The sequence below is a fragment of the Rodentibacter caecimuris genome, assembly GCF_001019715.1.
Taxonomy (GTDB): domain Bacteria; phylum Pseudomonadota; class Gammaproteobacteria; order Enterobacterales; family Pasteurellaceae; genus Rodentibacter; species Rodentibacter caecimuris.
The window spans coordinates 1896381-1954051 of record NZ_BBXJ01000001.1 but is presented as its reverse complement, the minus strand read 5'-3'; the positions used below and the strand labels follow the sequence as shown (position 1 = coordinate 1954051).

The following is a 57671-nucleotide window of genomic DNA, read 5'->3' as shown; positions in this document are numbered from 1 at the left end:
CTTTGCAAATTAAGGATTTTTTAGGTTTGAGCATTGAGCAAATGCCGTCGAATTATTTAGAAAAAATTCATGCAATTTTTACCGCACTTCCGACGATTAATTGGGCGGATACTCTGGTAGGAGTGGCGACGTTGTTGGTATTAACCCAATGGCATAAATTACGCCTTGCGATACCGGGACATTTACCGGCAGTGATTATCGGCACAATGTTGGCGCTCGTTTTACAATATTTGGGGTTTCATGTTGCGACTATTGGTTCGGCATTCCAATATACTCTGTCAGACGGCTCAATCGGCTCAGGCATTCCGAGCGTATTGCCTGATTTTGCCTTGCCGTGGAATATCCCTAACGCACAAGGCGAGTTGATTCAATGGGATTTTAATAGTTTGCAAGCCCTATTGCCGGCGGCATTTTCTATGGCGATGTTAGGAGCGATTGAGTCGCTACTCTGTGCAGTCGTGCTTGATAATATGACGGATACTAAACATCATTCTAATAATGAATTGTTAGCACAAGGATTAGGCAATATTGTTTCCCCGTTTTTCGGCGGAATCACCGCAACGGCAGCTATTGCGCGATCTGCTGCGAACGTCAAATCCGGCGCGGTTTCACCTATCGCCAGTGTAGTGCATGCATTGCTTGTGCTGTTTGCGTTGCTGTTTTTCGCAAAAGCGCTTTCTTATTTGCCCCTTTCTTCTATGGCGGCGTTACTTTTGATCGTGGCATGGAATATGGCAAGCGTACATGAAATCATAAATCTTGCCCGCCGTTCTAGCAAAAATGAGCTTACTGTACTACTTACCTGCTTAATTTTGACCGTATTGTTTGATATGGTTATTGCGATCAGTGTAGGCGTATTGTTAGCGAGCCTCTTGTTTATTCGTACCATTGCGGAAATGACAAAAGCCATTGAACACAATGTACCGGATGATCTCAATGACGTTTTAGCCTATCGGATTAGCGGCCCTTTATTTTTTGCCGCGGCAGATAAATTATTTTCTGATTTGCATGATAAAACGGTACATACCGATCATGAAATCAAGCATATCGTATTGCAGTGTGATGCTGTGACCGTACTGGATGCAGGGGGGATTCATGCGCTTACGAGATTTGTGCAACATATGTTACCGCATCAGCAGCTTTACTTATGTAATATGCAGTTCCAACCGCTCAGAATGTTGGTGAAATCAAATACGATGCCTGAAATACAAAAAATTAATTTTGCTTCTGATTTAAAGGAAACTTTTGATAAAATTCGTGATTTTGAGCAATCTAATCCATAATAAAAACAAAAGCGTGCTAGAATAGTGCGCTTTTTTATAACATATTAAGGAATTTTCAATGCGCCCGAATAATCGAGAAAATCATCAATCCCGCCCAATTAAAATTACCCGCCATTACACCAAACATGCCGAGGGTTCGGTTCTTGTCGAGTTTGGTGATACGAAAGTTCTTTGTACTGCCACGGTGGAAGAGACCGTACCGCGTTTTTTAAAAGGTCAAAACCAAGGTTGGGTTACCGCTGAATACGGTATGTTGCCACGCTCTACGCATAGCCGTATGCAACGTGAAGCGGCAAAGGGTAAACAAGGCGGACGTACAATGGAAATTCAGCGTTTAATTGCCCGCTCTTTACGTGCGATGATTGATTTAAAAGCCTTAGGCGAACGGGCAATTACCTTAGATTGTGATGTGATTCAGGCTGATGGCGGCACTCGCACCGCTTCGATTACCGGTGCAGCGGTTGCATTATGTGATGCAATCAATGGTTTAATTGAAAATGGCACGCTAAAAACGAACCCGATTAAAGGGCTGGTCGCGGCAGTTTCAGTAGGCATTGTTGAAGGGCAAGCCGTTTGTGATTTAGAGTATGTAGAGGATTCGGCGGCAGAAACGGATATGAATGTCGTGATGATGGAAGATGGCCGTATGATTGAAGTGCAAGGTACGGCAGAAGGTGAGCCGTTCAGCCATGAAGAATTACTCACTTTATTGGATTTAGCCAAACAAGGCTGCTGGCAAATTTTTGCTGCGCAACATGAAGCGCTCGGTTTATAAGGATAAACAATGGAACAATATAAACGTGATTTTATTGAATTTGCACTCAGCCGTAATGTATTAAAATTTGGTGAGTTCACATTAAAATCTGGACGTAAAAGTCCGTATTTTTTTAATGCCGGTTTATTTAATACAGGGGCGGATTTAGCGCGTTTAGGTGAATTTTACGCAGCTGCTGTTCAAGCAAGTGCGGTTGATTTTGACGTTATTTTTGGGCCTGCCTATAAAGGGATTCCGATTGGCACGACAGTGTCTGTGGCATTATTCAACCGTTACAACATTGATAAACCGGTATGTTTTAACCGTAAAGAAACCAAAGATCACGGTGAGGGCGGTAATTTAATCGGCAGTCCGCTACAAGGAAAAATTTTATTAGTGGATGACGTGATCACCGCGGGAACGGCTATTCGTGAATCCATGCAACTTATTCAGGCAAATAATGCTGAATTGGCAGCCGTCTTGATTGCTTTAAATCGTAAAGAACGTGGCAAAGGTACACTTTCTGCGATTCAAGAAGTTGAACGCGATTATCAATGTCGAGTGTTATCTATCATTGATTTAGATGATTTAATGCAATTTATTGAACAAGATCCGCAATATCACGATCATTTGCCGACAATGCGTGCCTACCGATCTGAATTCGGTGTATAAAACTTGATAAATCAATCTTTGTCGCCATTTTAGAGAAACATGGCAAAAATCAACCGCACTTTAAGAGGAAAAGAATGAATTTTATTGGAAAAATTTTAGGTGTGTTTATTGGCTGGAAAATGGGCGGATTTTTTGGTGCAATAGCCGGTCTTATTTTGGGTTCTATTGCCGATAAAAAGTTATATGAACTTGGTGCCGTGAATTCAAGTTTTTTCAAACGTAAAACCACACGCCAAGAACTTTTTATGCAAACGACTTTTGCTGTGTTGGGGCATTTGAGTAAAGCGAAAGGGCGGGTGACGGAAGAAGATATCCAAATTGCTAATCAGTTAATGACTCAGATGAAATTGGATGATAACGGTCGCCGCCTCGCTCAAGAGGCTTTCCGACGTGGTAAAGAAGCGGATTTTCCGATTCGTCAGGTTATTCGTGAATTTCGTATCGGTTGTGGGCAACGGGCAGATTTATTGCGGATGTTCTTACATGTACAAGTGCAGGCGGCGTTCTCGGATTCTCAATTACATGAAGGTGAAAAAGAGGTACTTTATGTGATAGCGGAAGAACTTGGGCTTTCCCGTATGCAATTTGAGCAAATGATAGCCATGGAAATGGCAGCCCGAGCTTTCACACAAGGTGGGTTTTATCAGCAATATCAACAGGGAGCTTATCAACAAGGGAATTACCAATACCAACAAAACGGTGGTGGGTATCAGCAATCTTCAGGGCCGACTTTAAGCGATGCTTATAAAGTATTAGGGGTAACGGAGACTGATGATCAAAGTACGGTAAAACGGGCCTATCGTCGTTTAATGAATGAACATCATCCGGATAAACTGGTAGCAAAAGGTTTACCGCCGGAGATGATGGAAATGGCAAAAGAAAAAGCACAACAGATCCAATCGGCTTACGACTTGATTTGCAAAGCAAAGGGTTGGAAATAAATTGTGCGTGTGATTCTCGCACCCATGCAAGGCGTACTGGATCCCCTTGTACGCCAACTTCTTACTGAGGTGAACGACTACGACTTGTGCGTGACGGAATTTGTTCGCGTAGTTGATCAACTTCTTCCTAATAAAGTGTTCTATCGTTTATGCCCTGAACTGAAAAATCAGGGCTTAACGCTTTCAAGCACACCTGTGCGGGTTCAATTACTCGGCCAACATCCCGATTATTTAGCCGAAAATGCCGTTCGAGCAATTGAACTCGGTTCGCACGGGATTGATTTAAATTGTGGTTGCCCCTCCAAAACCGTGAACGGTAGCCATGGCGGCGCCGCATTGCTCAAACAACCAGAACTAATTTATCGTGCCACTCAGGCTTTGCGAAAAGCTGTTCCTCATCATCAGCCCGTTAGCGTAAAAGTACGATTGGGTTGGGATGATATTTCTCAAGCCATTGAGATTGCCGATGCGGTGGAACAAGGCGGGGCGACAGAAATTGCCGTTCATGGTCGAACTAAGGCTGATGGCTATCGGGAGGATCGCATTAATTGGGAAAAAATTGGCGAAATTTGCGAACGCCTATCTATTCCTGTCATTGCGAACGGCGAAATTTGGTATTGGCAAGATGGGCAAAATTGTCTTGCCAAAACAGGCTGTCATGATCTTATGGTAGGACGTGGCGCATTAAACATACCCAATTTAAGCCATGTCTTAAAATTAAACGTGCCAAAAATGCCGTGGTCAGAAATTCAAACAATGTTACAAAAATATGCCGAAATGGAGAATTCTCACGACTCGGGCTTTTATCATGTCGCACGGATTAAACAATGGTTGCGTTATTTGAATAAGGAATATGAGGAAGCCAATGCGATGTTTGAAAAGATTAGAACTTGCCAAACCGCGGCGGATTTGCGGGAAAGGTTGAGCCAGATATAAAACGAAAAAGTGCGGTTAATTTTAACCGCACTTTTGTTTTTTTAGAGTTGAATATTCCTATCGCTCAAAGAGCCAGAGATTAATACCAAGATTTATTGGTTACTGCGGTTGATACGTTGGTGACTTTATTTGTACCTGTATCAATTTTTACCCTTAGCTGTTTTTCATTTTTCTTTTCAACACTTGGTTTCATGAAATTGTGTCCGAAAACAATACTTAATGGTAGTGTGATTGGAAAGAGTGCTACTGGAGTATAATTGCTATGTTTTTCGTAAGATTCATAATACCAAATTTCATCTAAATTAGACTGCTGATGAATTTGTGTGGGTTCACCCATAAATTCTCTTACTTCATTTTTGGTCGTAACATTAGCAATAATTTTATTTTCGATTGATGTCAGGTTTTGTTCTCTTAATTTTGAACTCCCTTCTAGGGTTGTGCTACATGCAGAAAGTAATGTAAGAGAGAGGATTATTGTGCATAGTTTTTTCATAGTAATTTCCTTAATGAAAATTAGTTTTAGGGGATAGTTATGTTATTTTTAGCCTAAATTTAATCCTATTGCGTTAAGAGCAATAATAAGTTTAGTAAAGTATGTATCCCTGTTTTTGCAATGAATTTACTTTATGCTCCCATTCCTCCAACTCTTTTGTGGGAACGCCATAACGATAGCCATCAGCTGCCATACAGCTTATTATAAGGGTATCTTTCTCCGTCACTTCAACTTTATTCATTCCCACATCATAAACGCATTTATGATATTTGTTCTTTGCTTGATTTGCAGTCACGCCGTCTTTGAACCATCTCTCAGTCGGTTTTTTCGGCATTGGTTGCATATTGGCGCAAGCCGTTAAAGTAGCACAAATCGTCGTTAAAATAATTAATTTAGAGATTTTCATTATATTGCTCCAAAGGTTAGTTAAAAAACACTTGCTATGTTATATTTAGCCCAAAGTTAATCCAGTAGCTCTAAGAGTTATTTAAAAGGCTGAAAGAGTTAAAAAGTGACTAGTAAGGTAAGTTATGGAATCATCAGAAAAAATTAAAATCATGCGTGAAATGAATCAGTGGACGCAGGAGGAGGTCGCAGAAAAATTAGGTATGTCCACAACCGGTTATGCCAAAATCGAACGGGGACAAACGAATGTGAGCGTTGAGAAATTAAAGCAAATCGAGCAAGTGTTTAATGTTAATGTCGCACAGTTATTAGATGACGATGAACGCTTTGTGATTTGTTCTATTGGTGATAACCATTCTAACTATAGCAATTATTTTGGCACGAATGAGAAACTTGCCATTGAAAATGATAAATTAAAGGAATTGCTTACAGCCAAAGATAATGAGATTGAAGCGTTAAAAAAAGTGATCTCACTATTAGAAAATAAAGAATAATCGGACAAAAAAGTGCGGTTGATTTTAACCGCACTTTTGGGGTTCAAAGCTGAATGCTCCCATCATAAATATGTGTAGCATCTCCTGTCATATAAAGCGGATGATTTTCCCCTTGCCATTCAATGGTAAGGCTGCCTCCCGGTAAATCCACTTGGACTTTATTATCAAGTAAGCCTTGCATTATTCCTACTGCTGCTGCTGCACAGGCTCCGCTACCGCAGGCTTGGGTTTCACCGGCACCGCGTTCATAAACACGTAATTTAATATGCTGACGGTTGATTACTTGCATAAATCCGACATTAACCCTTTCTGGGAAACGTTCGTGATTTTCTAATAGCGACCCAAGTTGTTCGACATTTGCCGTATGAATATCCTCTACTTGCACTACACAATGGGGATTTCCCATAGAAACCGCACCGCATAAAACCGTTTGAATATCTGTACGTAAAATATAATTTTTTTCGAATTTATTGGCTATAAAAGGGATCTTTGCCGGCTCCCAAATAGGTTCTCCCATATTTACCCGAATTTGCCCGTAGTCTTTTACGGTTAAAATCATTTTGCCTTTTTGCGTGCTGACGGATATGTCTTTTTTATTGGTTAAACCTTTAAGTGTGACAAAGCGTGCAAAACAGCGAGCACCATTACCGCACTGTGATACCTCGCTACCATCGGCATTAAAAATACGGTAATGAAAATCTAAATCGGGATCGTAAGGCGGTTCTACGATTAATAGTTGATCAAAACCAATTCCACGATGGCGATCCGCAAGACGTTTAATGGTTTCGGGGGTGAAATAAACATTTTGTGTAATGGCATCGACCACGACAAAATCATTGCCTAAACCATGCATTTTGGAAAACTGCATTTCCGATCCTCAATTCTTTTAAAACGATACTTCGGCATTATAGTAAGCAATGAATTGAATGGCAAACTTATGAAAATAAGAGATAAAATAAAAGTGCGGTTGATTTTAACCGCACTTTATTAGTTAGGATTTACATCCAGGCATTGTTACGGATAATCCCAACAGCAATGCCTTCAATTTCAAAGTTGGGTTGTTCCGCCAAATTGACGACAATAGGCTGGAATTCTTCGTTTTCGGCATGAAGGTAAACGATCGATCCTTTGCGTTCAAAACGTTTTACGGTGACTTCATCTTCAATACGCGCAACAACGACTTGCCCATTTCGTACATCTTTTGTGCTATGTACCGCAAGTAAATCGCCGTCTAAAATACCGATATCTTTCATTGATTGACCGTAAACTTTCAATAAAAAATCCGCTTGCGGTTTGAACATACTGGCATCTACGCTGTAAGTTGCTTCAATATGTTGTTCGGCAAGAATCGGTTCGCCTGCTGCAACCCGACCAATTAATGGTAAACCTTCCATTTCATCATTAGCACTATCGCTTAAGATACGGATACCGCGTGATGCACCGGCGACAATTTCAATTGCACCTTTTCGGGCGAGCGCTTTTAAATGTTCTTCAGCCGCATTAGGGGATTTAAACCCCAGTTCACGAGAAATTTCTGCACGGGTTGGGGGCATACCGGTAGTTTCTAAGTGTCGCTTTAATAAATCCAACACTTCCTGTTGTCTATTGGTTAATGGTTTCATATCCACTCCTGTCCTTATATACAGATTTTTTGATATTATATACAGAGGGCAAGCTATTGCAACTGTTATTTCTATTCCATAGAAAAATTTTAAGGCGTGATTAAACAGGCTTATGTGGTATCATTGCGACGATAATTGAATAACTAAAAGAGAACCTAATTATGTCGAGTATCGTGAGTGCTTATCGTAAATTATTAGAATTTCCACTGTCATTCTTGGTAAAAAATAATCCTATTCCTGCTAATCCTACCGAAGAACTTCAACTTAATCTTTCGCAACCTATTGTCTATGTTCTGCCTTACACTTCACAAACCGATTTTGTTATTTTTCGCCGTAATTGTCTGAGTGTCGGTTTACCTGATCCGGCAGAAAAAAATGAAATACAAGGGATGACGTTGCCCCGCTATGTGTATCTGGACGAAGGTCGTCGCTTTTTTAAATCCAAAGGAGCGAAAGATGAAACCATTCAAATTTTTAATAAATACTTGGAATTACACCGCACTTTTGAAGATTTAGATGTGCAAATTGTGCCGGTTTCGGTACTTTGGGGGCGTTCTCCGGGGCATGAGGATAAAACGGGCTTACCTAATTTGCGTTTACTAAATGGCATACAAAAAACGTTTGCGGCAATTTGGTTTGGGCGCGATACTTTTGTGCGTTTTTCTCAAGCGGTTTCATTGCGTGATATGGCAAATATGCATGGATCTGATGAAAAAATGGCGCAAAAACTCGCACGGGTTGCCAAAATGCACTTCGCACGCCAGCGGATTTCCGCAACAGGTCCGCGCTTGCCAAACCGTGAGGCAATGTTTAATAAATTATTGCAATCAGCGACGATTCAAGCAGCGATTGATGATGAAGCAAAAAGTAAAAATATCAGCCGTGAAAAAGCCGAGAAAGAAGCGTATAAAATTTTAGATGAAATTGCGGCGGATGTTAGCCATTCTAGCTTGCGTGCGGCGGATCGTTTTTTACGTTGGTTATGGAATAAATTATATTCCGGTATTGATGTACAAAACGCGGATCGCGTTCGTAAACTTGCTCTTGAAGGCCATGAAATTGTTTATGTGCCTTGTCATCGTAGCCATATCGACTACTTATTGCTTTCCTATGTACTTTATCATCAAGGATTGGTTCCGCCTCATATTGCGGCAGGGATTAATCTGAATTTCTGGCCGGTTGGGCGTCTGTTCCGAAGCTGGGGGGCATTTTTTATTCGCCGTACTTTCAAAGGAAATCGTCTCTATTCGGCAATTTTCCGTGAGTATTTAGCGGAATTATTCCATCGTGGCTATTCTGTGGAATATTTTATTGAAGGTGGACGCTCGCGTACCGGTCGTTTGCTTGCACCGAAAACCGGTATGATGTCGATGACATTACAAGCTCTGCAACATCATCAAACCAGACCTATTTCCGTTGTGCCGGTGTATGTCGGTTATGAACACGTGTTAGAAGTCGATACTTACGCCAAAGAATTACGTGGAGCGGAAAAAGAGAAAGAAAACGCTGGTTTAGTGTTACGTGTGATTAAAAAATTGCGGAATTTAGGACAAGGTTTTGTTAATTTTGGCGAACCCATTACATTATCAAATTATTTGAATCAGCATTTTCCCGATTGGAAAGAAAATCACCATGAGGAAAAACCGCAATGGTTTAACCATGCAGTGGATAAAATTTCCAATCAAGTGATGGTGAATATTAATAAAGCGGCGGCAGTGAATGCGATGAATTTGGTTGGAATGGCGTTACTTTCTTCTCGTCAACGCGCGCTTTCCCGTGAACAATTGGTTGAACAACTTGATAGTTATCAACAAATGTTACAACAAGCGCCTTATTCGGAAGATATGGTGATCCCAAAAGATTCTTCCGAAACAATGTTAGAGCATGTGCTGAGCCTTGATCGTGTCGGTGTGTTGGTAGAAAAAGATAATTTTGGTGAAATCGTTCGCCTTGAACGAACCTCAGCAGTATTAATGACTTACTATCGCAACAATATTCAGCACGCTTTTGTACTCCCGTCTTTAGTGGCCAGCATTATTTTGCATTATGAAACCATTCAAAAAGATTTATTATTGGACGCTATGAGTAAAATTTACCCGTTCTTAAAAGGGGAATTGTTTTTACATTTCAACCAAGACGAATTAAGAGTGCAAATTGGTAAAATCATTGCTGAATTTACTCGTCAGGAAGTCATTTATTCTAGTGAAAACTTACTTTCAATGAATCGACCGAAAGTGCGTATTCTACAACTTTGGGCAGCCGGAGTCCGTGAAATTTTACAACGCTATTATATTACGGTGACAATTTTGCAAAAAGATCCGCAAATTTCTCGTGCTACATTGGAAAAAGAAAGCCAATTGGTTGCGCAACGTCTTTCTGTATTGCATGGTATTAATGCACCGGAATTTTTTGATAAAGCAGTATTTTCTACCTTTATCGCCAGTCTGAAAAACGAAGACTATTTCGATGAACAAGGTAACGGCAATTTTACCGCTTTAGATGAGCTTGCTTCTGTTCTTGAACATCTCATTTCAACAGAGATTAGTTTGACTATTAAAGGCACTGTTGAAAAGGCTGAAGAGATTAAATAGTGCAAAAGTGCGGTTAGAATTTCCTGTATTATCAAGTGAAACTGATTGATACGGATAAATTGTATCCTTTATTTCAACTCATTAAAGGGTGTACTCTATAAAAAAGCGGGCTAAATTAGTTAGCCCGCTTTTATTTTTATTAACAGATTATTTAATTACACCGCACGCCATACGGGAGCCGCCACCGCCAAGTGGTGCTGGGCTATCAGAGTGATTATCACCGTTGGTATGAATCATGACGGAATGACCGCGAACTTCATCTAAATGTTTAATACGAGGAGCCAGAATAGGCTCGATTGCACTACCGTCAGGTAATACGGTTAATGCGGGTAAATCACCTAAATGAGCGTCATCTTGCCAAGGGTAGCCGTGTTGCTTGGTTTCTTTAGGATCCCAGTGACCGCCGGCTGCCAAACCCGCAGTGAGTTTGCCGTCTTTTTCTTTCGGTTCGCAGCTTGGGTTTTGATGTAGATGGAAACCGTGTAAACCTGCCGGTAAACCTTGTAAATTCGGTGTGAATACTAAACCGTAAGCAGATTCGGTGATCGTAACTGTTCCTACAGGTTTATTACCGTTGATCGGATCAAGTTGGTGTACTTTGACTTCAATTGATTTATCGGTTGCTTGTTGTGCATTTGCTAAGGCTGATGTGCACACGGCAGTTAATGTTAATGCTAAGAGGGTTTTGAGATTCATATAGACTCCTTTGTTGTTGAAGATTCTCCGTTATTATAATGAAATATTGGGCAATTATCCGATAAGATTTATTGCGCAATTTTTAATGTTTGATAGAGATAGTGGCGATAGTCATTGACGAACTGGTTATTCGGACTATCTTCCAGTTTTCCTTCACTTAATCGACGCATCGCTTTATTGGCTTTCATAAAATCATCTTGTGCTGCTAATCCGGCAACATCCAACAATAGACCTCCTGCAAAGGCAAGATCGAGGAAATCTTGTTCTTGTTTGAATGGTGTTGTTACGTTACTTCTAACGACAAATTGAGTGATGTAATCAGGGAAAGGAAAATCGCCTTTTTTTGCCGGAATAGCGTTATCGAATGCCACTTGATGATCACCGAAATAGCCAAAAACAAAGGGCTTGTTGCGTTGATGTAAATATTCATCCATTTTTTCAATGGCTTCATTAAGCGCAACGATGCGTTGCGTGTAGTCGTTTAATGACGAAATGCTTTTTGCCCCAATATTTGGCATTTCAAGGTTGTAGATATTTTCCATCTCAAGATCATAGGGACCGTGTTCACGCATAGTGAGCACATAAACAAACATCGGCTGAGTAACCTTTTCAAGTGCCGGATGTTTTTTCTCCAAAATCATACACGTGTAATCCATCATTTCTTCGCTACTGATTGTCCACAAATTTTTGCTAAATGGCGCGGGATAGCCGAGATCTTGTGGCTGTAACATTAAATCGAAACCGAAATGATCATAGGCTGATTTTGCATTGTAGTTTCCCTTGGTAAAGGGTGAAAGCGCCACACAGAAATAACCTTGCTCACGTAAATTTTTTACTAAACCGGATTGCATATGCGGTACAACGGAATAAAACACACCGCTGGCAAGGGCGCCGAAATCCGTTGAAGGTACACCGGCAAGGAAAGCAAATTCAGATTTCCAGGTTGCTCCGGCAAAGGTGTGGACGCGAAGTGGCGACATAAACACCGTGTCTGATTGGCGTTCAAACATAGGTAATGGCGGAATGTTTTGTTTGGTGAAAGCAAACCGGTGCGGATTAAGCGTGGATTCTAATAATGCAACCACAATGTCCGGTTTGGTTTCAGTATTGCTGTGAGATTGATTAGCTGAAAGTGCGGTCATTTTGGCGGCAAAATTTTCACCATTTCCGCTAACTTGCGGTACTTTAAAGAAAATACCACGGCAAGACATCGGCAGATTCAAGAACACATCACGACCATCATCCGGTAACGAATCAAGCCAAACTTGAAGCGCATTTGGATTTTTTGAGTAATGCCACATTAAGCCGAAGCTAACTGTAAATAAAATTGCACCGAAAATATGCCCGATTGCGCCAAGGGATGCCACATCAGACCAAGCGAAAATTGCAAAACAGAGTAAAGCAAGTAAGCTAATAACACCACCAAGCGCTCCTTTATAGTGCATTAAGGTTTCCCAGTTTCGCCAATCCACAACAAGAAAGAAATCAGAAATAAGCAAAGGTTGTTTGTAATAATGAATTTTTAGGCGATGGAATAACATCAGTATCACAAAAAGCACTGAAGTAAAATTTAGTGCGCGTTGCCATTGTCCGGAAAGCGCAAGCATACCGCCGAAGAAAAACACAAAGAGCGAAATAGCGAAAAAGTACGCCCAGCGGTAATGGGAGTTGATGATAAAAATCACTGCGGCGATTGTGAATAAGGCTAAAAAAATGTAAGCAATCATGTCATTCCTAATTCTTAAAAAATATCGTTGGAGATGATAGAGACAAGGGTTGGGCGTGTCAAACACTACGATGGAATATTTGTTGGGGAAAAGTGCGGTTGATTTTCGAGAGGTTTTTGATAAAAAAATGGCGAGCCTGAATAGCAAGCCCGCCGATTTTACTTTCCGAGTAAAAATTAACGCAAAAATGCCGGAATATTTTTTTCGTATTCTGCGATTTTATCTTCGTGTTGAAGGGTTAAGCCGATATTATCTAAGCCGTTTAATAAGCAATGACGGCGGAATTCGTCCAATTCAAAGTGATAAACTGTGTCGCCTGTGGTAACCGTCATGGCTTCCAAATCTACATGAATTGGTTTGCCTTCATTTGCCCATACCCATTGGAAAATTTCTTCTACTTCTTGTTCGCTCAAACGAATCGGTAGCATGTGATTGTTCAAGCTATTGTTGTAGAAAATATCTGCAAAACTCGGGGCAATCATCACTTTAAAACCGTAATCGGCAAGTGCCCATGGTGCGTGTTCACGGGACGAACCGCAACCAAGATTTTTACGGGCGAGCAAAATTGTTGCCCCTTGATATTGTGGAAAATTCAGCACGAATTCCGGATTAGGTTGTGTACCTTCCACATCTAAATAACGCCATTCGTGGAATAAATGTTTGCCAAAGCCTACACGGGTAATGGCCTGTAAAAATTGTTTGGGAATGATGGCATCGGTGTCCACATTGGCGGCATCCAAGGGGACTACTAAGCCTGAAAGTTGTTTAAATCCTGCCATTTTTGTTTTCCTCTTAATTTAATACCACATCACGAATATCGACAAATTTACCGAACATTCCTGCTGCTGCTGCCATTGCCGGGCTGACTAAGTGTGTGCGTCCGTTGCGACCTTGGCGGCCTTCAAAGTTACGATTGCTGGTAGAGGCGCAGCGTTCCCATTCGCCTAAACGGTCATCGTTCATACCTAAACACATGGAGCAACCCGGGTTACGCCATTCCGCACCGGCTGCGATAAAGATTTTATCTAAGCCTTCTTTTTCCGCTTGTTCTTTTACCAAGCCGGAGCCCGGCACGACTAAAATACGTTTCACGTTATCTGCTTTTTTACGCCCTTTCATCACGGCTGCTGCGGCACGTAAATCTTCAATACGGGCATTAGTGCAAGAACCGATAAAGACTTGATCGACGGAAATATCCTTTAAATTAGTATTGGCTGCCAAACCAATATATTGTAAGGCTTTTTCTGCTGAAGCACGGGTAACGGGATCGTCCATTTCCGTTGGATTTGGCACGAGCTGATTGATGCCGATCACCTGACCGGGATTGGTTCCCCAAGTAACCTGTGGTGCAATATCTTTTGCTTCCAATGTAACCACGGTATCAAATTGTGCATTTTCATCGGATTTTAAGGTTTTCCAGTATTCAACGGCATCATCCCAATCTTTGCCCTTAGGTGCGTGAGGACGCCCTTTCAAGTATTCAAAAGTGGTTTCATCCGGGGCGATTAAGCCTGCTTTTGCCCCCATTTCAATCGCCATATTGCAAACGGTCATTCTGCCTTCCATCGAAAGATCACGAATCGCCTCACCACAAAATTCTACAACGTGTCCTGTCCCGCCCGCCATGGTGGTTTTGCCGATGATGGCAAGGATAATATCTTTGGCGGTAATGCCCGGTGCAACTTTGCCACGGACTTCAATTTTCATGCTTTTGGCACGGGCTTGCTTTAAGGTTTGTGTGGCTAAAACGTGTTCGACTTCTGATGTGCCGATACCGAATGCCAATGCGCCGAATGCGCCGTGGGTTGCGGTGTGTGAGTCACCGCAAACGATAGTCATACCCGGTAGGGTTAAACCTTGTTCGGGCCCCATCACGTGTACAATGCCTTGTTCTTTGGTATTCATATCGAATAGCTGAATACCGGTGGCTTTGGTATTTTTTTCAAGCTCTAATACCTGAATTTTTGCTTGCCCTTCTAATTTATTCACATCACGTACTTGGGTTGAAATACTATGATCCATGGTTCCGAATGTTTTGCTTACCTGACGAACTTGGCGGCCGGCAACACGTAAGCCGTCAAAGGCTTGCGGGCTGGTGACCTCGTGGATCAAATGACGGTTAATATACAAAATCGGCGTTTCGCCTTCCGCTTCGTACACGACGTGTGCATCGAATAATTTTTCATAAAGTGTTTTTGCCATAAGATTTTCTCTATTTAATTAGGATGAAAGTGCGGTTGAAAAACAAGTTAAATTTTGACCGCACTTTATGGATTAAATCGCTTCTGCAATCAAGGTGCCCATTTTCGCCGTGGAAATCGGTGTGGAATCATCGGCTAAATCCGCGGTGCGATAACCTGCCGACAGTACTTTTTGTACTGCATTTTCAATGGCGTCCGCCGCGTCGTTTAAGTTGAAACTATAACGTAACATCATTGCCGCCGACAAAATTTGTGCAATCGGGTTGGCAATGCCTTTGCCGGCGATATCCGGTGCAGAACCACCGGCAGGTTCGTATAACCCAAATCCCTCTTCATTTAAACTGGCGGAAGGTAACATTCCCATTGACCCCGTGATCATCGCCGCTTCGTCAGAAATAATATCGCCGAAAATGTTGGAGCAGAGCAGGACGTCAAACGATTCTGGCGCTTTAATTAGCTGCATAGTGGCATTGTCGATATACATATTCTCAACGGCGACTTCAGGATACTCCTTTGCAATTTCCGCCACGGTTTCGCGCCATAAGATAGAAGATTGCAACACATTGGCTTTATCTACGGAGGTGATATGTTTACGGCGTTTCATTGCCGCCTCAAAAGCGGCACGGGCAATGCGTTCGATTTCATATTTGTAATACACTTCCGTATCGAATGCTTTGGTTTGTGTGCCTTCTCCTTCACGACCTTTCGGCTGCCCGAAATAAATTCCCCCTGTTAGTTCTCGCACCACGACCATATCAAAGCCTTTCGCGGCAATATCTGCACGTAATGGACAGAATTTTTCTAACCCTTTGTAAAGGGTTGCCGGACGTAAGTTGCAGAATAATTTGAAATGTTTGCGCAATGGCAATAATGCACCTCGTTCCGGCTGTTGGTCTGGCGGTAAATTTGTCCATTTAGGGCCGCCTACAGAACCGAATAAAATCGCATCTGCGTTTTCACAACCTTTTAACGTTTCGCTAGGTAACGGCGTGCCACAGTGATCAATGGCGGCGCCTCCTACATAAAATTCATTAAAGTTGAATTTAATGGCGAATTTTTCTTGGATTTTATTGAGGACTTTAATCGCCTCTGCCATCACTTCAGGGCCGATTCCGTCACCGGGGAGGACTGCGATGTTGTATGATTTCATTTTGGGTTTTCCTATTTTGTTTAAATTTTTATTTAGTAAATTAGTATCGGGTTTCGCCGATGGCGACCTACTTTCTTTTACTCGTGTAAAAGAAAGTAGGCAAAGAAAACACGCCCCAGTTAAATCGCTAATCTTTGCTTTATTGTCATTTTCTTAATGCTAAATTTGTAAACTCGCTACGCTCAAACAGTACAAATTTAGCTAAAAATGCCAAGTCGCAAAGGCGATTTATATGGGGCCCCGAATTAATCGGCACATTATTTGAAAAGTGTGGTTGGTTTTAACAATATTTTTAAGATATAAGAATATCTAGAATTTTAACCGCACTTTATCGGGTTCCCTTCTTTTCCGCCTTTGTGGAATTGAGTTTGTAGGAAATTTTCGTCTGTTTGAGCGTAGCGAGTTCAGAAAATTTCCGTTAAGCAAATTCAATGGAATAAAGGAAACAAGGAAAAGTAGGGTGCCTTTTTCTTTGCCTTCTTTCTTTTGGGCAAGCAAAAGAAAGAAGGTCGCCCTTTCGGGCGAAATCCAAAACTAAAGTTAATGATGTTTATGACTCTTAATATCCGCAACTTTCTGAGATCGATAAATCGCATTAATCGCATGAACCAAGGCCAACGCAGAGGACTCCACAATATCCGTTGCCAAACCGACACCGTGGAATTTTCTGCCTTCATGCTCCACTACAATATCCACTTGCCCTAAGGCTTCCGCCCCCTCTCCCTTAGCGGTTAAATTATAGTGGGACATTTTGATCTCTAAGCCGGTTAAGTTTAAGATGGCGTTATATACTGCATCCACAGGACCGTTACCACCAATAGAGGAGGTGCTTAATTTTTCGCCGTCTAATTGTAATTGAACGAATGCTGTTGCCGGATATTCCTTGGTAGAATGGGCGGAAAGTTTATCCAACACTAAGCGATCTTCGTCACCTTGCTGCATATCGATAAAGGCTAAGGCTTCCAAGTCATAGTCGAATACTTGCCCCTTTTTATCCGCCAATTTTAAGAAGGCGTCATATAATTTATCCAAATCATAATCTTGCTCGGTGTAGCCCATATCGCTCATGTGACCTTTCACTGCGGCACGACCGGAGCGGGCAGTGAGGTTTAATTTTTCTTTTTTCAAACCAATACTTTCCGGTGACATAATTTCGTAAGTATTTTTGTTTTTCAACATACCGTCTTGGTGAATGCCGGAGGAATGGGCAAAGGCATTCGAACCTACGATGGCTTTATTTGGCTGAATTGGCATATTGCATAATTGGCTGACCATTTGGCTAACACGGTGGATTTCTTGCGTATTAATGCGGGTATCCACGCCAAACAATGCTTGGCGGGTTTTAATCGCCATAACGACTTCTTCAAGCGCGGTATTACCAGCACGTTCACCGATACCATTGACGGTACACTCAATTTGGCGCGCACCATTTTGTACGGCAGTTAAGGAATTGGCGGTTGCCATACCTAAGTCATTGTGGCAATGCACGGAAATAACGGCTTTATCGATATTCGGTACGCGATTACGCACTTGGGCAATAATATTGCCGTATTCTGTTGGCAAGCAGTAACCTACGGTATCGGGGATATTGACAGTTGTCGCACCTGCGTTAATGGCGGCTTCCACAATACGACAAATATTATCAATGCCGGTGCGCCCGGCATCTTCGCAGGAAAATTCGACGTCGTCCGTGTAATTGCGGGCACGTTTTACCGCCGCGACCGCCATTTCCACGACATCATCAAAAGTGCGTTTTAATTTGGTTTCCACGTGTAATGCGGAACTGGCAATGAAGGTGTGAATACGAAAGGCCTCCGCGACTTTTAATGCTTCGTAGGCGGCATCAATATCTTTATCAACCGCACGGGATAAGGCAGCCACGCGGGAACGTTTAATATGACGGGCAATAGTTTGTACCGATTCAAAATCTCCCTGAGAGGATACCGGAAAACCGACTTCCATCACATCCACCCCTAAGCGCTCCAAAGCCAAGGCAATTTGCAATTTTTCTTTTACAGTCAAGCTCGCTTTTAATGCTTGTTCTCCGTCACGCAAGGTGGTATCAAAAATAATTACGCGATCTGTCATAATAATATCCTTCTAAAATCACTCCGAAAGTGCGGTTATTTTTGCAAAATTTTTTAAACAAAAACCCGCAATTCTATGAAGTGCGGGTTTATCAAAAAAGGGGATTTATATTTAATTGTTTTTCATCCACAACTTAGCCGCACAAAGAATGTGTGAGCAGCAGGTTGAGGGATAAAGAAACAGAAGAAAACATAAAAATCCTATCAAAATTTGTTGTAAAACGCTTGTTATGTTACGAATAAATAAAAAACTGTCAAATAATTTTTTAGCGTTTTATCTCTCTTGTTGTGTTATTGATAATACATTGATAGTTAAATTATCTTTTTATTATTTTATTTTTAGAATAATATTCTGTTGTTTTTGGGGGCGGGCTGTTTTTTCTCTGTCTTTTATTTATTTCTAAGAGTGTAAAAAAATCATCAGTTTTTTTATTTTTACGATCTTTCTCGCAAAAATACGCTGAAACACTCGCAACTTTTTAAGTTGTTTGAATAATTAGGGATTTATTGCAGGAAGGATGAGGAAAATAATGGAACATATTAATGAAACTTTACTTCGTTTGATGCAAATACCCAAATTCGGTGGTGTGGCGATTAATAAAATTCTGTCAGCCATGACATTAGATGACTTGTTAAAGGCAGATGAAAACGTTTTTCGCCAAATGGGATGGGGGGCGATTCAGATTCGTCGTTGGTTTAAACCTGAAAAAAAATTTATGGAATCGGCTCTCCTTTGGGCGGAAAAAGAAGGAAATCATTTGGTGAACTATTTTTCACCCTTTTATCCTTTTTTGTTAAAGCAAATTGGAAGTTTTCCCCCTATCTTGTTTGTTAAGGGAAATGTGACGGCAATTTCACAGCGTCAAATGGCAGTGGTAGGTAGTCGTTATTGTTCGTCTTACGGTGAATATTGGGCAAAGTATTTTGCCACAGAACTTTCTTTTGCCGGTTTTACCATTACAAGCGGATTGGCATTAGGTATTGACGGATATTGTCATCAAGCGGTGGTGGACGTAAAAGGGCAGACTATTGCTGTTTTAGGTAGTGGATTAGAGGAAGTTTATCCTGCAAAAAATCGGCGGCTTGCCGAACAAATTTTGGAAAATAATGGGGCTTTGGTTTCTGAATTTGTGCCAAATCAGCCCCCAATTGCAACAAATTTTCCCCGTCGTAATCGTATTATTAGCGGTCTTTCTGTGGGAACGTTGGTGGTCGAAGCAACAGAAAAAAGCGGTTCTCTGATTACCGCACGTTATGCACTAGAACAAAATCGGGAAATTTTCGCCGTACCGGGCAATATTCAAAGTGAGTTTAGTCAAGGTTGTAATCGTTTGATTAAACAAGGGGCAATGTTGGTAGAAAATGTGAAAGATATTTTAGAAACGTTGTATCAACATTCTATTCATAGTCAAACAGAGATTGATTTTAGCCGGATTGAAAGTCAAAATCATACTCTGGCAACGACTTCTCGTCAGTTAGCCGAAACACCAAGTCATCCCAAACTTTATGCCAGAATTGGTTATACCCCTGTGAGCATTGATGATCTCGCGCAAGAGTTTGGCTTGAATGTAGAGGTATTGTTGGTGCAACTTTTAGATTTGGAGTTACAGGATTTGATTCTTAATGAAAATGGACTTTATAAACGTGTGTAGAAATATGTTAAGATAGCGACCGATTTTATTGAGGATAAACTATGTTAGCTATTATTTCCCCTGCAAAAACCTTAGATTTTGAAAGTGCGGTCAGAAAATTCCCTTTTTTTCAACCGCACTTAACCGATTATAGCGAGCAATTAATTGAAATTTGCCGACAGCTTTCGCCGCAAGATATTGCTTCATTAATGTCCATTAGTGATAAACTTGCCGGTCTAAATGCCGCCCGTTTTACCGAGTGGACGAAAGAACACAATGAACAAAATGCCCGCGCGGCTATTTTTGCTTTTAAAGGTGATGTTTATACTGGATTAGAGGTAGAAACCTTATCTGATGAAGATATTGGTTTTGCTCAGTCTCATCTGCGTATGTTGTCGGGGCTATATGGTTTACTTCGACCTCTTGATTTAATGCAACCTTATCGCTTGGAAATGGGGACAAAATTAGCGAACGCCAAAGGTAAGGATCTTTACGCCTTTTGGGGGGATGTGATTACCCAAGCCGTGCAACAAGCGCTTGATGATCAGGGTGATAATGTGTTGGTAAATCTTGCTTCCGATGAATATTATAAGTCTGTAAAAGAAAGTCGGCTTGAAGCACACATTGTAAAACCGATTTTTTTGGATAATAAAAATGGCCGCTATAAAGTTGTTAGTTTTTATGCGAAGAAAGCTCGTGGATTAATGTGTCGTTATATGATTCAAAACCGTTTAACCCGGGTTGAGCAATTAAAAGACTTTGATTTTGGGGGATATTGGTTTGATGCAACGGCTTCTACTGAAAATGAATTGGTATTTAAGCGAGACCATGATGAATAAAATTCTTGTTATTTTGACCGCACTTTTACTTTCAGCTTGCGTAGGCACTCCTTCTCAATTGGATGCACCGAATCAAGTTAAATATCACGGTAAAATTTACCAAATGGCGAGTGGACAAGATTTAGACTCGGTAGTACGTTACATTTATTTGAGTAAGCCCGATACCTTAGAAAAATGGCAATCCCAGATAGAATTGTTGTTGGATCGTAATAAACAACATCGTGATATTAAAGAACGTATTACATTACGCGAACGAATTTATCGTAATACAGATGTTGTATCATTCAAATTGCTTCCGATTAGAAATGAAAAAACAAAGAAAGATGAAGGCTTGAAGGGCTATGTTGTTTATGCACCTACGGATAAAGAACCTTCTTGGCAAGTGAATATCATGATGGGAAAAGATATTCCTCAATGCGGTTTTGTTCAATTTCAGTATTCACAAAAAGTAAAAAATAGCCGACGCTTAAATAATAAAAAAGCGTTACAGCATTTAAAGAAATATTTGATTGATAAAGAAATGAAAACTTTAGGAAAACTGGATTGGCAATGGTATTGCCAAAATCTAAAGTAACCTAGAATCAAAGTATATTTAGAACAAGGGATAAGATTTCCAAATTTTTATAGAGCAGTATATGTGAATGGTGTAATCTTAACGACATTTCCGATTTGATTAAATTTAACTTAAACAGGTGGTATATGATTAAAAAAATTGCAGTATTGACCAGTGGTGGTGATGCGCCCGGCATGAATGCCGCGATCCGTGGTGTCGTGCGTTCAGCGTTATCGGAAGGCTTGGAAGTATTCGGTATTTATGACGGCTACCAAGGCTTGTATAACAACAAAATTAAGCAATTAAATCGCTTTAGCGTGTCCGATATTATTAATCGAGGCGGTACATTTTTAGGTTCTGCGCGGTTCCCTGAGTTTAAGGATGAGTCAGTTCGTACGAAATGTGCCAAGATTTTACGTTCACACGGTATTGATGCATTAGTGGTTATTGGTGGGGATGGTTCTTACATGGGGGCAAAACTTTTAACGGAAGAGCATGGTTTTCCTTGTGTAGGGATTCCCGGTACGATAGATAATGACGTTGCGGGAACCGATTACACGATTGGCTATCAAACCGCACTACAAACAGCAGTCGATGCTATTGACCGTTTGCGTGATACGTCAAGTTCTCACCAACGGATTTCGATCGTAGAAATTATGGGACGTCACTGTAGTGATTTAACTATTTCTGCCGGTATTGCTGGGGGCTGTGAATATATCGTAGCTTCTGAGGTGGAGTTTAATCGCGAAGAGCTTATTCAGCAAATTGAAAGTAGTATTATGCGGGGTAAACGCCATGCGATTGTTGCGATCACAGAGTTAATTACGGATGTTCATTCTCTTGCAAAAGAGATTGAAGCGAGAGTTAACCAGGAAACCCGGGCAACCGTATTAGGACACATTCAACGTGGCGGAGCACCTTGTGCTTTTGACCGTATTTTGGCTTCACGTATGGGAGTGTATGCGGTAGACCTTCTTCTTCAAGGTAAAGGCGGTTATTGTGTAGGCATTCAAAATGAGCAACTTGTTCACCACGATATTATTGATGCAATTAATAATATGCGGCGTGAATTTAAACAAGATTGGTTACAAATGGCGAAACGCCTAGAGTAATAAAAAATAAGAGTGCGGTTGTTTTTACAACCGTATTTTTAATCGACAAGTAAAGTTTTAAAAAGCGCTTTTAAAGATAAGACTTGCAATTGATAAATTCATGCGTTTTTATAATATAAAAATGTGATTTCCCTTTGACTATTTTCGTTACAACAGGTAATATTCACGCCCTATGCAAAAGGTAAAACTACCCTTAACCATTGATCCGGTTAAAGATGCGCAACAAAGAATTGATTATGAGGGCTATTATTCGATTAATCAATTGGTGCGTTTGGCTGAATCTGTGGTAAATGTGCTTAGCGATGCACAGGTAACATTATCGTTTTATATTGATCCGCAAAAATTAGCGGTGATGAAAGGTAAAGCACAGGTTGAGGTTGAATTGGAATGTCAGCGTTGTGGAGAGCCTTTCAAACAGAAATTGGAATGTGAATTCACATACAGTCCGGTAGTTAATTGGGATCAAGCTGATGTATTGCCTGAAATTTATGAACCAATCGAATTAAATGAGTTTGGTGAAATAGATTTACTTGGCACGGTGGAGGATGAGTTAATTTTAACTCTACCACTTGTACCGAAGCATTCATCTGAACACTGTGAAGTGTCCGCGCAGGAACAGGTTTTTGGCAAATTGCCGGAAGAATTGGCAAAAAAACCGAACCCGTTCGCTGTATTAGCTAATTTAAAGCAAAAGTAAATTAAATTTAATTTAGGAGTATAGCCAATGGCTGTTCAACAAAACAAAAAATCTCGTTCACGTCGTGATATGCGTCGTTCACACGATGCGTTAACTACCGCTGCAGTATCAGTGGATAAAGCAAGCGGTGAAACTCATTTACGCCACCACGTAACTGCAGACGGTTACTACCGTGGTCGTAAAGTGATCAATAAGTAATTTTTACTTACAGGTATTCACTTGACTCGTCTAACCTTAGCGTTAGATGTGATGGGCGGGGACATTGGTCCCCGTATTACTATCCCCGCATCTCTTCTTGCATTGGAAAAAAATCCAAGGCTTTCTTTACTTCTATTCGGTGATCAGCAACAGATTTCTCCTTTGCTAAAAGATTGCTCTAAGGCAGTTTTAGATCGCGTACAAATTCGACATTGCACAAGGGTTATTGATAACCACCAGGGTATTTCTTACGCTTTACGTCATAGCAAAGGTACTTCCATGCGGTTGGCTCTTGAAGCGGTTAAAGATGGTTTGGCACAAGGTTGTGTTAGTGCGGGAAATACCGGTGCATTAATGGGATTGTCGAAGATTTTATTGCAGCCCCTTAAAGGTATTGCCCGCCCGGCTTTAGTCTCAATGATTCCAACTATGGGGAAGGGAAAATCTGTCATGTTGGATTTAGGGGCGAATGTTGAATGTGATGCAGAAAACCTTTATCAATTTGCTATAATGGGAAGCATTTTTGCAGAGCATAGACTGAATTTGGTTTATCCCCGAATTGGATTATTAAATATTGGCGTTGAAGAAATTAAAGGTCATCAATTTATTCGTGATGCAGCAAATCTATTAGAAAAATCGACCGCACTTAATTATATTGGGTTTATTGAGGGCGATTTATTACTGAACGGCAAAGCGGATGTGATTGTCAGCGACGGTTTTTCAGGAAATATTGCACTGAAAACTTTAGAGGGGGCCGCGAAAAATGTGTTGTCCCTATTTAACGAACAACCCAAACAGCATTATTTAAAACCCGTTTTTTCGTGGACGGTTCGTCACTTGTTTCAGAGAGGCTATCAGCGTTTGAAACATATTAATCCCGATGAATATAATGGTGCCTCACTTATTGGCTTAAACTCAGTGGTGGTAAAGAGTCACGGTAGCGCAAATGTGAATGCGTTTGCTCAGGCCATTGCTGATGCGGCTTTTCAAGCCCGCCTACAATTCCCTGAAAAAATATTGGCGGGCTTAGCACGTTATTAATGACTTAATTTATTTGATTATGAATAGCAGAATTTTATCTACCGGTAGCTATTTACCGAGTCGTATTCGCACTAATGCGGATCTTGAGAAAATGGTTGATACTTCGGACGAATGGATTGTTACTCGTTCAGGTATTCGTGAACGTCGTATTGCCGATGAAAATGAAACTGTGGCAACAATGGGTTTTGAGGCAGCAAAAAAAGCAATTGAATATGCCAAAATTAGCCCTCAACATATTGATTTAATTATTGTTGCTACCACTAGCAGCTCTCATGCTTACCCGAGTGCTGCTTGTCAAATCCAAGGGTTGTTGGAAATTGATGACGCTATTTCTTTCGATTTAGCCGCTGCTTGTACCGGTTTTGTTTATGCGTTAAGTGTTGCTGACCAATTTATTCGTACGGGTAAAGTAAAAACAGCTTTAGTCGTGGGATCTGATCTTAATTCTCGTAAATTAGATGAAACAGATCGTAGCACGGTTGTATTATTTGGTGATGGCGCCGGTGCTGTAATTTTAGAGGCAAGCGAACAAGAGGGGATTATCTCTACTCATCTACACGCTTCCGCAGATAAACACAATGGGTTGGTTTTGTCTCAACCTGAGCGTGGTGTGGAAAAATCCGGTTATATTGAAATGCAGGGTAATGAAACCTTTAAACTTGCAGTGCGTGAACTTTCCAATGTAGTTGAGGAAACCTTAGCCGCAAATAATTTAGATAAAGAAGATTTAGATTGGCTTGTGCCACATCAAGCAAATTTACGCATTATCAGCGCAACGGCGAAAAAACTGGAAATGAATATGTCGCAAGTGGTTGTTACGTTAGATAAATATGCGAATAATAGTGCGGCAACAGTACCGGTAGCATTGGATGAAGCAGTGCGTGATGGTCGTATTCAACGAGGGCAGTTGTTACTATTAGAAGCCTTTGGCGGTGGTTGGACTTGGGGTTCAGCATTGGTGCGTTTCTAATAATTTTGTTAGAATCGCAGTGAAATTGTTGGAAAGTGCGGTTAAATTTGACCGCACTTTTTGATATATGCAATCATGAATACCGATTTTTATCAAAGAAATATTTCAATTTAGAATAAATAGGAAAAAAGAATGAAAAAATTTGCAATGGTCTTCCCAGGGCAGGGATCTCAGAGTATTGGTATGCTTGCTGAGCTTGCCGACGAATATCCAATTGTTATTGAAACCTTTAAACAAGCCTCTGATGTGCTTGGCTATGATTTATGGCAACTTGCTCAACAAGGTCCGGTAGAAGAGCTTAATAAAACATGGCAAACCCAGCCTGCATTGTTGGCAGCCTCTGTTGCTATTTATCGTGTATGGCAAGAAAAATATCCGCAATTTAAGCCGGAAGTGATGGCAGGTCATAGTTTAGGCGAGTATTCCGCATTAGTTTGCGCAGGCGTACTGAATTTTCAAGATGCCATTAAATTGGTGGAATTACGTGGTAAATTAATGCAACAAGCAGTACCTGAGGGCACTGGTGCGATGTATGCGATCATCGGCTTAGACAATGAGTCTATTATTAATGCTTGTAAACAGGCAGAACAAGGTGAAGTGGTGTCAGCTGTGAATTTTAACTCACCGGGACAAGTGGTGATTGCAGGAGCAAAAGCAGCAGTAGAGCGCGCTGCTGCATTGTGTAAAGAGGCGGGGGCGAAGCGCGCATTGCCGTTAGCAGTGAGCGTACCATCACATTGTGCATTGATGAAACCGGCTGCGGATAAATTAGCAACTACATTAGAAACAATAGCAGTGAATATTCCGGAGATCGCAGTAATTAATAATGTTGATGTTGCAACAGAATCTGAAAGTGCCGCTATTCGTATGGCTCTTATTCGTCAACTTTACAGTCCTGTACGTTGGACGGAAACCGTAGAAAAAATGGCGCAAGACGGTGTACAGGTATTGCTGGAAATAGGTCCCGGTAAGGTATTAAACGGATTAACAAAACGTATTGTGAGTGATTTTCAGGCAATATCGGTGAATGATCTTGCATCACTTAATTCAGTTGAAGAACTATTAGTATAGAGGAGAGAAAAATGCAAGGTAAAATTGCGTTAGTAACGGGGGCAACGCGTGGTATTGGTCGTGCGATTGCCGAAGAATTGGTTTTAAAGGGCGCATTTGTAATTGGTACGGCGACTTCTGAAAAAGGCGCAGAAACAATTTCTGCATACTTGGGTGAAAAAGGTAAAGGTCTAGTATTAAACGTGGCGGATAAAGCCTCTATCGAAACGATGTTGGAACAAATTAAAAATGATTTTGGCGACATTGATATTTTGGTGAATAATGCGGGTATTACACGTGATAATTTACTCATGCGTATGAAAGATGATGAATGGTTTGATATTATGCAAACTAATTTAACTTCTATATATCATCTTTCTAAATCCATGTTGCGTTCAATGATGAAAAAGCGTTTTGGCCGTATTATTAACATTGGTTCTGTGGTTGGCTCAACGGGAAATCCGGGACAAAGTAACTATTGTGCGGCGAAAGCAGGAGTGATTGGATTCTCAAAAGCATTAGCAAAAGAAGTCGCATCCCGTGGGATTACTGTAAATGTTGTAGCACCGGGTTTTATCGCAACGGATATGACAGAAGTTTTAACGGATGAACAGAAATCAAGTATTCTTTCTAACGTACCGGCAGGACGTTTGGGAGATGCGAAAGATATTGCGAAAGCCGTTGCGTTCTTGGCATCTGATGAGGCGGCCTATATCACTGGCACGACCTTACATGTGAATGGTGGGCTACATATGAGCTAACTCCTTGATGGAGCTGGTTATTTGTTGTTAGGCGATTTCTCCTTATAAAATCATAGCCAAAGATTTTAGATAATGTTAAAATCAGCCTCGCAACATAATTTGGTTATGCCTTGAATGTGTAAAAGGTATATCGTTATTTTCTCTGTATGTATTTTGCTTGTGCTTTTGTGGTGCGACCACTTATGAAAAGATTGCAAGAATATTAAAAATTCATACACTAACCGCTCAGCAATGAGTTATAACAACATAGGAAAAACAAATGAGCATTGAAGAACGCGTAAAAAAAATCATCGTTGAACAATTAGGTGTTAAAGAAGAAGATGTGAAACCTGAAGCTTCTTTCGTTGAAGATTTAGGTGCGGACTCTTTAGATACAGTTGAATTGGTTATGGCTTTGGAAGAGGAATTTGATATTGAAATTCCGGATGAAGAAGCGGAAAAAATCACAACTGTTCAATCTGCGATTGACTACGTTCAAAATAATCAATAATTTCAAGTTGGGCGACCTTTTTAGGTCGCCTAATTTTTTTACCTAATTCCCTCTTTAAAATAGACCGCACTTTATTTTTAATGAGTTATTTCGTTGCTGCTTTCTGAAATTGATATAGAACAATAAGTTATCGAATACTACTTAATTTGTGTTAATTCTTTGTGTTAGCATTTATTAGTTTTTCTAGTTTATATTTTAAATTTATTGGAGTATCTATGGATTTTCTAACTAACTTAAGTGAAGTTTCCCAATTTGTTATTCAACTTGCTATTGTACTCATCTGCTTGTTTTATGGTGCAAGAAAAGGAGGCATAGCATTAGGGATGTTAGGCGGTGTAGGGTTGATTGTCTTAGTCTTTGGTTTTGGTATTGAGCCGGGTAAACCTGCAATTGATGTCATGTTAACAATTCTTGCAGTGGTCGTTACCTCTGCAACATTACAAGCGAGCGGCGGCTTGGATGTGATGTTACAAATTGCAGAGAAAATGCTTCGTAAAAATCCAAAATATGTCAGTATTCTTGCACCATTTGTTACTTGTTTCTTAACAATTCTTTGTGGTACAGGTCATGTGGTTTATACCATGCTACCAATCATTTATGATATTGCTATTAAAAATGGTATTCGCCCTGAGCGTCCGATGGCGGCGAGTTCTATTGCTTCTCAAATGGGGATTATTGCCTCACCGGTTTCTGTTGCGGTTGTAACATTAACGGCGTTCTTGGTTAATGCAAAAACACCGCTAGCAGGTTTTGATGGTTATCTGGATTTATTAAAAATTACTGTTCCATCGACTCTTTGTGGGGTATTGGCTATCGGTATTTTTAGCTGGTTTCGTGGTAAAGATTTGGATAAAGATATTGAATTTCAAACGAAACTACAAGATCCTAGTTTTAAAGAGTATGTCTATGGCGAGAGTACGTCATTACTTGATAAAAAATTGCCGCAATCCAGTTGGAATGCAATGTGGATCTTCTTTGGTGCGATCTTAGTTGTTGCATCACTGGGTTATTTTAAAGAATTACGCCCGGCGTTTGAGAAATCAGTACCGGCACAAATGCTTGAAGTCGTTTCCTATGCTGAAACGGTAAAAAGTTTTAATGTAAAAGAGGGTAAAATTGTTGCTGTAGCAAAAGACGGTGTAGTGTCTCTTGATGTGAAAGACAATAAGGCAAAACCGAAAACCACTTATAGTCATGTCGAAATTTATAATAAAAAAGGGGAACTTGCTCAAACTATATCTGTAAAAGATAACAATTCTGTTGTGATCCAGTCGGGCGATGAGATTGAAACGATTGATAATGCAAAGATTATTTTAAAGGATAGTATAAATAAAAAAGTGAACATTAGTATGGTTCATGTAATTCAAATTTTTATGCTATTAGCCGGTGCATTAATTATTATCTTTACCAAAACGGAGCCAAGTAAAATTAGTAAAAATGAAATTTTCCGTTCCGGTATGATTGCATTAGTCGCAGTATTTGGTATCTCTTGGATGGCTGAAACGATGTTTACCGTTCATACCCCAATGATGAAAGCAACATTAGGCGATGTGGTAAAGGCCTATCCTTGGACTTATGCGGTAATGTTGTTATTGATTTCTAAATTTGTAAATTCTCAAGCTGCGGCATTAGTAGCGTTTGTTCCGTTATCATTAGATATCGGCGTTGATCCTGCAATTATCCTTGCCTTTGCTTCGGCATGTTATGGTTACTATATTTTACCGACTTATCCGAGTGATCTTGCTGCGATTCAATTTGACCGTTCCGGCACTACCCGAATTGGTAAATTTGTGATTAATCATAGTTTTATTTTACCGGGGTTAATCGGGGTCATTACTTCCTGTATTTTTGGTTATGTTTTCATCGGTTTATTTGGTTATTTATAATCGTGACTTAAATTAACAAAGGCTATTCGAAAGAATAGCCTTTATGCTTTATCTATCAGCGAAATTTCTCAATCAAAATGCATAAAAAAGCCCTTTCAAAATTTGAAAGGGCAAAGTATTTGGAGTCATACTATGAGTTGTTGAATAAACAAATCAGGTATGCGTACGCATTATAATAACATTTAAAATAAATGCAACATTTTATTAACAAAATTAATTGTGTGGATTACGGGTATTGCTGTTCACTAAATTACGCATCAAGAGTGAGTATTCTAAATTGATATCTTGCGGGACATCTAAGAACACGAAATGCCCGTCACCTAATGCAGCTTCTACTTGTTCATTTTTTCGATTTAGCATTTTTTCAATTTTAAAATTGATATTACCTTGAGGTGTCATCATTTCTACTTCATCGCCAAGTAAAAATTTATTTTTTACAGCGACTTCCGCCATACCTTGTTCATTGCGTTTTCCGGTAAATTCTCCGACAAATTGTTGGCGATCGGAAATAGAATAGCCGTATTCATAATTTTGATACTCATCATGTGTATGGCGACGTAAAAATCCTTCGGTATAACCTCGGTGTGCGAGAGATTCTAAGGTATTCATCAAGCTCTCATCGAAAGGCTTACCTGCCACGGCATCATCAATAGCTTTTCGATAGACCTGCGCCGTGCGGGCACAATAATAGAAAGACTTGGTTCGACCTTCAATTTTTAAGGAATGTACACCAAGTGCGGTGAGTTTTTCTACATGTTGTACGGCACGCAAATCTTTTGAATTCATAAAATAAGTGCCGTGTTCATCCTCAAAGGCGGTCATTTGTTCATCCGGCTTTTGTGATTCCGTATAAAGAAATACTTTGTCCGTCACCGTTCCTTCACCCAGTGTCGGTGCAACATTTTTGACTTCGATTTGTTGTGCCGGATCAATTTTCGGCACAATATTGCCCACTTCATCAACCGTACCTTCTTCCATTTTATATTCCCAGCGGCAGGCATTAGTGCAAGTGCCTTGGTTTGGATCGCGTTTATTAATGTAGCCGGAAAGCAAGCAACGACCAGAATATGCCATACATAATGCGCCATGTACGAAAATCTCAAGTTCAATATCCGGCACCTGTTGGCGAATTTCGGCAATTTCATCCAAAGAAAGTTCTCGGGACAAAATCACGCGGGTTAGCCCCATTTGTTTCCAAAATTTCACCGTTGCCCAGTTTACCGCATTGGCTTGTACGGAAAGATGAATATCAATATCGGGGAAATGCTCACGCACCAGCATAATCAAACCAGGATCGGACATAATCAACGCATCCGGTCCCATATTTATAACGGGTTGTAAATCTTTAATAAAGGTTTTGAGTTTAGAATTATGCGGTGCAATATTCACAACGACATAGAATTTTTTACCAAGGGCGTGCGCTTCATCAATACCGATTTTTAAATTTGCATGATTAAATTCATTGTTACGCACTCGTAAGCTATAACGGGGCTGACCGGCATAGACGGCATCTGCACCGTAGGCAAAGGCATAGCGCATATTTTTTAGAGAACCGGCGGGAGAAAGTAATTCGGGCTTAAATGAGGTGGTCATAATCTACTCTTTTTCTGATTTCAAGTCAGTAACCTACCCGTAGGCAAGTCGTGTTAAAAGCCCGTATTTTAGGTTTATTTCACTATTTGTAAAGGATAAAGTGCGGTCAGATTTTGGAGTGTTTTTCATTAACGATAAAAAAATACCCACCATACCGTCCGTGGGCATTTTTTTATTATTTCTCTGATGAACTTTCTTCTTCTATCTCCTCAAAAGATTTGCCGTTAATGAAATAGCCATTGTCATTTTTTTCAAACTTAGCCACATAATTCTCACCTTCTGCTACAAAAGCAGGAAGAATAGTATCATATGGTTTAATTTCACTTTGAATCATATTCCAAAATAAGCTTTGTTCTTTAATCTTACTTGTTTTTTCATCCTGAATTTCAACTAACCTTTTATCAAAGGAAATCCTTAATAAACCTTCTGTTCTATCTAGGAAAGACCAATCCTGAGATGATTTCGCATCTTCCGGTGCTTTAGTCATCATACCATTGGCTTCAAATTTTACCGGATAGGCTTTCGTTTCGGGCGATGTGTTGAGATTAAAGGTAACATTGGTATGATCTAAAATAAAATTTAGATCCGACCATGCGTTATTCAAATATTTTTCTTGTGTCGCTGTTGTTAAATAAGTCTGACAAAGCGTCTCATAAGCTCCTAAACAAAATGCTGAAGACCAATACGAACGAGGGTCATTAAGCTTTAGTGGAATTGAAATCGACAAATCCTCAATTTGCATACTTTGTTCCGGTACACTGATTTTTTTTGTATTTAGTGTAAAACTTGTACTATATTGATCACTTTCTGACCTAGATTTATTATTAAATGTAAGAGCAGTTATTTTATTTTCAAATAGATTTAAACTATGCAGTGAAAAATCAATGTTCGAATTTTCCTTAAACTCCCTCACCCATTTGTCTTTTAAATGAAGGAAATCTTTATTATCTTTAGATGGCGGAGACTTTACAGTAAGCGTTTCCAAAAAGAATGGAATAAGACTCAACTCATTTGCAATATTATAGTCTTTTAATTGAACACTAAGTTTTCCATCTTTAGCATCCCATTTTTGGGCATTATCTTCCGGTGTTTGTTTAACACTCCCCACTAAGAGTTCAAAATTGGCGTTGCTTTTAGTGAGATCCGTATTATCTAATTTCAATGCTATATTACCATTTTGTAAATTAAAATAAGGTTTTTGCTTTTTCGGTGCATTAACTGAAATAACAGAAACCTTACTGTCAAAATAATCATTTTTAGTTAATATAGCGATTAATAAATCCACCCCATTTCTAATATTTTGATCGCCCGTACTAAGTTTTTTAAATTCATTATAAAAATTGACCGCACTTGGGACGCCTTGTTGATTCAAACTGATATTTAAACCCCCAAATGTTGTTTGGCTTTCTTCTGTGGTACGGTTTTTATTAGAGATACGTAAAATATCACTACTTAGCTTTGTGGTTAAATCACGTTTTTCTGTATTATTCTCTTTGTTTTTATTAAATTTATAGGTGGTATTTTTTAATTGTAAGCGTGTATTTTCACCATTTAATAGTGCTAGCTCGGCATTTTCAGCGGTTAATTCGATATGTGTTAAATCATATTGACTTGGCGTTACAGGAATAAGATGAAATTTCCCCTCAAGTTTTTTTAATTTGCTGTCGTTGTCATAGTTAAAACCGGTCAAATTGGCATTTAAATCAATTTCTTTATTTTCTCGGAAATTTAATGAGATCGTGCTTTGTTGCGATTTATTGGCGAAGTCTCGAAACTCCGTCAAAATATCAGACGAAAAATAATCACCGATCGGTGAAAATTTTGTGTTAATCGTATTTTTATCAATGGTGATATTTAAAGTTTTGTTTAATTGTCGAACGAATTTCTCCGATAAATTCGATTCAGCCGTGATGAAAAAAGGCAGCGTTGTCAGTTTGCTGGTAATGAGATCGGTTTTTTCGTTATCGTTATTTTGCAGACTAAACGTTAAGTGGCGGGTAAAAATGTTTTTACTTGTTTGAGAGACTAGTAATTTCGCTTGATTATCAAGGGAATAGGGAAAGTTTTGTAAGACTTGATCCACTTTGTGATTAGTATAAATCTGTGCACCGATGCCCGATACCACAATCAAAGCGGAAAGGGAAAGTGTAATTTTTGTTTTTTTAATCATGTTGTCTCCAAAACGGAAAAATAACGAGGCAAAAATATTGTTAAAAAAGACCGCACTTTGTCGAAAAAGTGCGGTCGATTTTGCATTTGTTTTAGCCTAAGATTTGATCTAATTCTTGGCTGACGGCTTCTACTTTTTGTGTGCCGTCTAAGCGGAAATATTGTGTGTTACCCGCTTTCGCTTCTGCTTGATAATAATCCACTAATGGTTGGGTCTGTTTGTGATAAACCGCTAAGCGATCCAATACGGTTTCCGGTTTATCATCTGCACGGATGATGAGATCTTCACCGGTAATATCATCTTTGCCTTCCACTTTCGGCGGATTATAAACAATGTGGTAAGAACGACCGGAGGCTTGGTGTACGCGACGACCGCTCATACGTTCCACAATCACTTCATCAGGTACATCAAATTCTAAAACATAATCAATTTTCACACCTGATTCTTTTAACGCATCGGCTTGTGGAATGGTGCGAGGGAAACCGTCTAATAAGAAACCGTTTGCGCAATCGGGCTGGGCAATGCGATCTTTTACTAATGCTACGGTTAATTCATCGGGTACTAATTTTCCTTCATCCATTAGCGCTTTTGCTTGTTTACCTAATTCTGTTCCGGCTTTGATTGCCGCGCGAAACATATCGCCCGTTGAAATTTGTGGAATGCCAAATTTTTTCATAATAAATTGCGCTTGTGTGCCTTTGCCTGCACCCGGTGCGCCTAAAAGAATAATTTTCATAGAAATCTCCGTGACTAAATAAACCCGATTAAGATACTGATAAAGCGAAGTGAGGTCAAATTTTTTGTAACATTTAATGAAAAAATCAACAATTTTTGATTAAAGTTATTATCAAGAATTAATCCGTTGATTTGATACAATATTTTTACATTTTATCGTGCTATACTTCATCACATTCAAGTCACTTTCACCTTTGGAGTTTTATGCAGAATTTATCGGAAAAACATTTCTCTCGTTCTTTACTAGTTAAATTAAATATGTGGATAACATTTGCTAGTGGAATATTGTTAATTTTCTTCGGATTGATAAATCAACCGATGTTTTTATTCTTTGGATTGATAAATACTATTTTGGGTATTTTACAGCTTAGTATCGTCAATAAACCGATCATTTCACTAATGAACAACCATATTCAAATAAAATCCTCCCCGCTAAGCTCAACCAAATACATCAAATACGATGATATTCAGTCCGTTGAAAATAAAAAAGGCAATCTAATCTTTCATCTGAAAACCAATAAAAAGGAAAGGTTGGTGCTAAATATGGTACAAAAAGAACAACAGGAGGAACTGGTAAAAGAGTTAATGTCAATCAATCACCACATTAAAGAGGAAAAAACAGATGAACTCAGCCATTAAATTACACGCTGCCGTATGGATAAGCCTTTTTATCAATATTGCTCTAAATCTTCTTACTATTGATGAATACTCCCAATATTTTGATATTGAAGTAATTATTGCCTTTATCGTTATCCCTTGGTTAGTCGGTATTTTCTGCGCAATCGCATTTACTATGACACAGAAAAAATGGCAGTTGATTGTCCTAATTATTAGTTTTATTCCCTTTATTCCTATTGGTTTCTTGGGGATTTGGGGCGTGTCAAAAACAATGTCTGCCCTTAATAAGAAAATGGCAGGTATTGATTAACAATTAATTTACGCATGGTGAAAGCCATGCGTATTGATGAGAGATTTAATTACATTTTTTAAAACAATACAAACTTTTTATTGCTTTGCATTCCAAGGTGCAACCCAAAACAAACAAATCATGCCCGGTATTGCCAAAAATAAGCAAATCCAAAAATAATGATAATATCCTACCGCGCTGACAGCATAGCCCGAAAGCATTCCTAATCCTTTACTTGGTAAGGCTGAAAGACTAGTGAAAAGGGCAAGTTGGGTCGCTGTATAAAGCGGATTGGTTTCACGAGCCATAAACGCAACAAAGGCAGCGGTGCCAAGACCGACACCGACATATTCTGCGGCAATGACGACACCTAATTTCCATAATTCGGCGGATGTGATGTAGTCAAAATGCCCGAAGTTGGCTAACCAAATAAATCCGCTGATAGTGATCATTTGCACGAAACCGAATAACCATAATGCCCGATTAATTCCTAGTTTCAACATTATTATACCGCCGACAAGCCCCGATAAGACGCCAGCCCAAAGAGAGGTTGTTTTAACCACTAGAGCAATATCTTTTTTGCTGAATCCCATATCGTAGATAAATTTGGTTTGCAGTGTAGTGGCAAAAGAATCGCCAAATTTGTATAGAAATAAAAATAGTAAAAAACCGATGGCTTGTGCAATTCCTTTACGTTGGAAAAATTCTTGTAGAGGAATCCAAAATGCTTGATAGAACGGGTGGTTATTATTTTTAGGGACGTTCTGTTGGGGTTCTTTGGCGATAAATAATGTCATAAAAATCCCCGCCAACATACAAAGTGCGGTCCATAAAAAGACGGTTTCCCATGGGTAAATAGTGGCAAGATAAAGGGAAAGCCCACCGGGAATTAAACCTGCAATTCGATAGGCGTTAATATGAAGGGTATTACCCAAACCAAGCTCGTGATCACTTAAAATCTCACGGCGATAGGCATCAAGCACGATATCCTGTGTGGCTGAAAAAAATGCAATTAATAAAGCAATGTTGGCAACAATACTTAATTGAGAGATAGGATCAAAAAGGCTGATAGCATAAAGTAAGACAAGTAAGATAACTTGCGAAATAAGAAGCCAACTGCGGCGGCGGCCTAAAAAACTTGGGAAATAGCGATCTAACAAGGGAGCCCATAAAAATTTTAACCCATAAGGTAGCATGACACCGGTCACCGCTCCGATTAATTCGACAGAAAGCTGCTTGTCCGTTAGCCATACGGGTAACATTTGCAATAAGACAAATAAAGGTAAACCGGAACTGAAACCGGTGAACACGCAAATTAACATTTTACGTGTAAAAATTTGTGAAAGCAGAGAATTCGGCATAAAGTGCGGTTCATTTTAGTAATAATTTTGGCGACACGAGTTTCTTTACCCGTGTCACCATAAGATGATATTTAAAAACGGAAAATTAGTCTTTGTACCCTTGCGGATTATTTTTCTGCCAATTCCACGTATCTTTCATCATTTGTTCAAGCCCACGTTCGGCAGTCCAGCCTAATTCTTTCTGCGCTAAATTTGGATCTGAATAACAAGTGGCAATATCACCAGGACGACGCTCCGCTAATTGGTAAGGAATTTTAATATTGTTGGCACTTTCAAAGGCTTTCACCATATCCAATACGGAATAGCCGTGCCCCGTTCCGAGATTATAAATATGTAAACCTGCATCATCTTCGTGGCGTTGAAGCGCTTTTAAATGCCCAATCGCTAAATCAACCACGTGAATGTAATCACGTACCCCCGTGCCGTCGTGAGTATCGTAGTCGCTACCGAAAACGGAAAGCTGTGCGAGTTTACCGATCGCCACTTGGCTGATATAAGGTAATAGGTTATTTGGAATGCCATTCGGATCTTCGCCGATTAAACCGCTTGAATGTGCCCCTACGGGATTGAAATAACGCAAAATCGTCATACTAAACTGAGGTTCTGCTTTGACTACATCACGTAAAATTTGCTCAACCATATATTTTGACGTGCCGTAAGGATTGGTTGTGCCGCCCACTTCACAATCTTCGGTAATGGGAATAATTTGGGGATCGCCATACACGGTAGCGGAAGAACTAAACACAAAATTCCATACTCCCGCTTTTTTCATTTCTTGCAGCAATACAACCGTACCGGCCACATTGTTCATGTAGTACTCTGCCGGTTTTTGTACGCTTTCACCCACTGCCTTTAAGCCGGCAAAGTGAATCACTGAATGAATGGTGTTTTCGGCAAAGATTTTTTGCAGCAATGCTCGATCTAAAATATCGCCTTCATAAAACTTGGCTGTTTTACCTGTGATTTGTTTTACACGCTCAAGGGATTTAGGTGATGAATTACAAAGATTGTCTAATACGACCACTTCTTTGCCTGCATTTAATAATTCGACAACCGTATGCGAACCGATATAGCCGGCACCGCCGGTGACTAAAATTGCCATCTTTGACTCCTTTTCATAGACTTGGAATTGTTGCCGATTATAGCACTATTTCATCTCAAAAAACGGATCTATTTTGACCGCACTTTTATGTGATATTTGTCACAAAACGACCTTTTGGCACTGGCATAATTTCTTGTTGAAGTATATAAAATAGAAATAATTCTTTAACATGAGTGTTACAAATAGCTATGAATCAACTTATTTCTCAACTGACAAAAATTGTAGGAAGTCAATATATCATCACCGATCCTTCAAAAACGGAAGCTTATCGTAGCGGCTACCGTTTTGGTTCGGGAAATGCATTCGCCGTCGTTAAACCTGCAACCTTACTTGAATTTTGGCAGGTGTTGAAAGTTTGTGTCGCGCAGGATGTGATTATTATTAACCAAGCTGCCAATACGGGATTAACCGGCGGTTCAACCCCAAACGGCAATGATTATGATCGTGAAATCGTCATCATCAATGCCATGAGAATTGATGGTATTCAATTGATTAATAATGCCTCTCAGGTAGTTTGTTTGCCGGGTTCGACTTTAAATGACTTAGAAAATAAATTGAAACCTCACGGGCGTGAGCCTCATTCGGTGATTGGTTCTTCTTGCATTGGCGCTTCCGTTATCGGAGGCATTTGTAATAATTCGGGCGGTGCATTGGTTCAACGTGGGCCGGCTTATACGGAAATGGCACTTTACGCTCAGTTAAATGAACAGGGCGAATTGGAACTAAAAAATCATCTTGGCATTGATTTAGGTAGTACACCGGAAGAAATTTTAACTAATTTGCAAGGGCATCATTATCAACAAAAAGATATTACTCAGGATTGCGGAAAAGGGCATGATCACCGCTATTGTAATCATGTTCGTCAAATTGATGAAAACTCACCGGCCCGTTTTAACGCAGACCCTGCCCGTCATTATGAAGCCTCCGGTAGTGCGGGTAAATTAGCGATTTTTGCTGTCCGTCTAGATACTTTCCCACTAGAAAGTGAAACAGCGGTTTTTTACATTGGCACTAATCAAACCGATGTTCTTAATGATATTCGTCGTCAAATGTTAGCAAATTTTGAACAGTTACCGATTTCGGGTGAATATATTCATAGAGATGCCTTTGATGTTGCCGCCCGTTATGGAAAAGATACGTTTTTGGTTATCAAAAAATTTGGCACGCATTGGCTGCCTAAGTTATTTGCCTTAAAAGCGAATGTTGATCGCCTAAGTAAGAAAGTTTCATTTTTACCACACCATTTAAGCGATAAATTTTTACAGTTGATTTCAAAAGTGTTACCGGAACACTTACCGAAAAGTTTATGGCAGTATCGGGAGCGTTACGAACATCATTTAATTATTAAAATGGGAGGGCAGGGCGTGAATGAAGCCCGTATCTTCTTAAAAGATTATTTTCGCGATAGTCAAAAAGGCGGATATTTTGAATGCAATGCGGTAGAAACACAGGCTGCCATGCTACACCGTTTTGCCGTTGCTTCAGCCGCCGTACGCTATCGTGCAATTCATGAGAAAGAAGTTGAAGATATTGTCGCCCTTGATGTTGCATTACGTCGTAATGATCAATCGTGGTTTGAACAGCTTCCGGGCGAGATAGATAAGCAAATCAGCCATAAACTGTATTACGGGCACTTTATGTGTCATGTTTTCCATCAAGACTACATCGTCAAAAAAGGGGTTGATTGCGTAAAACTGGAACATGAAATGTTGAAATTGCTTGATGAACGGGGAGCTCAGTATCCGGCCGAACATAATGTCGGGCATTTATATGAAGCGAAACCGGAGTTACGTAAATTCTATAAAGCATTAGATCCTACCAATAGTTTTAATCCGGGCATAGGACAAACCTCAAAGAAAAAATATTGGGCTGAATAACATTTTAATTCCGTTTTATCATATTAAACGCGATGAGCTGATGTTGGCTTCGGAGTTTTAGATAACTATTTAATGTTTAGCAGTGGGTTATTCTTTTTTATTCAATTTTATCGGTGTATATCGGTAATACGTTCGGCTCTATAAAAGGAGCTGAAAAACAGCCTGTTGGCAATGACAATTAAAGGAGTAGCATATGGCAAAAAATCTAAATGTTTTTGATCCAGAATATGGTTTATTAATTAACGGTGAATGGAAAATGGGTGGCACACTACTTGCCTCTTATAATCCTGCAAACGGGGAAGCGCTTGCGAAATTTGTTGATGCTACGGATGCAGATGTTGATGCGGCCGTTATGGCGGCACAACAAGCGTTTAAAACTTGGCGAAACACGACGGTCACCGAACGGGCGGCGATATTAAATAAAATTGCCGATGTTATTGATGAAAATGCCGAGTTATTCGCTTTACAAGAAACTTTGGATAACGGCAAACCAATTAGAGAAACGAGAGCTGCAGATATTCCTTTAGCGGCGGATCATTTTCGTTATTTTGCCGGTGTGATTCGTGCGGAAGAAGGTTCGGCAAATCAACTGGATAGTGAAGATTTATCGTTGGTATTACGTGAACCGATTGGTGTGGTTGGACAAATTATTCCGTGGAATTTTCCATTTTTAATGGCTGCGTGGAAAATCGCACCTGCATTGGCAGCAGGCTGTACTATCGTTATTCATCCGTCTAGTGCGACTTCATTGAGTCTGTTATCTCTCGCTCAAAAAATTAATTATTTGTTACCAAAAGGCGTGCTAAATATCATTACCGGACGAGGCAGTAAATCCGGAGAATATATGTTGCATCACAAAGGATTTAATAAATTAGCGTTCACCGGTTCCACTGCTATTGGACGTAATGTTGCTGTTGCCGCAGCAGAAATGTTAATCCCTGCAACTCTTGAGTTAGGTGGTAAATCCGCCAATATTTTCTTTGATGATATGCCGTTTGATAAAGCATTAGAGGGTGCGCAAAAAGGTATTTTATTTAATCAAGGCCAAGTTTGTTGTGCCGGTTCTAGAATTTTTGTTCAAGAAGGCATTTATGATAAGTTCGTCGCCGAATTAGCCGAAGAATTTAAAAAAGTAAAAGTTGGTTTGCCTTGGGAAGACGATACCCAGATGGGCGCGCAAGTCAATGGCGGTCAATTAGAGACGATTTTAAACTATGTCAAAATTGGAGAACAGGAAGGCTGCCGCATTATTACCGGAGGGAAACGCTTACAGGAGGCCGGTTTAGATAAAGGCGAATTTGTAGCCCCAACATTGATTGAAGCTCCGAATAATCAAGCGCAAATTGCACAGGAAGAAATTTTTGGACCTGTTGCAACCGTCATTAAATTTAAAACCGAAGAAGAGGTTATAAAAATGGCAAATGACAGCGAATACGGTTTAGGTGGCGGTATATGGAGTCAAAATATCAATCGTTGTTTGCGTGTTTCTCGTGCACTTGAAACAGGACGGGTTTGGGTGAACTGTTATAACCGCTTACCGGCAGGCACACCGTTCGGGGGATATAAACAATCCGGTATCGGTCGAGAAACCCATAAAATGATGCTTGATGCTTATACTCAAGTAAAAAATATTTATATCAGCACGCGTGAAGAGCGTGAAGGGATGTATTAATCGCCATAAAGAAGAGGCAGCCGATAAGCTGCCTCAACAGATAGTAATTTTAGGACTGATTCCAATAATTTCTTGGCGTTAGTCCTTTAATATGCCTATGGGAAATTAGCGTTCATTCCAACGTTTGATTGATTCGCGAATTACTTCTTTCGCCTCTTCAACATCACCCCAGTGTGTCACTTTTGTACTACCCGGTTTTTTCAACGCTTTATAATTGTTGAAATGGAATTCAATTTGTTTGATTAATTGAGCCGGCACATCCGCAAGGCTATTGTAAGCGTTGCCGGTATCGCGATCATCTGCCGGTACACAGACAATTTTATCGTCCACTTCACCGTCATCCACGAATTTCATCACTCCAATTACTTTAGCTTCAAGGAATACACCGGTTGCCAGCGGTTGGCGGGTCAGTAATAACACATCCAGTTCGTCGCCGTCTTCATCTAATGTTTGTGGAATAAAACCATAGTTAGTCGGTTTTGCAAAAATTGCCGGTTCGACACGATCTAATTGGAATGCCGCGACTTTACGGTTCCATTCGATTTTGTGGCAACTGCCTTCTGGAATTTCATTTACAACGTTGATAATCCCTGCATCAACATCACCCGGAGTTAAGATTTGATTAAAATCAGCCATTGTCTTTCCTTATTTAATAGAATTAAAAACGGCGGAAGTATAGCAGTTTTTAGATGATTTTGTCGCTCTAAATTTTCATTCAAAAACGACCGCACTTTACTCACGCAAACGTTTACATATTATATTCTTTCGGTAGAATAGCGCCCTTTCATCCTGACTTATTTTTTAGAGGCAACATGTCTAATTTAGAAAAAATCTTTGAACTACAAAAACGTGGTTCAACTATTCGCCAAGAAATTATTGCGGGTTTAACCACATTTCTTGCTATGGTGTATTCTGTGATTGTGGTACCCAATATGCTCGGTGCTGCCGGTTTTCCCGCTGAATCCGTATTTATTGCCACTTGCTTAGTGGCGGGTTTAGGATCGATTTTAATCGGCTTATGGGCAAATGCACCAATGGCGATTGGCTGTGCTATTTCACTCACAGCCTTTACCGCATTTAGTTTGGTGATTGGTCAAGGTGTTTCTATTCCGGTTGCTTTGGGGGCGGTATTCCTAATGGGGGTAGCCTTTACTCTCATTTCAGCGACGGGGATTCGTGCTTGGATTCTACGTAATCTTCCTGCCAGTATCGCTCATGGTGCAGGGATCGGTATCGGTTTATTCTTACTTTTAATTGCGGCAAATGGCGTAGAATTGGTCGTGAGTAATCAGGCAGGTTTACCGGTGAAATTAGGCAATTTCACCTCATTTCCGGTCATGATGTCATTAATTGGTTTGGCATTTATCGTTGGCTTAGAAAAAATGCAAGTGAAAGGCGGGATCTTATGGGTGATCATTGCTATTACTATCATTGGTTTAATTTTTGACCCAAACGTAAAATTTAATGGTGAAGTCTTCAAAATGCCTACTTTTGGTGAAAATTCTTTATTTTTACAATTAGATTTACAGGGGGTATTACAACCGGCTATTTTACCTGTTGTTTTTGCTTTAGTGATGACCGCTGTATTTGATGCGACCGGTACAATACGTGCTGTTGCAGGACAAGCCGATTTATTAGATAAAGACGGGCAAATCATCAATGGGGGGAAAGCCTTAACTTCCGATTCCGTCAGCAGTTTATTCTCAGGGCTATTTGGTACGGCACCGGCAGCGGTCTATATTGAATCGGCAGCCGGTACCGCAGCAGGTGGTAAAACCGGGATCACCGCTATTGTAGTCGGGGTGTTATTTTTATTAATGCTTTTCTTCCAACCTCTCGCTTTCTTGGTTCCCACTTATGCCACCGCTCCGGCACTAATGTATGTCGGATTATTAATGCTAAGCAATGTAAGCAAATTAGATTTTGATGATTTTGTCGGGGCGATGAGCGGGTTAATTTGTGCCGTATTCATTGTACTCACTGCCAACATTGTTACCGGCATTATGCTTGGTTTTGCCGCATTAGTGATTGGTCGTATCGTAAGTGGCGATATTAAACGTTTAAATCTCGGTACGGTACTTATTGCTATTGCGTTGGTTGTCTTCTATGCCGGCGGATGGGCAATTTAACTTTCTTATCTAAAAAATAACGAATTTTATGACCGCACTTGGTAAAGTGCGGTTATTTTTTTATGTGTTTTCACCCAACATTATGTCGCAGTGGCACAAAACCGACATTTTAGTGGGGGGGGAGGAGATATGTAATAGTCTCTAAGACGTGTGCCATACATACCTGCATTTTGTATTAATTTTTTATTTTAAGTGTTTGTTGGATAATACCGTTTTCATCTTTATCCGATTTTTTCTTTCCTCTGCCTAGTCCTTCCTCTCATTCAATGGTAGAATTTTACGTTTTTATTAGTAAGGAAAAATAATGACGTTAGTTGAATTTGTAATGGATAAATTGGACGATTTAAAAGGTACGGATATTGTGCATTTTGATGTGCGGGGAAAATCTTCCATCACAGAAAATATGGTAATTTGCACCGGTACGTCAAGTCGTCAGGTTTCTGCAATGGCAGATAATTTAATTGCAGAATGTAAGAAAGCCGGAGTTGAAACCTTTGGTGAAGAGGGTAAAAATACGGCAGATTGGATCGTGGTGGATTTAGGTCAAACTATCGTTCATATTATGCAACACGATGCACGTGAGATGTATCAATTAGAGAAACTTTGGGCGTAAAGTGCGGTCATTTTCCTGTGAGACGTATCTTGCTTGATAAAGAGGAGTACTCGTGAAAATCACATTAATTGCAGTAGGGACAAAAATGCCCGCTTGGGTGATTAACGGATTTGAAGAATACCAACGCCGTTTTCCTAAAGAAATGCCCTTTGAATTAATTGAAATTCCGGCCGGAAAGCGGGGGAAAAATGCGGATATTAAACGTATTTTAGAGCAAGAGGGAAAGGCAATGTTGGTGGCTTGTGGAAAAAGCAAAATCGTTACCCTTGATATTCCCGGTAAACCTTGGACGACACCGCAACTCGCCGAGCAATTAGAAGCTTGGAAAAATGACGGACGGGATGTGTGTTTATTAATTGGCGGGCCGGAAGGACTTTCATCGGAATGTAAAGCCGCAGCAGAGCAGAGTTGGTCGCTTTCGCCTCTCACTTTGCCCCATCCGTTAGTACGTATTGTGGTGGCGGAAAGTTTATATCGAGCTTGGTCGCTGACAACGAATCATCCTTACCATCGTGAGTAAAAGTGCGGTCAATTTTAGATGAATTTAAAGAAATTTTTCGCAGTCCCGACACATGAACCGATTCGTGATAAAAAAGCGGAGCGGAATCTGTTTGCCCGCCGAACATTGGTGGCGTTTATTGGTATTCTTGCGCTCACCGGTGTGCTATTTACCAATATCTATCATCTTCAAGTGATCAATTTTGATACTTATCAAACACGCTCTAATGGCAATCGAATTAAACTCCTGCCTGTCCCGCCAACCCGTGGATTAATTTATGATCGCTACGGTGAATTGCTGGCTGAAAATCTGACTTTTTTCGGTTTATACATTGTGCCGGAAAAAACTGAAAATTTAGACCGCACTTTTGAGGCACTCCGTTATGTTGTCGGTTTAACCGATGAAGATATTGAGAATTTCAAAAAAGAACGCCGCCGTGGCACACGTTATACATCTGTTATGCTCAAACCTAATTTAACGGAAGAGCAAATTGCCCGTTTTGCGGTAAACCAATATCAATTCCCAAGCCTTGAGGTACGCCCTTATTTTAAACGTAATTATTTATATGGCGATATGATGGCGCATATTCTCGGTTATGTGGGTAAAATTAACGATAAAGATGTTGAAAAACTAAAAAAAGACGAGAAATTTGCCAATTATGCCGGCTCTCATGATATGGGAAAATTAGGCATTGAGCGTTATTACGAAGATCAATTACACGGCACAACAGGCTTTGAAGAAGTGGAAATTAATAATCGTGGGAAAGTGATCCGTAAATTACGTGAACAACCTGCGGTGGCCGGTAAAAGTATTCATCTCACTATCGATCTTGCCTTTCAACGCTATATTACGGATTTGCTTGCCGGACAAACCGGTGCGGTGGTTGTGCTTGATCCGAAAGATAGCAGCGTGCTGGCAATGGTTTCTACGCCGAGTTATGACAATAATTTATTTGTGGACGGAATTTCCACTGCCAATTATAAAGCGTTATTGGAAGATCCCGCTCGCCCGCTTTACAGCCGTGCGACACAAGGAATTTACCCGCCCGCCTCAACAGTGAAGCCGTTTATTGCGGTGGCGGCACAAACGGAAAATGTAGTTAATCAAAACACTACAATTTTTGATCCGGGGTATTGGATGTTGCCAAATACGACAAAACGTTTTCGTGACTGGAAAAAAACAGGGCACGGCTACACCGACTTAAATAAGGCGATTACAGAATCTTCCGATACTTACTTTTATCAAGTGGCTTATAACCTAGGGATAGATCGTTTATCATCGTGGATGAAACGTTTTGGTTTCGGAATGCCGACAGGAATTGAGATAAACGAAGAGGCCTCAGCCAATATGCCGACTCGGGAGTGGAAACAAAAACGCTATAAACGTCAATGGGTACAAGGGGATACGATTTCTGTGGGGATTGGTCAGGGGTATTGGACATCCACGCCGTTACAAGTGGCAAAAGCGACCGCTGTTTTGGTGAATAACGGCAAAGTAAATACCCCTCATTTAATGAAATCTATTGAGGGCGCAACGGTTGAACCTTATCAAGATCCACGGCTTTATGAAGATATTACCGAGCCGAAACAAGCCTATTGGGACGCGGCAAAGCGGGGCATGTTTAATGTGGTGAATTCCGCTGCCGGAACAGGGCGAAAGGCTTTTAGCGGTGCAAACTACCACGTTGCCGGAAAATCCGGTACGGCGCAAGTATTCAGCTTAAAAGAAAACCAAAAGTATAATGCGGCGGATTTAAAAAAAGAGCTTCATGATCACGCTTGGTTTACCGCTTATGCCCCTTATGAAAACCCTAGAATGGTAGTCGCGATTATTTTAGAAAATGCCGGCGGCGGTTCAAGTAATGCTGCACCGGTTGTGCGTAAAATTATGGATTATTACTTAAATAAACGTTTACCGGAAATAGAACGAAAAGAAAATGCGGATAAGCCTCAAGCGGTTAATAACACCTCATTAATGGAAAACGGAGCGGAATAATGGAAGAAAAAACACCAATTTGGCTTCGTTTATGGAAGCCGTTACATTTGGATTTTTGGTTATTACTGGGGCTAATTGCTATTAGCGGTTACGGTATGTTGGTGCTTTATAGTGCCTCGGGCGGCAGTGAAATCATGTTTAGAAATCGTATTATTCAGGTCTTCCTTGGGTTTACGGTGATGTTAGTGATGGCTCAACTTCCGCCTAAATTTTATCAGCGGATAGCGCCTTATCTTTATTTAATCGGTTTAATATTGCTAATTTTGGTGGATGCGATTGGGACAACCAGTAAAGGCGCACAACGCTGGTTGGATCTTGGTTTTATTCGTTTCCAACCTTCCGAGATTGTGAAACTGGCGGTGCCTTTAATGGTGGCGGTTTATTTAGGCAACCGCCCGCTTCCGCCAAAATTAAGCGAAACCTTTATTGCAATAGCGATGATTATTGTGCCGACGTTGTTGGTAGCAATCCAGCCTGATCTTGGCACCTCAATTTTAGTGAGTGCCTCAGGCTTATTCGTTGTTTTTCTTGCGGGGATGAATTGGTGGTTGATTCTTGCCGCTGTCGTCGGATTGGCTGGCTTTATTCCGATTATGTGGCTTTACTTAATGCACGATTATCAGCGTACCCGGGTTCTAACCCTGCTCGATCCGGAAAAAGACCCGCTCGGGGCGGGGTATCATATTTTGCAATCGAAAATTGCTATCGGTTCGGGGGGGATCTGGGGAAAAGGTTGGATGCAAGGCACCCAATCCCAACTTGAATTTCTGCCTGAACCTCATACCGATTTTATTTTTGCCGTGATGAGTGAAGAACACGGCATGGTGGGTTTTGGTATTTTAATTGCGATTTATATGTTTATCATCGTTCGTGGTTTAATGATTGCCGTTAATGCACAAACCTCTTTTGGGAGAATTTTAGCGGGGGCGACGACGTTAATTTTTTTCGTGTATTTATTCGTCAATATTGGTATGGTGAGCGGTATTTTGCCGGTGGTGGGAGTGCCATTGCCATTATTTAGTTATGGCGGCACTTCTTATGTGGCGATTATGGCAAGTTTTGGATTAATTATGTCAATCCACACCCACCGCACAAGGTTTATCAATGGGAACTAATTGGCATTTTAGTTTTCTTACATACAGCTTATTTATTGGAAACTTCATGTTATGAAATTCAAAATGCTTGTAAAAGCGACCGCACTTATGCTTATTACGGCTTTCACCGTTTTACCGGTTCAAGCGCAGAATGATCCCTTGAAACAATATGGGATTAAAGGGGCAAATCTAACTCGTACAACATCGATTAAGTCACCAAAAAGTTATACGGTGAACGGGAAAACTTATACTACGCACAATGCTAATAGTGCCAAAGAATATTCAAAAAATGGAATAGCAAGCTATTATCATAGTAAATTTCATGGGCGCCGTACTTCTAGTGGAGAGCCTTATAATGCCAATCTCTACACGGCAGCACATAAAACCTTGCCACTCAATTCTTATGCCTTAGTTACTAATTTACGCAATAATAGGAAAACCATTGTGCGTATTAACGATCGCGGCCCTTTTAGTCGGGAGCGCATTATTGATCTTTCCTATACTGCGGCGAAGGAAATCGGTTTAATTGCCCGTGGTGTCGGGCAGGTGAAGGTTGAGGCATTACATGTGGCGGCAAATGGCAAGATTTCTGGTGCAGGAACAAAAACGCTTGCCAAACATGCGAGGACTCAAGCCGCTTCAGAGCGACTTGCCATAGCTAATATTGAAAAAAAACTCGTAAATAGGCAAAATCTATCAAAAGAACGCTATAAACTAAAAATGTTGGATTTCCACAGTGAAAATCAAGCCACCGCTATTGTTAATCGTTTGGCACTTGATAATATCAATTCACAAGTAAATCATCGAGACGGTCGGTACGAAATTCATTTTGGGCCGATAGAAGACAAACAAATGATTACACAATTAAAAATGAAATTACAAAAAATGGCTAGTGGAAATCCATTGATCGTTTATACTTACAAAAATTAAGATGTCACTAAAGGAAATTCAATGTTAAAGATAAGTACTAAATTAACAAAGACAGTATTTTTTTCAGGGATTATAGCGCTATCTTCTGCTGTTTCGGCTCAGGATATGCAATACGGTATTAGCCCACCGGAAGTGAATGCACAAACCTATATTTTGATGGATTATCACTCGGGAGCGGTACTTGCGTCGTTAAATCCCGATCAACGCCAATATCCCGCCTCCTTAACGAAAATGATGACGAGCTATGTGGTAGGGCAAGCGTTAAAACAGGGCAAAATCCATAATTCCGATATGGTGACCATTGGTGAAAGTGCCTGGGGACGTAATTTTCCTGATTCGTCAAAAATGTTTTTAAACTTAAATCAGCAGGTTTCCGTTGCCGATCTAAATAAAGGCGTGATTATTGTTTCCGGTAACGATGCTTGTGTGGCATTGGCAGAACATATTTCCGGTACGGTATTAAATTTTGTGGATACCATGAATAAATATGTCCAACAATTCGGGTTAAAAAATACAAATTTCACGACACCGCACGGTTTAGATGATCCAAACCAATACTCCAGTGCGCGGGATATGGCGCTTATCGGCGCGTATATTATTCGAGATCTGCCGGAAGAATATAAAATTTACGCGGAAAAAGAATTCACCTTTAATAAGATCAAACAACCTAACCGTAACGGTCTATTGTGGGATAAAACTATGAAGGTGGACGGTATGAAAACTGGCCATACCAGCCAAGCCGGTTATAACCTCGTGGCTTCAGCAACGAATCCGAGTAATATGCGTTTGATCTCAGTTGTAATGGGCGTTTCAACTTATAAGGGACGTGAAGTTGAGAGTAGAAAGCTATTGCAATGGGGTTTCGCAAATTTTGAAACGTTAAAAACCCTTGAAGCGAATAAAGAAATTTCGGAGCAACCGGTTTATTACGGTGATGAAAGCAGCGTGAAATTAGGCGTGTTGCAAGATAGTTTTATTACCGTGCCAAAAGGCAAACAAGCCGAATTAAAAGCCCGTTACGAGTTGGATAATAAATACTTACAGGCTCCTTTGGCAAAAGGTCAGGTGGTCGGTAAAGTGATTTATCAGCTTGACGGTAAAGATGTTGCGGTAGTTAATTTACAAGCAATGCAAGACGTTAAAGAAGGCGGATTTTTCGGCAATGCTTGGGATTGGTTGGTGTTAACGATAAAAAGTCTTTTCTAAAATCTCTTGAATTTTAACCGCACTTCCCCATTTTACAAGGGAACCCTATTACCTCAAACCGGGCAGATTTAAGATCTGCCCTTTATCTCACTCAAAATAGAGAAAAATTATGGCAACGGAACAAGATTACGAAAAATTGAAAGAATTAATGGAATTTCCTGCTGCAATGACTTTTAAAGTCGCCGGTATAAACCGTGAAGATTTAGCACAGGATTTAATTTCTGTCGTACAAAAATATATCCCGGGGGATTATATTCCTAAAGAAAAACGCAGTAGTAAAGGAACATACAATTCTGTTTCTATTGATGTGATTGCACAGAATTTTGAGCAAGTCGAAACTCTCTATAAAGAACTCGCTAAAGTTGAAGGCGTGAAAATGGTTATTTAGTATGGCGACACTACCACTTATCGTACGCCAACTTGGTTTACAGGATTATCAAGAGACTTGGCATAAAATGCAAAGTTTTACGGACAGTCGCAATGCTGAAACCACAGATGAGATCTGGTTGGTAGAACATCCTTCAGTATTTACCCAAGGGCAAGCGGGAAAACCGGAACATTTGTTGCAAAGTTCTAATATCCCCGTTGTGCAATCCGATCGTGGCGGGCAAATTACGTATCATGGGTCAGGTCAGCAAATTATGTATGTGTTGATTGATATTCGTCGCCATCAAGACCTAAATGTTCGTCAATTAGTGACCGCACTTGAGCAGGCGGTGGTAAAAACTTTAGCGGATTACGGTATTGAAGGATACCCTAAACCCGATGCACCGGGTGTCTATATTGACGGTAAGAAAATTTGTTCATTAGGATTGCGTATTCGTAAAGGTTGTTCTTTTCACGGATTGGCATTTAATATCAATATGGATTTAACGCCATTTAATTATATAAACCCTTGTGGCTATGCCGGTTTAGAAATGTGCCAACTTGCCGATTTTATCGCGAAAGAAGAGGCGACATTAGATAACGTCTCCCCCAAATTAATTAAACACTTTGCCGAACTTTTGGGCTATAATGCAACGAATTTTTAACAATAAAAAATGCCTAATTTAGGCATTTTTCTTTAGGAAAGAATCATGTCAACGCCATTTAAAATGGAACGGGGTGTCAAATATCGTGACGCAGCCAAAACTTCCATTATTCCTGTAAAAAATATTGATCCCAATCAAGAGTTACTGAAAAAACCGGAATGGATGAAAATCAAATTACCGGCAAGTTCACTGAAAATCGAAAATATTAAAAATGGTATGCGTCGTCATGGATTGCACTCGGTTTGTGAAGAGGCTTCTTGCCCGAATTTACATGAGTGTTTTAATCATGGTACCGCTACTTTTATGATTTTGGGGGCGATTTGTACCCGTCGTTGCCCGTTTTGTGATGTTGCACACGGAAAACCTTTACCGCCTGATCCGGAAGAACCGCGTAAACTCGCTGAAACTATTCAAGATATGAAATTGAAATATGTGGTGATTACATCCGTGGATCGGGATGATTTGCCGGATCGCGGTGCTGGGCATTTTGCAGACTGTGTAAAAGAAGTGAGAGCGTTGAATCCGGGAATTAAAATTGAAATTTTAGTACCGGATTTTCGTGGTCGTATCTCCCAAGCATTAGAAAAACTGAAAGAGAATCCACCGGATGTATTTAATCACAATTTAGAAAATGTACCGCGTCTGTACAAAGAAATTCGTCCGGGGGCGGATTATGAGTGGTCGCTAAAACTACTTCGTGAATTTAAGGATATGTTCCCGAATATCCCGACAAAATCGGGTTTGATGGTTGGTTTGGGTGAAACGAACGAAGAAATTTTAGAGGTTATGCAGGATCTACGTGATAACGGTGTGACAATGCTCACTTTAGGGCAGTATTTACAGCCAAGCCGTCATCATCTTCCGGTTGCACGTTATGTACCGCCGGCAGAATTTGATGAGTTCCGAGACAAAGCTAATGAGATGGGCTTTGAACACGTGGCTTGCGGCCCTTTTGTTCGTTCCTCTTATCATGCGGATCTCCAAGCCAGTGGCGGTTTAGTAAAATAAAAACGGCATCAAAAATGACCGCACTTTTACTGAGTAAAACGGGTTGCTTTTTAAAAGCAACCCATTTTTTTATCGGTCTAAGCCACCCAAAGCAATACCGCCAGTAGCTGCGGTGAAATAATCCTCAGGAACATTACTAACGGATAAACCGTCGCGTAAGAAAGTGAAGCGGCACCATTGTCTTCTTTGATTTCATTGGCGAAGGCTAGAGCAGGTGGATCCGTCATCGAACCGGCAAGTAGCCCGCAAATACTGAGATAATTAAGTTTGGCATATATGCGAGCTATCATCCCAACAATCATCAATGGGATGAAGGTAATAAACATGCCATATCCCATCCATTCAAGCCCAGCTCCATTGACCAACGTATCGACAAAATTACTGCCGGATTTTAAACCCACAACCGCAAGGAAAAGCACAATACCGATTTCACGTAAGGCAAGGTTCGCACTTGGCGGCATAAACCAGTAAAGTTTCCCTATGCTACCGACTCGGGCAAGAATCAATGCGATAACAAGCGGCCCTCCCGCCAAACCGAGTTTAAGAGCAACAGGGAAACCGGGGATATAAAAAGGGATAGAGCCGAGTAAAACCCCTAAGCCGACCCCAATAAATACGGGTAGCATTTGTACTTGTTGGAGTTTTTGTTGTGCATTGCCGATAACGGAAATGGCTTGATTTAGCACATCGGCATGCCCGACCATATGTAGCACATCGCCAAATTGCAGTGTGCTGTTACCACTTGGCACCAATTCCACACCTGCACGGTTTAAGCGTGAAATGACAACACCATATTTTTGGTGCACATGAAGCGTGCGGATTTTCTTACCCAATACTTTTTCATTGGTGACAACGACACGCTCGGCACGAATTTCTCCACTGTTGGAAAGGGGAGGCATATCCACTTCATCACCAATAATTAAGCGCATTTTTTTCAGTGCTTTTCCTTCACCGACTAAATGTAATATATCGTCAAGATGAATTTCAGTATTGGCTTTGGGAACGATCACGCTGTCTCCGCGTTTTAATCGCGAACAAACGACGTCTTCATCATCAAATCCCGGAATCTCGACTAAAGTGATACCCTGTAAATTTTGATTGCTTACTTTCACCGAAATAGTATGTAAATTTTCTTTATCGTGCCCATTTTCTTTGTTAAAACGATTTGCTTCGTCTTCAATTTTTATTTTAAAGAATAGACGAATCAACCACATAGCAAGCAAGATTCCACAAATTCCGAAAGGATATGCCATGGCGTACGCCATACCCATTGTTGCGGTAGCTTGTGACATACCTAATTCGCTCAAAACCAGCTGACCCGCCCCTAGAGAAGGGGTATTTGTTACTGCACCGGAATAAATGCCTAAAACAATATCCAACGGCACATTGGCGATTTTGTGTAAAACGAAAACAAAAAATGAACCGATGAATACGATTAAAATTGCGAGTATATTGAGTTTTAAACCGGATTCCCTCAGTGAGGAAAAAAAGCCTGGCCCCACCTGAATCCCAATGGCATAAACAAATAAAATTAAACCGAATTCCTGCACAAAATGCAGAATATCGACATTCAGTTGTAAGCCATATTGGCTGGTAAAATGCGAAACAATAATTCCGCCAAATAATACGCCGCCAATTCCTAAGCCGACACCTTTAATCTTCCAATGTCCAATCCATAGCCCGATAACTGCAGCAAGGGCTAGGAGACTAATCGTGATTGCAATCTCGCTCATGCTAACCTCATTAACTAAATCTAACTATTATGGATTATAGCAATTTGAATTTTGAAAACGGTAACTAAACTCAAAAAATGATAACTTCATCACAATTTTTCTTGCTTAATCATAAACTCTGCCTAAAATGACCGCACTTTTATTTTTTACGGGTATATTTTTATGGATTACGGACAAGAAGCGATCACATCGCTCCTTTGGATTTTAAGAACGCTTGCTATTACAGCAGTGGTATTTAGTTTAGGGATTTTTTTACTAGTGCGTTTTACGCATTGGGGAAAGCAATTTTGGATGTTTGCCGGCGGTTATCTTTCGCCAAAGCGTAGCATTAAACCCTTATTATTTTTCTTGTTGATTGTAGCACTGACTCTAGTGAGTGTACGTGTCAGTTTAGTGTATTCCGAATGGAACAATAGTATGTACACGTCGCTACAAGAATTTAATGAACCTGTCTTTTGGCAACAAATGGTACTGTTTTGTATCATTGCCACCAGTGCAGTTTCCACTTATCTAGTAAGCTATTATGTAGAACAACGTTTTGTGATTGATTGGATTACTTGGCTCAATGATGAGCTAGCTGGTAAATGGATGGCAAATCGCGCTTACTATAAAACCCAATATCTGTCCGCTAATTTAGATAACCCTGATCAACGGATTCAACAAGATATACAATCTTATGTCAAAACTACATTGTCATTAAGCACCGGTGTTATTGATGCGGTTACCTCCATGATTTCTTATACTATTTTATTATGGGGATTGGCGGGACCAATGATGTTCTTCGGTATAGAAATTCCGCATATGATGGTTTTCTTGGTCTTTGCTTATGTGATTTTTACTACGCTGATCGCATTTAGACTTGGTCGTCCGCTCATCGATCTAAATTTTGCTAATGAACGTCTCAATGCAAACTATCGGTATTCCCTAATCCGTATTAAGGAATACGCAGAGAGCATTGCGTTTTATGCCGGAGAAAAGGTCGAGCAAAATCAGCTTTATCACCAATTTCGTTCGGTGATCAAAAATATGTGGAATATTGTATTTAGAACCTTAAAATTTTCCGGTTTCAATATAGTAGTGACCCAAGTTTCCGTGGTATTCCCCTTATTGATCCAAGTAGGTCGCTATTTTGAAAAACAGATCAAACTGGGTGATTTAATACAAACATTACAAGTGTTTGGTCAATTACATTCTAATTTATCTTTCTTCCGTAGCTCGTATGATAACTTTGCCGGTTATAAAGCGACACTTAATCGTTTAACCGGCTTTACTTATGCCATTGATATGGCAAATCGCGAATCGAAAACAGATATTCAAGTCAGTGAAAAGGATGTGATTTTTGAACATTTAAGCATTAAAAGCCCTTTTGGGCAGACATTAATTGAGAATCTCAACTTGGTTTTACCACAGGGGGCAAGTTTATTGATCCAAGGAGATTCCGGAGCAGGAAAAACGACTTTATTACGTACCGCAGCGGGGCTTTGGTCCTATTCTCTAGGAAAAGTGTATTGTCCGAAAGCGAAACTTTTTCTCTCACAAAAACCTTATTTGCCGCAGGGTAGCCTACTGACAGCATTGGCATATCCAAAAAATGTGGAAGAAATCGACCGCACTTTGGCGGAACAAATCTTACATAAAGTTCAACTTGGACATTTACTCGAACGTATTGAGCAAGACCAAGATTGGACTCGTATTCTTTCCCCTGGCGAGCAACAACGTCTAGCCTTTGCCCGACTATTGCTGCATAAACCGAAAGTCGCCTTTTTAGATGAAGCAACGGCGAGTATGGATGAAGGATTGGAATATGAGATGTATCGTTTATTAAAAGATGAATTACCGACAACGACAATTATTAGCGTGGGGCATCGTTCTACATTGAAGGCTTTCCATCAACAGCAGCTTCATCTTTTGTCTAAAGGTGAATGGTCGTTAAGTCAGCTCAATGGATAACTCAGTAAAAGTGCGGTCGTTTTTTTAGCGCATTTTTCTTGCGTAGTATAAAAATACTGTTATCAATAGCGATTTTTTGGTACATTTAGCACAATTTTTGTGTATTCAAATATGATCAAATTTTTAATCAATTCAAATTAACGGAATTATTATGTTATTTAAAAAAATACGCGGTTTATTTTCAAATGATCTCTCTATCGATTTAGGTACGGCAAACACGCTGATTTATGTAAAAGGGCAGGGGATTGTGTTAGATGAGCCTTCTGTCGTGGCGATTCGCCAAGATCGTATGGGGGCGTTAAAAAGTATTGCTGCGGTAGGTAAAGAAGCCAAACAAATGTTAGGGCGTACGCCAAAAAGCATTGTGGCTATTCGTCCGATGAAAGATGGTGTGATCGCAGACTTTTTTGTAACCGAAAAAATGTTGCAGTATTTTATTAAACAGGTTCACAGCGGCAACTTTATGCGCCCAAGCCCTCGCGTATTAGTGTGCGTACCGGCAGGTGCTACGCAGGTTGAACGCCGTGCAATTAAAGAATCGGCGATTGGTGCGGGGGCACGTGAAGTGTATTTAATTGAAGAACCGATGGCGGCGGCAATCGGCGCAAAATTACCGGTTTCTACCGCAGTCGGTTCAATGGTCATTGATATTGGTGGGGGAACAACCGAAGTCGCCGTGATTTCTTTAAACGGTATCGTGTATTCTTCTTCTGTTCGCATTGGCGGTGACCGCTTTGATGAAGCGATTATTTCTTATGTGCGTCGTACTTTTGGCTCAGTCATTGGAGAACCTACGGCAGAGCGTATTAAACAAGAAATTGGTACGGCTTACATTCAAGAAGGTGATGAAATTAAAGAAATGGAAGTGCATGGTCATAACCTCGCTGAAGGTGCGCCTCGTTCTTTCAAATTAACTTCTCGTGACGTATTGGAGGCCATTCAACAGCCTCTAAACGGTATCGTTGCGGCAGTACGTACAGCGCTTGAAGAATGTCAGCCGGAACATGCGGCGGATATTTTTGAGCGTGGTATGGTTTTGACCGGAGGCGGTGCATTATTACGCAATATTGATATTTTGCTTGCGCGTGAATCCGGTGTTCCGACGATTATTGCTGAAGAGCCGCTCACTTGTGTGGCGCGTGGCGGCGGTGAAGCGTTAGAAATGATCGATATGCATGGTGGCGACATTTTTAGCGATGAAATTTAATGTATCATCAATAAAAAGTGCGGTTGATTTTGACCGCACTTTTGTTTTAAGCCATTAATGAATTAGGTAGTTTAATGAAACCGATTTTTGCTAAATCTCCTCCTTTAGGATTCCGTCTGGTTCTTGCGGTGATTGCTTCTACCGGTCTTATTTTGGCGGATGGGCAGGATTCGATGGATAGGGTTCGCAGTATGATGGAAACCGCTGTTGGCGGTTTGTATTATTTGGCAAATAGCCCGCGTACCGTATTAGACGGCGTATCGGATAATTTTGTCGATACTAACAAATTACAAATCGAAAATAAGGTATTGCGTGAACAGCTTCGTGAAAAAAATGCGGATTTGTTGCTGTTGGATCAAATTAAAGTCGAAAATCAGCGTTTACGTTTATTACTCAATTCACCGTTAAGAACCGATGAATATAAAAAAATTGCGGAAGTGTTGACGGCTGAAACGGATGTATATCGCCAGCAGGTTGTTATTAATCAGGGAGAAAAAGACGGGGCTTATGTAGGGCAGCCGGTCATTGATGAGAAAGGCGTGATTGGGCAAATTATCTCTGTTGGGGCTAATACCAGTCGTGTATTGTTGATGACGGATGTAACTCATTCTATCCCTGTACAAGTGCTGCGTAATGATGTACGTGTGATTGCGAGTGGAACCGGGCATACCGACGAACTTACGCTTGATAATGTACCACGTTCAGTGGATATTGAAAAAGGCGATTTATTGGTGACATCAGGTTTGGGAGGGCGCTTTCTTGAAGGCTATCCCGTAGCAGTGGTGCAAAGTGTATCCCGTGATGGAACAAATTATTTCGCAACGGTAAAAGCCAAACCGTTAGCATCTTTAGAACGTTTACGCTACGTACTTTTACTTTGGCCAAGCACCCTAGATATATCAAAAGTAAAATCAATGTCGCCGGAAGAAGTACGCGAGCTGGTTCAAAAGCGGTTGGAAAGCCAAGCCAATGAGATGAACAATAAAGTGCGCAAAATGAAAATCACCGAAGAACAAGAACCCAAAATCGAAAATAATAAAGAAGAAATTGAACCTGAAATTCCGACCGAAACACCGCAAGACGAGCCTGTTTCACCGGAGCAACGGGAATATCGGGAGGAAGGCTGATGCAAATGCGCTTTTTGCAATGGGTAACGATACTCTCCTTCTTTATTGTCGCCCTTGTTATGGAACTTGCACCTTGGCCAATAGGCTTTCAAGCGTTTAAACCCGCTTGGTTAATTTTGGTGCTAACCTATTGGGTATTAGCTATTCCTAACAAAGTCAGCATTGGCATTGCTTTTTTACTTGGCGTGATTTGGGATATTGTACTTGGTTCAACCCTCGGTATTCATGCGCTAGTGCTTTCAGTCGCTTTTTACTTTATTGCTAAAAATTATCTGGTGCTTCGTAACCTTTCCTTGTGGTTTCAAAGCCTATTGGTGATTATTTTTGTGTTTTTTATTCGTTTTGCCATTTTTCTTGTGGAATTATTTTTACACAGTGCAGTGTTTAATTGGCAGGAAATTTTTGGCGCTATTGCCTCGGGTATATTGTGGCCATGGATATTTTTATTAATG

General features: G+C 40.4%; 54 protein-coding genes (2 of these 54 cut by a window edge). 37 read left to right on the top strand and 17 right to left on the bottom strand.

Features of this window, described 5'->3' with window-relative positions:
- From dauA to dusC, 5 genes are all read left to right on the top strand, one after another.
- Nucleotides 1-1283 carry the 3' portion of a C4-dicarboxylic acid transporter DauA gene (gene dauA, locus PNEUHYL_RS09535; RefSeq protein WP_059368858.1) on the top strand. 460 nt of this gene lie to the left of the window's left edge, so the window shows 1283 of its 1743 coding nt (coding positions 461-1743); the start codon falls outside the window, past its left edge; the stop codon is at nt 1281-1283.
- A 58-nt stretch (nt 1284-1341) separates the two neighbouring features.
- Nucleotides 1342-2058 (top strand): ribonuclease PH, encoded by a 717-nt coding sequence (gene rph / locus PNEUHYL_RS09530; RefSeq protein WP_059367624.1) that lies wholly within the window; start codon nt 1342-1344, stop codon nt 2056-2058.
- A gap of 9 nt (nt 2059-2067) precedes the next feature.
- Nucleotides 2068-2709, top strand: coding sequence for an orotate phosphoribosyltransferase (gene pyrE / locus PNEUHYL_RS09525; RefSeq protein WP_059367621.1), 642 nt, complete (start codon nt 2068-2070; stop codon nt 2707-2709).
- 74 nt (nt 2710-2783) lie between these two features.
- Nucleotides 2784-3650 carry a co-chaperone DjlA gene (gene djlA, locus PNEUHYL_RS09520; RefSeq protein ID WP_059367619.1) on the top strand — a complete coding sequence of 289 codons (867 nt, stop codon included), beginning with the start codon at nt 2784-2786 and terminating at the stop codon, nt 3648-3650.
- Between the two features lie 3 nt (nt 3651-3653).
- The gene (dusC, locus tag PNEUHYL_RS09515; RefSeq protein WP_059367618.1) at nt 3654-4586 is read left to right on the top strand and encodes a tRNA dihydrouridine(16) synthase DusC; all 933 of its coding nucleotides are present in this window, start codon (nt 3654-3656) and stop codon (nt 4584-4586) included.
- A 79-nt stretch (nt 4587-4665) separates the two neighbouring features.
- Here dusC and PNEUHYL_RS09510 read toward each other — a convergent pair whose 3' ends face one another.
- Together PNEUHYL_RS09510 and PNEUHYL_RS09505 are read right to left on the bottom strand one after the other, a co-directional pair.
- Nucleotides 4666-5079, bottom strand: coding sequence for a hypothetical protein (locus PNEUHYL_RS09510; RefSeq protein ID WP_059367615.1), 414 nt, complete (start codon nt 5077-5079; stop codon nt 4666-4668).
- Nucleotides 5080-5170: 91 nt separating this feature from the next.
- Nucleotides 5171-5485, bottom strand: coding sequence for a hypothetical protein (locus tag PNEUHYL_RS09505; RefSeq protein ID WP_059367609.1), 315 nt, complete (start codon nt 5483-5485; stop codon nt 5171-5173).
- Nucleotides 5486-5609: 124 nt separating this feature from the next.
- Here PNEUHYL_RS09505 and PNEUHYL_RS09500 point away from each other — a divergent pair, with 124 nt between their 5' ends.
- Nucleotides 5610-5978, top strand: a complete 369-nt coding sequence (locus PNEUHYL_RS09500; protein WP_059367608.1) for a helix-turn-helix domain-containing protein — start codon at nt 5610-5612, stop codon at nt 5976-5978.
- 43 nt (nt 5979-6021) lie between these two features.
- Here PNEUHYL_RS09500 and dapF read toward each other — a convergent pair whose 3' ends face one another.
- Together dapF and lexA are read right to left on the bottom strand one after the other, a co-directional pair.
- Nucleotides 6022-6846, bottom strand: a complete 825-nt coding sequence (dapF, locus tag PNEUHYL_RS09495) for a diaminopimelate epimerase (RefSeq protein WP_059367605.1) — start codon at nt 6844-6846, stop codon at nt 6022-6024.
- Nucleotides 6847-6976: 130 nt separating this feature from the next.
- Nucleotides 6977-7600, bottom strand: coding sequence for a transcriptional repressor LexA (gene lexA / locus PNEUHYL_RS09490; RefSeq protein ID WP_059367603.1), 624 nt, complete (start codon nt 7598-7600; stop codon nt 6977-6979).
- 161 nt (nt 7601-7761) lie between these two features.
- On the opposite strand from lexA, the gene plsB reads away from it, so the two are divergent.
- Nucleotides 7762-10191, top strand: coding sequence for a glycerol-3-phosphate 1-O-acyltransferase PlsB (plsB, locus tag PNEUHYL_RS09485; protein WP_059367601.1), 2430 nt, complete (start codon nt 7762-7764; stop codon nt 10189-10191).
- Between the two features lie 147 nt (nt 10192-10338).
- Here plsB and sodC read toward each other — a convergent pair whose 3' ends face one another.
- The 6 genes from sodC to leuA form a co-directional block, all read right to left on the bottom strand.
- Nucleotides 10339-10887 carry a superoxide dismutase family protein gene (gene sodC, locus PNEUHYL_RS09480; RefSeq protein ID WP_059367599.1) on the bottom strand — a complete coding sequence of 183 codons (549 nt, stop codon included), beginning with the start codon at nt 10885-10887 and terminating at the stop codon, nt 10339-10341.
- Nucleotides 10888-10955: 68 nt separating this feature from the next.
- The gene (locus tag PNEUHYL_RS09475; RefSeq protein WP_059367597.1) at nt 10956-12614 is read right to left on the bottom strand and encodes an LTA synthase family protein; all 1659 of its coding nucleotides are present in this window, start codon (nt 12612-12614) and stop codon (nt 10956-10958) included.
- A 176-nt stretch (nt 12615-12790) separates the two neighbouring features.
- Nucleotides 12791-13393 (bottom strand): 3-isopropylmalate dehydratase small subunit, encoded by a 603-nt coding sequence (gene leuD / locus PNEUHYL_RS09470; RefSeq protein ID WP_059367596.1) that lies wholly within the window; start codon nt 13391-13393, stop codon nt 12791-12793.
- Between the two features lie 13 nt (nt 13394-13406).
- Complete coding sequence (gene leuC / locus PNEUHYL_RS09465) at nt 13407-14816, bottom strand: 3-isopropylmalate dehydratase large subunit (RefSeq protein ID WP_059367593.1); 1410 nt, start codon at nt 14814-14816, stop codon at nt 13407-13409.
- A gap of 72 nt (nt 14817-14888) precedes the next feature.
- Entirely contained in the window at nt 14889-15965 is a 1077-nt protein-coding gene (gene leuB, locus PNEUHYL_RS09460; protein WP_059367591.1) for a 3-isopropylmalate dehydrogenase, read from the bottom strand.
- A gap of 540 nt (nt 15966-16505) precedes the next feature.
- Nucleotides 16506-18053: a 2-isopropylmalate synthase gene (leuA, locus tag PNEUHYL_RS09455; RefSeq protein WP_059367590.1), complete on the bottom strand. Its 1548-nt coding sequence runs from the start codon at nt 18051-18053 to the stop codon at nt 16506-16508.
- Nucleotides 18054-18582: 529 nt separating this feature from the next.
- Between leuA and dprA the strand changes: the two genes are divergently transcribed.
- The 12 genes from dprA (at nt 18583) to PNEUHYL_RS09395 (ending at nt 29280) form a co-directional block, all read left to right on the top strand.
- Complete coding sequence (dprA, locus tag PNEUHYL_RS09450; protein WP_059367589.1) at nt 18583-19704, top strand: DNA-processing protein DprA; 1122 nt, start codon at nt 18583-18585, stop codon at nt 19702-19704.
- A 41-nt stretch (nt 19705-19745) separates the two neighbouring features.
- The gene (gene yaaA / locus PNEUHYL_RS09445; protein WP_059367587.1) at nt 19746-20522 is read left to right on the top strand and encodes a peroxide stress protein YaaA; all 777 of its coding nucleotides are present in this window, start codon (nt 19746-19748) and stop codon (nt 20520-20522) included.
- Nucleotides 20515-21096 (top strand): hypothetical protein, encoded by a 582-nt coding sequence (locus PNEUHYL_RS09440; protein ID WP_059367584.1) that lies wholly within the window; start codon nt 20515-20517, stop codon nt 21094-21096. Before yaaA ends, PNEUHYL_RS09440 begins: the two co-directional genes overlap by 8 nt.
- A gap of 125 nt (nt 21097-21221) precedes the next feature.
- Complete coding sequence (gene pfkA, locus PNEUHYL_RS09435) at nt 21222-22187, top strand: 6-phosphofructokinase (RefSeq protein ID WP_059367579.1); 966 nt, start codon at nt 21222-21224, stop codon at nt 22185-22187.
- A gap of 172 nt (nt 22188-22359) precedes the next feature.
- Nucleotides 22360-22884 (top strand): 23S rRNA accumulation protein YceD, encoded by a 525-nt coding sequence (gene yceD, locus PNEUHYL_RS09430; RefSeq protein ID WP_059367576.1) that lies wholly within the window; start codon nt 22360-22362, stop codon nt 22882-22884.
- 27 nt (nt 22885-22911) lie between these two features.
- Nucleotides 22912-23082: a 50S ribosomal protein L32 gene (gene rpmF / locus PNEUHYL_RS09425; RefSeq protein WP_005544470.1), complete on the top strand. Its 171-nt coding sequence runs from the start codon at nt 22912-22914 to the stop codon at nt 23080-23082.
- 21 nt (nt 23083-23103) lie between these two features.
- The gene (gene plsX / locus PNEUHYL_RS09420; RefSeq protein ID WP_059367574.1) at nt 23104-24123 is read left to right on the top strand and encodes a phosphate acyltransferase PlsX; all 1020 of its coding nucleotides are present in this window, start codon (nt 23104-23106) and stop codon (nt 24121-24123) included.
- Nucleotides 24124-24142: 19 nt separating this feature from the next.
- Complete coding sequence (locus PNEUHYL_RS09415; protein ID WP_059367572.1) at nt 24143-25093, top strand: beta-ketoacyl-ACP synthase III; 951 nt, start codon at nt 24143-24145, stop codon at nt 25091-25093.
- Nucleotides 25094-25225: 132 nt separating this feature from the next.
- Nucleotides 25226-26164, top strand: a complete 939-nt coding sequence (gene fabD / locus PNEUHYL_RS09410) for an ACP S-malonyltransferase (RefSeq protein WP_059367569.1) — start codon at nt 25226-25228, stop codon at nt 26162-26164.
- A gap of 11 nt (nt 26165-26175) precedes the next feature.
- A complete protein-coding gene (gene fabG / locus PNEUHYL_RS09405; protein ID WP_059367564.1) occupies nt 26176-26904 on the top strand; it encodes a 3-oxoacyl-ACP reductase FabG in 729 nt (242 codons plus the stop codon).
- A gap of 259 nt (nt 26905-27163) precedes the next feature.
- Nucleotides 27164-27394, top strand: a complete 231-nt coding sequence (gene acpP / locus PNEUHYL_RS09400) for an acyl carrier protein (RefSeq protein WP_005544465.1) — start codon at nt 27164-27166, stop codon at nt 27392-27394.
- 215 nt (nt 27395-27609) lie between these two features.
- Complete coding sequence (locus PNEUHYL_RS09395) at nt 27610-29280, top strand: anaerobic C4-dicarboxylate transporter (protein WP_059367562.1); 1671 nt, start codon at nt 27610-27612, stop codon at nt 29278-29280.
- Nucleotides 29281-29493: 213 nt separating this feature from the next.
- Here PNEUHYL_RS09395 and trhP read toward each other — a convergent pair whose 3' ends face one another.
- The 3 genes from trhP to adk form a co-directional block, all read right to left on the bottom strand.
- On the bottom strand, nt 29494-30873 hold the full coding sequence (gene trhP / locus PNEUHYL_RS09390; RefSeq protein WP_059367560.1) for a prephenate-dependent tRNA uridine(34) hydroxylase TrhP: 1380 nt from the start codon (nt 30871-30873) through the stop codon (nt 29494-29496).
- Between the two features lie 175 nt (nt 30874-31048).
- On the bottom strand, nt 31049-32656 hold the full coding sequence (locus PNEUHYL_RS09385) for a hypothetical protein (RefSeq protein ID WP_239690323.1): 1608 nt from the start codon (nt 32654-32656) through the stop codon (nt 31049-31051).
- A 478-nt stretch (nt 32657-33134) separates the two neighbouring features.
- Nucleotides 33135-33779, bottom strand: a complete 645-nt coding sequence (gene adk / locus PNEUHYL_RS09380; RefSeq protein ID WP_059367557.1) for an adenylate kinase — start codon at nt 33777-33779, stop codon at nt 33135-33137.
- Nucleotides 33780-33982: 203 nt separating this feature from the next.
- Here adk and PNEUHYL_RS09375 point away from each other — a divergent pair, with 203 nt between their 5' ends.
- Both PNEUHYL_RS09375 and PNEUHYL_RS09370 read left to right on the top strand, forming a co-directional pair.
- Nucleotides 33983-34417 (top strand): hypothetical protein, encoded by a 435-nt coding sequence (locus PNEUHYL_RS09375; RefSeq protein ID WP_059367555.1) that lies wholly within the window; start codon nt 33983-33985, stop codon nt 34415-34417.
- Nucleotides 34401-34706, top strand: a complete 306-nt coding sequence (locus PNEUHYL_RS09370; protein ID WP_059367551.1) for a hypothetical protein — start codon at nt 34401-34403, stop codon at nt 34704-34706. The genes PNEUHYL_RS09375 and PNEUHYL_RS09370 overlap by 17 nt, the downstream gene beginning before the upstream one ends.
- Nucleotides 34707-34783: 77 nt before the next feature.
- Here the strand turns inward: PNEUHYL_RS09370 and PNEUHYL_RS09365 are convergent, their stop codons facing one another.
- The gene (locus tag PNEUHYL_RS09365; RefSeq protein WP_059367546.1) at nt 34784-36046 is read right to left on the bottom strand and encodes an MFS transporter; all 1263 of its coding nucleotides are present in this window, start codon (nt 36044-36046) and stop codon (nt 34784-34786) included.
- A gap of 85 nt (nt 36047-36131) precedes the next feature.
- A complete protein-coding gene (gene galE, locus PNEUHYL_RS09360) occupies nt 36132-37148 on the bottom strand; it encodes a UDP-glucose 4-epimerase GalE (protein ID WP_059367543.1) in 1017 nt (338 codons plus the stop codon).
- Nucleotides 37149-37330: 182 nt separating this feature from the next.
- Here galE and dld point away from each other — a divergent pair, with 182 nt between their 5' ends.
- Complete coding sequence (gene dld, locus PNEUHYL_RS09355) at nt 37331-39025, top strand: D-lactate dehydrogenase (protein WP_059368857.1); 1695 nt, start codon at nt 37331-37333, stop codon at nt 39023-39025.
- A 193-nt stretch (nt 39026-39218) separates the two neighbouring features.
- Nucleotides 39219-40697, top strand: coding sequence for an aldehyde dehydrogenase family protein (locus tag PNEUHYL_RS09350; protein WP_059367541.1), 1479 nt, complete (start codon nt 39219-39221; stop codon nt 40695-40697).
- Between the two features lie 105 nt (nt 40698-40802).
- On the opposite strand, the gene PNEUHYL_RS09345 is transcribed toward PNEUHYL_RS09350, so the two are convergent.
- Nucleotides 40803-41333 carry an inorganic diphosphatase gene (locus tag PNEUHYL_RS09345; protein ID WP_005695476.1) on the bottom strand — a complete coding sequence of 177 codons (531 nt, stop codon included), beginning with the start codon at nt 41331-41333 and terminating at the stop codon, nt 40803-40805.
- A 176-nt stretch (nt 41334-41509) separates the two neighbouring features.
- Between PNEUHYL_RS09345 and PNEUHYL_RS09340 the strand changes: the two genes are divergently transcribed.
- From PNEUHYL_RS09340 to lipA, 10 genes are all read left to right on the top strand, one after another.
- The gene (locus tag PNEUHYL_RS09340) at nt 41510-42826 is read left to right on the top strand and encodes an NCS2 family permease (RefSeq protein ID WP_059367538.1); all 1317 of its coding nucleotides are present in this window, start codon (nt 41510-41512) and stop codon (nt 42824-42826) included.
- A gap of 304 nt (nt 42827-43130) precedes the next feature.
- Complete coding sequence (gene rsfS, locus PNEUHYL_RS09335; protein WP_059367536.1) at nt 43131-43439, top strand: ribosome silencing factor; 309 nt, start codon at nt 43131-43133, stop codon at nt 43437-43439.
- A 52-nt stretch (nt 43440-43491) separates the two neighbouring features.
- On the top strand, nt 43492-43959 hold the full coding sequence (gene rlmH / locus PNEUHYL_RS09330; protein ID WP_059367533.1) for a 23S rRNA (pseudouridine(1915)-N(3))-methyltransferase RlmH: 468 nt from the start codon (nt 43492-43494) through the stop codon (nt 43957-43959).
- 18 nt (nt 43960-43977) lie between these two features.
- Complete coding sequence (gene mrdA, locus PNEUHYL_RS09325; protein WP_059367528.1) at nt 43978-45933, top strand: penicillin-binding protein 2; 1956 nt, start codon at nt 43978-43980, stop codon at nt 45931-45933.
- A complete protein-coding gene (rodA, locus tag PNEUHYL_RS09320) occupies nt 45933-47048 on the top strand; it encodes a rod shape-determining protein RodA (protein ID WP_059367525.1) in 1116 nt (371 codons plus the stop codon). The genes mrdA and rodA overlap by 1 nt, the downstream gene beginning before the upstream one ends.
- A 51-nt stretch (nt 47049-47099) precedes the next feature.
- Complete coding sequence (locus tag PNEUHYL_RS09315; protein ID WP_059367520.1) at nt 47100-47957, top strand: septal ring lytic transglycosylase RlpA family protein; 858 nt, start codon at nt 47100-47102, stop codon at nt 47955-47957.
- Between the two features lie 21 nt (nt 47958-47978).
- On the top strand, nt 47979-49163 hold the full coding sequence (locus PNEUHYL_RS09310) for a serine hydrolase (protein ID WP_059367514.1): 1185 nt from the start codon (nt 47979-47981) through the stop codon (nt 49161-49163).
- 109 nt (nt 49164-49272) lie between these two features.
- Nucleotides 49273-49551, top strand: coding sequence for a DUF493 family protein YbeD (gene ybeD, locus PNEUHYL_RS09305; protein ID WP_059367510.1), 279 nt, complete (start codon nt 49273-49275; stop codon nt 49549-49551).
- A 1-nt stretch (nt 49552) separates the two neighbouring features.
- Nucleotides 49553-50194, top strand: coding sequence for a lipoyl(octanoyl) transferase LipB (lipB, locus tag PNEUHYL_RS09300; protein ID WP_059367501.1), 642 nt, complete (start codon nt 49553-49555; stop codon nt 50192-50194).
- Nucleotides 50195-50239: 45 nt separating this feature from the next.
- Nucleotides 50240-51202, top strand: coding sequence for a lipoyl synthase (gene lipA, locus PNEUHYL_RS09295; protein WP_059367499.1), 963 nt, complete (start codon nt 50240-50242; stop codon nt 51200-51202).
- A gap of 77 nt (nt 51203-51279) precedes the next feature.
- Here lipA and PNEUHYL_RS09290 read toward each other — a convergent pair whose 3' ends face one another.
- Nucleotides 51280-52935 (bottom strand): putative transporter, encoded by a 1656-nt coding sequence (locus PNEUHYL_RS09290; protein WP_059367497.1) that lies wholly within the window; start codon nt 52933-52935, stop codon nt 51280-51282.
- Nucleotides 52936-53097: 162 nt separating this feature from the next.
- Between PNEUHYL_RS09290 and PNEUHYL_RS09285 the strand changes: the two genes are divergently transcribed.
- From PNEUHYL_RS09285 to mreD, 4 genes are all read left to right on the top strand, one after another.
- Nucleotides 53098-54885 carry an ABC transporter ATP-binding protein/permease gene (locus PNEUHYL_RS09285; RefSeq protein WP_059367495.1) on the top strand — a complete coding sequence of 596 codons (1788 nt, stop codon included), beginning with the start codon at nt 53098-53100 and terminating at the stop codon, nt 54883-54885.
- 151 nt (nt 54886-55036) lie between these two features.
- Nucleotides 55037-56092, top strand: coding sequence for a rod shape-determining protein (locus PNEUHYL_RS09280; RefSeq protein WP_059367493.1), 1056 nt, complete (start codon nt 55037-55039; stop codon nt 56090-56092).
- Between the two features lie 74 nt (nt 56093-56166).
- The gene (gene mreC / locus PNEUHYL_RS09275) at nt 56167-57219 is read left to right on the top strand and encodes a rod shape-determining protein MreC (protein WP_059367491.1); all 1053 of its coding nucleotides are present in this window, start codon (nt 56167-56169) and stop codon (nt 57217-57219) included.
- A protein-coding gene (gene mreD, locus PNEUHYL_RS09270; RefSeq protein WP_059367488.1) for a rod shape-determining protein MreD crosses the window boundary here: on the top strand, nt 57219-57671 show its 5' portion. It continues 33 nt past the right edge of the window; only the first 453 of its 486 coding nucleotides appear in the window; it begins with the start codon at nt 57219-57221; its stop codon lies beyond the right edge, outside the window. The genes mreC and mreD overlap by 1 nt, the downstream gene beginning before the upstream one ends.

Excerpts from the sequence above, each read along its gene's own strand:
- rph (WP_059367624.1), top strand. The coding sequence starts at position 1,342 with ATGCGCCCGAATAATCGAGAAAATCATCAATCCCGCCCAATTAAAATT.
- pyrE (WP_059367621.1), top strand. The coding sequence starts at position 2,068 with ATGGAACAATATAAACGTGATTTTATTGAATTTGCACTCAGCCGTAAT.
- djlA (WP_059367619.1), top strand. The coding sequence starts at position 2,784 with ATGAATTTTATTGGAAAAATTTTAGGTGTGTTTATTGGCTGGAAAATG.
- PNEUHYL_RS09510 (WP_059367615.1), bottom strand. The coding sequence starts at position 5,079 with ATGAAAAAACTATGCACAATAATCCTCTCTCTTACATTACTTTCTGCA.
- PNEUHYL_RS09505 (WP_059367609.1), bottom strand. The coding sequence starts at position 5,485 with ATGAAAATCTCTAAATTAATTATTTTAACGACGATTTGTGCTACTTTA.
- PNEUHYL_RS09500 (WP_059367608.1), top strand. The coding sequence starts at position 5,610 with ATGGAATCATCAGAAAAAATTAAAATCATGCGTGAAATGAATCAGTGG.
- dapF (WP_059367605.1), bottom strand. The coding sequence starts at position 6,846 with ATGCAGTTTTCCAAAATGCATGGTTTAGGCAATGATTTTGTCGTGGTC.
- lexA (WP_059367603.1), bottom strand. The coding sequence starts at position 7,600 with ATGAAACCATTAACCAATAGACAACAGGAAGTGTTGGATTTATTAAAG.
- plsB (WP_059367601.1), top strand. The coding sequence starts at position 7,762 with ATGTCGAGTATCGTGAGTGCTTATCGTAAATTATTAGAATTTCCACTG.
- sodC (WP_059367599.1), bottom strand. The coding sequence starts at position 10,887 with ATGAATCTCAAAACCCTCTTAGCATTAACATTAACTGCCGTGTGCACA.
- PNEUHYL_RS09475 (WP_059367597.1), bottom strand. The coding sequence starts at position 12,614 with ATGATTGCTTACATTTTTTTAGCCTTATTCACAATCGCCGCAGTGATT.
- leuD (WP_059367596.1), bottom strand. The coding sequence starts at position 13,393 with ATGGCAGGATTTAAACAACTTTCAGGCTTAGTAGTCCCCTTGGATGCC.
- leuC (WP_059367593.1), bottom strand. The coding sequence starts at position 14,816 with ATGGCAAAAACACTTTATGAAAAATTATTCGATGCACACGTCGTGTAC.
- leuB (WP_059367591.1), bottom strand. The coding sequence starts at position 15,965 with ATGAAATCATACAACATCGCAGTCCTCCCCGGTGACGGAATCGGCCCT.
- leuA (WP_059367590.1), bottom strand. The coding sequence starts at position 18,053 with ATGACAGATCGCGTAATTATTTTTGATACCACCTTGCGTGACGGAGAA.
- dprA (WP_059367589.1), top strand. The coding sequence starts at position 18,583 with ATGGAACATATTAATGAAACTTTACTTCGTTTGATGCAAATACCCAAA.
- yaaA (WP_059367587.1), top strand. The coding sequence starts at position 19,746 with ATGTTAGCTATTATTTCCCCTGCAAAAACCTTAGATTTTGAAAGTGCG.
- PNEUHYL_RS09440 (WP_059367584.1), top strand. The coding sequence starts at position 20,515 with ATGAATAAAATTCTTGTTATTTTGACCGCACTTTTACTTTCAGCTTGC.
- pfkA (WP_059367579.1), top strand. The coding sequence starts at position 21,222 with ATGATTAAAAAAATTGCAGTATTGACCAGTGGTGGTGATGCGCCCGGC.
- yceD (WP_059367576.1), top strand. The coding sequence starts at position 22,360 with ATGCAAAAGGTAAAACTACCCTTAACCATTGATCCGGTTAAAGATGCG.
- rpmF (WP_005544470.1), top strand. The coding sequence starts at position 22,912 with ATGGCTGTTCAACAAAACAAAAAATCTCGTTCACGTCGTGATATGCGT.
- PNEUHYL_RS09415 (WP_059367572.1), top strand. The coding sequence starts at position 24,143 with ATGAATAGCAGAATTTTATCTACCGGTAGCTATTTACCGAGTCGTATT.
- fabD (WP_059367569.1), top strand. The coding sequence starts at position 25,226 with ATGAAAAAATTTGCAATGGTCTTCCCAGGGCAGGGATCTCAGAGTATT.
- fabG (WP_059367564.1), top strand. The coding sequence starts at position 26,176 with ATGCAAGGTAAAATTGCGTTAGTAACGGGGGCAACGCGTGGTATTGGT.
- acpP (WP_005544465.1), top strand. The coding sequence starts at position 27,164 with ATGAGCATTGAAGAACGCGTAAAAAAAATCATCGTTGAACAATTAGGT.
- PNEUHYL_RS09395 (WP_059367562.1), top strand. The coding sequence starts at position 27,610 with ATGGATTTTCTAACTAACTTAAGTGAAGTTTCCCAATTTGTTATTCAA.
- trhP (WP_059367560.1), bottom strand. The coding sequence starts at position 30,873 with ATGACCACCTCATTTAAGCCCGAATTACTTTCTCCCGCCGGTTCTCTA.
- adk (WP_059367557.1), bottom strand. The coding sequence starts at position 33,779 with ATGAAAATTATTCTTTTAGGCGCACCGGGTGCAGGCAAAGGCACACAA.
- PNEUHYL_RS09375 (WP_059367555.1), top strand. The coding sequence starts at position 33,983 with ATGCAGAATTTATCGGAAAAACATTTCTCTCGTTCTTTACTAGTTAAA.
- PNEUHYL_RS09370 (WP_059367551.1), top strand. The coding sequence starts at position 34,401 with ATGAACTCAGCCATTAAATTACACGCTGCCGTATGGATAAGCCTTTTT.
- PNEUHYL_RS09365 (WP_059367546.1), bottom strand. The coding sequence starts at position 36,046 with ATGCCGAATTCTCTGCTTTCACAAATTTTTACACGTAAAATGTTAATT.
- galE (WP_059367543.1), bottom strand. The coding sequence starts at position 37,148 with ATGGCAATTTTAGTCACCGGCGGTGCCGGCTATATCGGTTCGCATACG.
- PNEUHYL_RS09350 (WP_059367541.1), top strand. The coding sequence starts at position 39,219 with ATGGCAAAAAATCTAAATGTTTTTGATCCAGAATATGGTTTATTAATT.
- PNEUHYL_RS09345 (WP_005695476.1), bottom strand. The coding sequence starts at position 41,333 with ATGGCTGATTTTAATCAAATCTTAACTCCGGGTGATGTTGATGCAGGG.
- PNEUHYL_RS09340 (WP_059367538.1), top strand. The coding sequence starts at position 41,510 with ATGTCTAATTTAGAAAAAATCTTTGAACTACAAAAACGTGGTTCAACT.
- rsfS (WP_059367536.1), top strand. The coding sequence starts at position 43,131 with ATGACGTTAGTTGAATTTGTAATGGATAAATTGGACGATTTAAAAGGT.
- mrdA (WP_059367528.1), top strand. The coding sequence starts at position 43,978 with ATGAATTTAAAGAAATTTTTCGCAGTCCCGACACATGAACCGATTCGT.
- rodA (WP_059367525.1), top strand. The coding sequence starts at position 45,933 with ATGGAAGAAAAAACACCAATTTGGCTTCGTTTATGGAAGCCGTTACAT.
- PNEUHYL_RS09315 (WP_059367520.1), top strand. The coding sequence starts at position 47,100 with ATGAAATTCAAAATGCTTGTAAAAGCGACCGCACTTATGCTTATTACG.
- PNEUHYL_RS09310 (WP_059367514.1), top strand. The coding sequence starts at position 47,979 with ATGTTAAAGATAAGTACTAAATTAACAAAGACAGTATTTTTTTCAGGG.
- ybeD (WP_059367510.1), top strand. The coding sequence starts at position 49,273 with ATGGCAACGGAACAAGATTACGAAAAATTGAAAGAATTAATGGAATTT.
- lipB (WP_059367501.1), top strand. The coding sequence starts at position 49,553 with ATGGCGACACTACCACTTATCGTACGCCAACTTGGTTTACAGGATTAT.
- lipA (WP_059367499.1), top strand. The coding sequence starts at position 50,240 with ATGTCAACGCCATTTAAAATGGAACGGGGTGTCAAATATCGTGACGCA.
- PNEUHYL_RS09290 (WP_059367497.1), bottom strand. The coding sequence starts at position 52,935 with ATGAGCGAGATTGCAATCACGATTAGTCTCCTAGCCCTTGCTGCAGTT.
- PNEUHYL_RS09285 (WP_059367495.1), top strand. The coding sequence starts at position 53,098 with ATGGATTACGGACAAGAAGCGATCACATCGCTCCTTTGGATTTTAAGA.
- PNEUHYL_RS09280 (WP_059367493.1), top strand. The coding sequence starts at position 55,037 with ATGTTATTTAAAAAAATACGCGGTTTATTTTCAAATGATCTCTCTATC.
- mreC (WP_059367491.1), top strand. The coding sequence starts at position 56,167 with ATGAAACCGATTTTTGCTAAATCTCCTCCTTTAGGATTCCGTCTGGTT.